Annotated in this window: 53 protein-coding genes and 1 tRNA gene (1 of these 54 running past the window's edge); 13 read left to right on the forward strand and 41 right to left on the reverse strand. The window is 61.8% G+C overall.

Annotated features, from left to right (window positions below; genetic code table 11):
• Positions 1–420: 420 nt before the first annotated feature.
• The 3 genes from AC1DD7_RS06655 to AC1DD7_RS06665 are packed head-to-tail and all read right to left on the reverse strand — an operon-like array spanning position 421 to position 7,935.
• Positions 421–4,077 (reverse strand): 1,4-alpha-glucan branching enzyme, encoded by a 3,657-nt coding sequence (locus AC1DD7_RS06655; protein ID WP_477514324.1) that lies wholly within the window; start codon positions 4,075–4,077, stop codon positions 421–423.
• A 1-nt stretch (position 4,078) separates the two neighbouring features.
• Positions 4,079–5,875, reverse strand: coding sequence for a maltose alpha-D-glucosyltransferase (treS, locus tag AC1DD7_RS06660; RefSeq protein ID WP_477514325.1), 1,797 nt, complete (start codon positions 5,873–5,875; stop codon positions 4,079–4,081).
• Positions 5,875–7,935, reverse strand: coding sequence for an alpha-1,4-glucan--maltose-1-phosphate maltosyltransferase (locus AC1DD7_RS06665; protein WP_477514326.1), 2,061 nt, complete (start codon positions 7,933–7,935; stop codon positions 5,875–5,877). The genes treS and AC1DD7_RS06665 overlap by 1 nt, the downstream gene beginning before the upstream one ends.
• Positions 7,936–8,087: 152 nt before the next feature.
• On the opposite strand from AC1DD7_RS06665, the gene glgP reads away from it, so the two are divergent.
• Positions 8,088–10,712, forward strand: a complete 2,625-nt coding sequence (gene glgP, locus AC1DD7_RS06670; protein WP_442004790.1) for an alpha-glucan family phosphorylase — start codon at positions 8,088–8,090, stop codon at positions 10,710–10,712.
• 247 nt (positions 10,713–10,959) lie between these two features.
• Here glgP and AC1DD7_RS06675 read toward each other — a convergent pair whose 3' ends face one another.
• The 3 genes from AC1DD7_RS06675 to glgX are packed head-to-tail and all read right to left on the reverse strand — an operon-like array spanning position 10,960 to position 13,915.
• Positions 10,960–11,319: a barstar family protein gene (locus tag AC1DD7_RS06675; RefSeq protein WP_477514327.1), complete on the reverse strand. Its 360-nt coding sequence runs from the start codon at positions 11,317–11,319 to the stop codon at positions 10,960–10,962.
• A 6-nt stretch (positions 11,320–11,325) separates the two neighbouring features.
• Positions 11,326–11,790, reverse strand: a complete 465-nt coding sequence (locus AC1DD7_RS06680) for a guanyl-specific ribonuclease (protein WP_477514328.1) — start codon at positions 11,788–11,790, stop codon at positions 11,326–11,328.
• 10 nt (positions 11,791–11,800) lie between these two features.
• Positions 11,801–13,915, reverse strand: coding sequence for a glycogen debranching protein GlgX (gene glgX, locus AC1DD7_RS06685; protein WP_477514528.1), 2,115 nt, complete (start codon positions 13,913–13,915; stop codon positions 11,801–11,803).
• A 240-nt stretch (positions 13,916–14,155) separates the two neighbouring features.
• On the opposite strand from glgX, the gene AC1DD7_RS06690 reads away from it, so the two are divergent.
• Positions 14,156–14,965: a carbon-nitrogen hydrolase family protein gene (locus AC1DD7_RS06690; protein ID WP_477514329.1), complete on the forward strand. Its 810-nt coding sequence runs from the start codon at positions 14,156–14,158 to the stop codon at positions 14,963–14,965.
• 402 nt (positions 14,966–15,367) lie between these two features.
• On the opposite strand, the gene rlmB is transcribed toward AC1DD7_RS06690, so the two are convergent.
• The 6 genes from rlmB to AC1DD7_RS06720 all read right to left on the reverse strand — a co-directional run bounded on the left by rlmB (position 15,368) and on the right by AC1DD7_RS06720 (position 20,242).
• Positions 15,368–16,357, reverse strand: coding sequence for a 23S rRNA (guanosine(2251)-2'-O)-methyltransferase RlmB (rlmB, locus tag AC1DD7_RS06695; RefSeq protein WP_442004785.1), 990 nt, complete (start codon positions 16,355–16,357; stop codon positions 15,368–15,370).
• Between the two features lie 79 nt (positions 16,358–16,436).
• Complete coding sequence (cysS, locus tag AC1DD7_RS06700) at positions 16,437–17,906, reverse strand: cysteine--tRNA ligase (RefSeq protein WP_477514330.1); 1,470 nt, start codon at positions 17,904–17,906, stop codon at positions 16,437–16,439.
• Between the two features lie 35 nt (positions 17,907–17,941).
• Positions 17,942–18,298 (reverse strand): hypothetical protein, encoded by a 357-nt coding sequence (locus AC1DD7_RS06705; RefSeq protein ID WP_477514331.1) that lies wholly within the window; start codon positions 18,296–18,298, stop codon positions 17,942–17,944.
• Entirely contained in the window at positions 18,291–18,854 is a 564-nt protein-coding gene (ispF, locus tag AC1DD7_RS06710; protein ID WP_477514332.1) for a 2-C-methyl-D-erythritol 2,4-cyclodiphosphate synthase, read from the reverse strand. The genes AC1DD7_RS06705 and ispF overlap by 8 nt, the downstream gene beginning before the upstream one ends.
• Positions 18,854–19,636: a 2-C-methyl-D-erythritol 4-phosphate cytidylyltransferase gene (gene ispD, locus AC1DD7_RS06715; protein WP_477514333.1), complete on the reverse strand. Its 783-nt coding sequence runs from the start codon at positions 19,634–19,636 to the stop codon at positions 18,854–18,856. Before ispD ends, ispF begins: the two co-directional genes overlap by 1 nt.
• A 123-nt stretch (positions 19,637–19,759) precedes the next feature.
• Positions 19,760–20,242, reverse strand: coding sequence for a CarD family transcriptional regulator (locus AC1DD7_RS06720; RefSeq protein WP_011690592.1), 483 nt, complete (start codon positions 20,240–20,242; stop codon positions 19,760–19,762).
• 293 nt (positions 20,243–20,535) lie between these two features.
• Between AC1DD7_RS06720 and AC1DD7_RS06725 the strand changes: the two genes are divergently transcribed.
• Complete coding sequence (locus AC1DD7_RS06725; protein ID WP_442004801.1) at positions 20,536–21,093, forward strand: hypothetical protein; 558 nt, start codon at positions 20,536–20,538, stop codon at positions 21,091–21,093.
• Positions 21,094–21,198: 105 nt separating this feature from the next.
• Here the strand turns inward: AC1DD7_RS06725 and AC1DD7_RS06730 are convergent, their stop codons facing one another.
• Complete coding sequence (locus AC1DD7_RS06730) at positions 21,199–21,879, reverse strand: response regulator transcription factor (RefSeq protein WP_216921232.1); 681 nt, start codon at positions 21,877–21,879, stop codon at positions 21,199–21,201.
• 76 nt (positions 21,880–21,955) lie between these two features.
• Entirely contained in the window at positions 21,956–23,194 is a 1,239-nt protein-coding gene (locus tag AC1DD7_RS06735) for a sensor histidine kinase (RefSeq protein ID WP_477514529.1), read from the reverse strand.
• Between the two features lie 199 nt (positions 23,195–23,393).
• Here AC1DD7_RS06735 and phoU point away from each other — a divergent pair, with 199 nt between their 5' ends.
• The gene (phoU, locus tag AC1DD7_RS06740) at positions 23,394–24,047 is read left to right on the forward strand and encodes a phosphate signaling complex protein PhoU (RefSeq protein WP_477514334.1); all 654 of its coding nucleotides are present in this window, start codon (positions 23,394–23,396) and stop codon (positions 24,045–24,047) included.
• Positions 24,048–24,199: 152 nt separating this feature from the next.
• On the opposite strand, the gene AC1DD7_RS06745 is transcribed toward phoU, so the two are convergent.
• Positions 24,200–24,946 carry a phosphoglyceromutase gene (locus AC1DD7_RS06745; protein WP_431118414.1) on the reverse strand — a complete coding sequence of 249 codons (747 nt, stop codon included), beginning with the start codon at positions 24,944–24,946 and terminating at the stop codon, positions 24,200–24,202.
• A 132-nt stretch (positions 24,947–25,078) separates the two neighbouring features.
• Here AC1DD7_RS06745 and AC1DD7_RS06750 point away from each other — a divergent pair, with 132 nt between their 5' ends.
• Entirely contained in the window at positions 25,079–25,918 is an 840-nt protein-coding gene (locus AC1DD7_RS06750) for a class I SAM-dependent methyltransferase (RefSeq protein ID WP_477514335.1), read from the forward strand.
• Here the strand turns inward: AC1DD7_RS06750 and AC1DD7_RS06755 are convergent.
• Both AC1DD7_RS06755 and AC1DD7_RS06760 read right to left on the reverse strand, forming a co-directional pair.
• Entirely contained in the window at positions 25,903–26,244 is a 342-nt protein-coding gene (locus AC1DD7_RS06755; RefSeq protein WP_216921243.1) for a DUF2516 family protein, read from the reverse strand. The genes AC1DD7_RS06750 and AC1DD7_RS06755 overlap by 16 nt on opposite strands.
• A gap of 10 nt (positions 26,245–26,254) precedes the next feature.
• The gene (locus AC1DD7_RS06760) at positions 26,255–27,439 is read right to left on the reverse strand and encodes a trans-sulfuration enzyme family protein (RefSeq protein WP_477514336.1); all 1,185 of its coding nucleotides are present in this window, start codon (positions 27,437–27,439) and stop codon (positions 26,255–26,257) included.
• Between the two features lie 74 nt (positions 27,440–27,513).
• Here AC1DD7_RS06760 and tmk point away from each other — a divergent pair, with 74 nt between their 5' ends.
• The 3 genes from tmk to AC1DD7_RS06775 are packed head-to-tail and all read left to right on the forward strand — an operon-like array spanning position 27,514 to position 30,952.
• Positions 27,514–28,188 carry a dTMP kinase gene (gene tmk, locus AC1DD7_RS06765; RefSeq protein WP_477514337.1) on the forward strand — a complete coding sequence of 225 codons (675 nt, stop codon included), beginning with the start codon at positions 27,514–27,516 and terminating at the stop codon, positions 28,186–28,188.
• A complete protein-coding gene (locus tag AC1DD7_RS06770; protein WP_442017333.1) occupies positions 28,185–29,336 on the forward strand; it encodes a DNA polymerase III subunit delta' in 1,152 nt (383 codons plus the stop codon). The genes tmk and AC1DD7_RS06770 overlap by 4 nt, the downstream gene beginning before the upstream one ends.
• Positions 29,337–29,344: 8 nt before the next feature.
• Positions 29,345–30,952, forward strand: coding sequence for an alpha/beta hydrolase (locus AC1DD7_RS06775; RefSeq protein WP_477514338.1), 1,608 nt, complete (start codon positions 29,345–29,347; stop codon positions 30,950–30,952).
• 25 nt (positions 30,953–30,977) lie between these two features.
• Here the strand turns inward: AC1DD7_RS06775 and AC1DD7_RS06780 are convergent, their stop codons facing one another.
• The gene (locus AC1DD7_RS06780; RefSeq protein WP_477514339.1) at positions 30,978–31,709 is read right to left on the reverse strand and encodes an HAD family hydrolase; all 732 of its coding nucleotides are present in this window, start codon (positions 31,707–31,709) and stop codon (positions 30,978–30,980) included.
• A gap of 227 nt (positions 31,710–31,936) precedes the next feature.
• Between AC1DD7_RS06780 and AC1DD7_RS06785 the strand changes: the two genes are divergently transcribed.
• Positions 31,937–32,009 (forward strand) — tRNA-Thr (locus AC1DD7_RS06785).
• Between the two features lie 184 nt (positions 32,010–32,193).
• Here AC1DD7_RS06785 and AC1DD7_RS06790 read toward each other — a convergent pair.
• Genes AC1DD7_RS06790 through AC1DD7_RS06800 form a run of 3 tightly spaced genes read right to left on the reverse strand, consistent with a single transcriptional unit; the run spans position 32,194 to position 35,182 of the window.
• The gene (locus tag AC1DD7_RS06790) at positions 32,194–33,600 is read right to left on the reverse strand and encodes an amidase (RefSeq protein ID WP_477514340.1); all 1,407 of its coding nucleotides are present in this window, start codon (positions 33,598–33,600) and stop codon (positions 32,194–32,196) included.
• The gene (locus AC1DD7_RS06795; protein WP_442004772.1) at positions 33,597–33,812 is read right to left on the reverse strand and encodes a hypothetical protein; all 216 of its coding nucleotides are present in this window, start codon (positions 33,810–33,812) and stop codon (positions 33,597–33,599) included. Before AC1DD7_RS06795 ends, AC1DD7_RS06790 begins: the two co-directional genes overlap by 4 nt.
• Positions 33,809–35,182 carry an amidohydrolase family protein gene (locus AC1DD7_RS06800; RefSeq protein ID WP_477514341.1) on the reverse strand — a complete coding sequence of 458 codons (1,374 nt, stop codon included), beginning with the start codon at positions 35,180–35,182 and terminating at the stop codon, positions 33,809–33,811. Before AC1DD7_RS06800 ends, AC1DD7_RS06795 begins: the two co-directional genes overlap by 4 nt.
• Before the next feature lie 91 nt (positions 35,183–35,273).
• On the opposite strand from AC1DD7_RS06800, the gene AC1DD7_RS06805 reads away from it, so the two are divergent.
• Positions 35,274–36,218, forward strand: coding sequence for a polysaccharide deacetylase family protein (locus AC1DD7_RS06805; protein ID WP_477514342.1), 945 nt, complete (start codon positions 35,274–35,276; stop codon positions 36,216–36,218).
• Between the two features lie 58 nt (positions 36,219–36,276).
• Here AC1DD7_RS06805 and AC1DD7_RS06810 read toward each other — a convergent pair whose 3' ends face one another.
• The 15 genes from AC1DD7_RS06810 to AC1DD7_RS06880 all read right to left on the reverse strand — a co-directional run bounded on the left by AC1DD7_RS06810 (position 36,277) and on the right by AC1DD7_RS06880 (position 49,265).
• Positions 36,277–36,996 carry a maleate cis-trans isomerase family protein gene (locus AC1DD7_RS06810; RefSeq protein WP_477514343.1) on the reverse strand — a complete coding sequence of 240 codons (720 nt, stop codon included), beginning with the start codon at positions 36,994–36,996 and terminating at the stop codon, positions 36,277–36,279.
• A gap of 2 nt (positions 36,997–36,998) precedes the next feature.
• Positions 36,999–37,616 (reverse strand): cupin domain-containing protein, encoded by a 618-nt coding sequence (locus tag AC1DD7_RS06815; protein ID WP_224094454.1) that lies wholly within the window; start codon positions 37,614–37,616, stop codon positions 36,999–37,001.
• A gap of 113 nt (positions 37,617–37,729) precedes the next feature.
• The gene (locus AC1DD7_RS06820; RefSeq protein WP_477514344.1) at positions 37,730–38,452 is read right to left on the reverse strand and encodes an aldolase/citrate lyase family protein; all 723 of its coding nucleotides are present in this window, start codon (positions 38,450–38,452) and stop codon (positions 37,730–37,732) included.
• 13 nt (positions 38,453–38,465) lie between these two features.
• Positions 38,466–38,891 (reverse strand): cupin domain-containing protein, encoded by a 426-nt coding sequence (locus tag AC1DD7_RS06825; protein ID WP_477514345.1) that lies wholly within the window; start codon positions 38,889–38,891, stop codon positions 38,466–38,468.
• Complete coding sequence (locus AC1DD7_RS06830) at positions 38,891–39,823, reverse strand: polysaccharide deacetylase family protein (RefSeq protein ID WP_477514346.1); 933 nt, start codon at positions 39,821–39,823, stop codon at positions 38,891–38,893. Before AC1DD7_RS06830 ends, AC1DD7_RS06825 begins: the two co-directional genes overlap by 1 nt.
• Positions 39,824–39,861: 38 nt before the next feature.
• On the reverse strand, positions 39,862–40,686 hold the full coding sequence (locus tag AC1DD7_RS06835; RefSeq protein WP_477514347.1) for an MBL fold metallo-hydrolase: 825 nt from the start codon (positions 40,684–40,686) through the stop codon (positions 39,862–39,864).
• Positions 40,683–41,447, reverse strand: a complete 765-nt coding sequence (locus AC1DD7_RS06840) for an MBL fold metallo-hydrolase (protein ID WP_477514348.1) — start codon at positions 41,445–41,447, stop codon at positions 40,683–40,685. The genes AC1DD7_RS06835 and AC1DD7_RS06840 overlap by 4 nt, the downstream gene beginning before the upstream one ends.
• A 34-nt stretch (positions 41,448–41,481) precedes the next feature.
• Entirely contained in the window at positions 41,482–42,159 is a 678-nt protein-coding gene (locus AC1DD7_RS06845) for a cysteine hydrolase family protein (RefSeq protein WP_477514349.1), read from the reverse strand.
• Between the two features lie 79 nt (positions 42,160–42,238).
• A complete protein-coding gene (locus AC1DD7_RS06850; protein ID WP_477514350.1) occupies positions 42,239–43,834 on the reverse strand; it encodes an ABC transporter substrate-binding protein in 1,596 nt (531 codons plus the stop codon).
• Between the two features lie 28 nt (positions 43,835–43,862).
• Positions 43,863–44,693, reverse strand: coding sequence for an MBL fold metallo-hydrolase (locus AC1DD7_RS06855; RefSeq protein ID WP_477514351.1), 831 nt, complete (start codon positions 44,691–44,693; stop codon positions 43,863–43,865).
• A 9-nt stretch (positions 44,694–44,702) separates the two neighbouring features.
• Positions 44,703–45,530, reverse strand: a complete 828-nt coding sequence (locus AC1DD7_RS06860; protein WP_477514352.1) for an MBL fold metallo-hydrolase — start codon at positions 45,528–45,530, stop codon at positions 44,703–44,705.
• A gap of 48 nt (positions 45,531–45,578) precedes the next feature.
• Positions 45,579–46,664 carry an ABC transporter permease gene (locus tag AC1DD7_RS06865; protein ID WP_477514353.1) on the reverse strand — a complete coding sequence of 362 codons (1,086 nt, stop codon included), beginning with the start codon at positions 46,662–46,664 and terminating at the stop codon, positions 45,579–45,581.
• Positions 46,661–47,464 (reverse strand): ABC transporter ATP-binding protein, encoded by an 804-nt coding sequence (locus AC1DD7_RS06870; protein WP_442004759.1) that lies wholly within the window; start codon positions 47,462–47,464, stop codon positions 46,661–46,663. Before AC1DD7_RS06870 ends, AC1DD7_RS06865 begins: the two co-directional genes overlap by 4 nt.
• A gap of 2 nt (positions 47,465–47,466) precedes the next feature.
• Positions 47,467–48,381, reverse strand: coding sequence for an ABC transporter ATP-binding protein (locus AC1DD7_RS06875; RefSeq protein WP_442004758.1), 915 nt, complete (start codon positions 48,379–48,381; stop codon positions 47,467–47,469).
• Positions 48,378–49,265 carry an ABC transporter permease gene (locus tag AC1DD7_RS06880; RefSeq protein ID WP_477514354.1) on the reverse strand — a complete coding sequence of 296 codons (888 nt, stop codon included), beginning with the start codon at positions 49,263–49,265 and terminating at the stop codon, positions 48,378–48,380. The genes AC1DD7_RS06875 and AC1DD7_RS06880 overlap by 4 nt, the downstream gene beginning before the upstream one ends.
• Before the next feature lie 372 nt (positions 49,266–49,637).
• Here AC1DD7_RS06880 and AC1DD7_RS06885 point away from each other — a divergent pair, with 372 nt between their 5' ends.
• Genes AC1DD7_RS06885 through AC1DD7_RS06895 form a run of 3 tightly spaced genes read left to right on the forward strand, consistent with a single transcriptional unit; the run spans position 49,638 to position 53,106 of the window.
• Positions 49,638–50,699 carry a branched-chain amino acid transaminase gene (locus tag AC1DD7_RS06885; protein WP_477514355.1) on the forward strand — a complete coding sequence of 354 codons (1,062 nt, stop codon included), beginning with the start codon at positions 49,638–49,640 and terminating at the stop codon, positions 50,697–50,699.
• Between the two features lie 12 nt (positions 50,700–50,711).
• On the forward strand, positions 50,712–51,689 hold the full coding sequence (locus AC1DD7_RS06890) for an acetamidase/formamidase family protein (protein ID WP_477514356.1): 978 nt from the start codon (positions 50,712–50,714) through the stop codon (positions 51,687–51,689).
• Positions 51,682–53,106, forward strand: a complete 1,425-nt coding sequence (locus AC1DD7_RS06895; RefSeq protein ID WP_477514357.1) for a dihydroorotase — start codon at positions 51,682–51,684, stop codon at positions 53,104–53,106. The genes AC1DD7_RS06890 and AC1DD7_RS06895 overlap by 8 nt, the downstream gene beginning before the upstream one ends.
• A 110-nt stretch (positions 53,107–53,216) precedes the next feature.
• Here AC1DD7_RS06895 and AC1DD7_RS06900 read toward each other — a convergent pair whose 3' ends face one another.
• From AC1DD7_RS06900 to AC1DD7_RS06920, 5 genes are all read right to left on the reverse strand, one after another.
• Positions 53,217–54,056 carry an aldo/keto reductase gene (locus AC1DD7_RS06900; protein ID WP_477514358.1) on the reverse strand — a complete coding sequence of 280 codons (840 nt, stop codon included), beginning with the start codon at positions 54,054–54,056 and terminating at the stop codon, positions 53,217–53,219.
• A gap of 120 nt (positions 54,057–54,176) precedes the next feature.
• Complete coding sequence (locus AC1DD7_RS06905) at positions 54,177–54,629, reverse strand: hypothetical protein (RefSeq protein ID WP_477514530.1); 453 nt, start codon at positions 54,627–54,629, stop codon at positions 54,177–54,179.
• Between the two features lie 8 nt (positions 54,630–54,637).
• The gene (locus AC1DD7_RS06910) at positions 54,638–55,279 is read right to left on the reverse strand and encodes a bacterial proteasome activator family protein (protein WP_477514359.1); all 642 of its coding nucleotides are present in this window, start codon (positions 55,277–55,279) and stop codon (positions 54,638–54,640) included.
• Positions 55,280–55,358: 79 nt separating this feature from the next.
• The gene (locus tag AC1DD7_RS06915) at positions 55,359–55,559 is read right to left on the reverse strand and encodes a YbdD/YjiX family protein (RefSeq protein ID WP_477514360.1); all 201 of its coding nucleotides are present in this window, start codon (positions 55,557–55,559) and stop codon (positions 55,359–55,361) included.
• Positions 55,556–57,671, reverse strand: partial view of a carbon starvation CstA family protein gene (locus AC1DD7_RS06920; RefSeq protein WP_477514361.1) — the 3' portion only. 212 nt of this gene lie beyond the right edge of the window; 2,116 of the gene's 2,328 nt are visible here — the last part of the coding sequence; its start codon lies off the right edge, out of view; it ends in the stop codon at positions 55,556–55,558. The genes AC1DD7_RS06915 and AC1DD7_RS06920 overlap by 4 nt, the downstream gene beginning before the upstream one ends.

Consider the following 57,671-nt stretch of genomic DNA (forward strand, 5'->3'; position numbering starts at 1 on the left):
AATCCGGCCATAATTTCAACCAATCAATAAAACAATCGGCATCAACAAACTTGGCACACTATTGAGTTCTCAAACAACAGACACTAACCGGCACCACCGGACCCTTACAGGGCCACAGGATCGCTCCGGAGCAACTTTTCAAACTTACCGGCTGGATCTCTCGGAGTCAAATCGGCAAGCTTGACTTGATTTTTCCTTGCGGTTTCTTGTCAGCTTGGCGATCTCCACTCGGGGACCAGCGCGGGTACTAACTATACCCCTACTCAGCCGAGATGGCAAAGCCACTCAGAGAGGGGCCCCCTGGGCACCTCAACTACCCCCAGACGGAGTCAGGGAGGGCCCTAAAGCACGCGGCTCCGGACCCTCCCTGCTCTTGTAGAAGTACTCGGATCTTCAAGCACTACCCGGCTCTTGGAAGAACTACTCCGCCAACGTGAACCAGGACGCGCCAAGCGGCGGGAGTGTTACGGTCAATGCCGCCGGCTGGCCGTCAGTCCCCGGCGAGGCAGCCTTCAGCGTTCCAGCATTGATGACGCCCGAGCCACCGTAGGTTTCGGAATCAGTGTTCAGGACTTCAACCCACTCCCCTGCTTCCGGCACTCCCAGGATGTAATCGTTGTGCGGGCCACCGGAGAAGTTGACTGCACACACCAACGGCTTGCCATCGTTGTCCCAGCGAATGAAGGTCAGCACATTGTGGTCGGCGTCTCCACCGTTGATCCACTGGAAGCCGCCGGGTTCGTTGTCGCGAACATGCAGTGCAGGCGTTGACGTGTAGAGGCCGTTAAGGTCCCGGACCAGGAGTTGGAGTCCGCGGTGGGCCGGGATGTCCGCCAGGAACCAGTCGAGTCCGTACTGCTCGGACCATTCGGCTTCCTGGCCGAATTCGGTGCCCATGAAAATGAGCTGCTTACCGGGGTGTGCCCACTGGTAGGCGAAGAAGGCGCGGAGGTTTGCCAGTTGCTGCCAACGGTCACCGGGCATCTTGCGAAGCATTGATCCCTTGCCGTGGACTACTTCGTCATGGCTGATGGGCAGGAGGAAGTTCTCCGAGAAGGCGTACACCATGGAGAACGTGATGGTGCCGTGGTGCCACCGGCGGTTGATGGGGTCTTCCGAGATGTATTTCAGGGAGTCGTGCATCCACCCCATGTTCCATTTGAGGCCAAAGCCGAGCCCACCGTGGTTGGTAGGGGCGGTGACACCGGGGAATGCGGTGGATTCCTCTGCGATGGTGACGGCGCCAGGGTGCGTCTTGTAGACGGTCGCGTTGACCTCCTGCATGAAGGAAATAGCCTCGAGGTTCTCGCGGCCACCGAACTTGTTGGGTTGCCACTGTCCTTCTTCGCGCGAATAGTCCAGGTAGATCATGGAGGCCACGGCGTCCACGCGCAGTCCGTCAATGTGGAATTCTTCAAGCCAATAAAGTGCGTTGGCAACCAGGAAGTTCCGCACCTCGGTGCGTCCGAAGTCGAAGATCAGAGTGCCCCAGTCCGGGTGTTCGCCCAGGTTGGGATCTGAGTGCTCGTACAGTGCCTCGCCGTCAAAACGGGCCAGCGCCCAGGAATCCTTGGGGAAGTGCGCAGGGACCCAGTCCAGCAGGACACCGATGCCGGCCTGGTGCAGGGAGTCCACGAGGAACCGGAACTCATCGGGGTGCCCGAACCTGGACGTGGGCGCAAAGTAGGACGTGACTTGGTAACCCCAGGAACCGCCGAAGGGGTGTTCTGCCACGGGCATGAATTCCACGTGGGTGAAACCTAGCCACTTCACGTAGTGAACCAGTTCCTTGGCCAGTTCCTTGTAGCCCAGGCCAAGGCGCCAGGATCCCAGGTGGACTTCGTAGACGCTCATGGGCGAGTTGTGCGGGTCCTTTTCGGCACGCGCTGTCATCCACTCCGCGTCCTTGAAGCGGTAGCTGGAGTCCACCACGCGGGATGCCGTCAGTGGCGGAACTTCCGTGCCGAAGGCCAAGGGGTCAGCCTTTTCCAGCCAGTGCCCGGACTTGCTCAGGATCTCGTATTTATAGCACGCCCCTGCTACAACCCCGGGAATGAAGACTTCCCAGACACCGGACGAGCCCAGGGAACGCATTGCGTGGCTACGGCCATCCCAGCCGTTGAAATCACCCTTGACCCGGACCGCTTGGGCGTTCGGGGCCCAGACAGCAAAGGAAACACCGTCTACTTCACTCAGCGAAGAGCGGTAATGCTGGACGTGGGCGCCAAGGACATCCCAGAGACGCTCGTGCCGGCCTTCGCCGATCAGGTGCAGATCCACCTCGCCCACGGTAGGCAGGTAGTGGTAAGGGTCATCAATGGTGACGGGTTCGGCGTCGTACACCACTTCCAGACGGTAGTCCGGAACATGGCCGTGCTGCAGCGGATCCAGGACAGCGGCCCAAATGCCGTTGGCCTCGTGCTCCATGGCAGTGCGTCCGGCCTCCGTCACCACCGTCACCGACTTGGCGAGGTGCTTAACGGTCCGGATGGTGACGTGGCCGTGATCGTCCAGATGGGCGCCGAGCACGGAGTGGGGTGCGTGGTGGGCTCCAGTTGCCACGCGGGCCAAGGTCTCGGAGTCCACATGCAGGGGAACTCGGGGCCGTTCGGTGCGTGCAGAGCCTGTCATTTCATTACCTTCCGCTGTAGCCGCGGCATGCTTGCCGCGGCTCGTGTTGTCGAGGATTTGCCGTGATGCGTTGACCGGAATGGACAGCCAGTCCGGCCGGTTCCGCAACTCATAGACCACCTCATATAAGGCCTTGTCCAGCCACAATGCCACAAAGAGCGGCGAGCGGCGGTCAATGGTTCCCGGCATGACTTCGCTGTATCCGGCCAGGAACGCGGTGGAGCAGTCATCCGCCCATGTCGCGGGCACCTTGGCTTCCGCGTTCTCACGGACGGCGGCTCCTGCCGCATAGTCGAAGGAGCGGAGCATTCCAACTACGTCCCGCAAGGGGAGGTCGGGCGTGTTGCGCTCGCTAATGGTCCGGAGGGGCTCGCCTTCGAAGTCCAGGATGGCCCACCGGCCCGGCGCCCCATTTTTTCCGGGAACCTTGAGTATCTGGCCAAGGTGGAGGTCGCCATGGATGCGCTGCAGCTGGCCCACATCGCGGGGATGCAGCGTGGCCAGCAGCTCTTCGAGGTTGCCCTCATAAGGCCCGACGGCGGAAGCCGCTTCTGCCCACGACTGGCGGACACGCCCGGCCAGGGTCGCAATGATGTCGGCGCCCTGCGTCTGGCCATCCAGTGTGCCGAAAGTTTCCGCGAGCCTGGCGTGGACCGTTGCTGTTGCGGCACCGAGTTCGTGGGCCTCTTTGGTGAAATCGGCACCGGCTGCAGCGGCCTCGACAGCCAGCCTCCATGCATCCAGTCCCCCCAGCAGGAATTCATGGGCCACTGTGAGCTCGCCGGTGGCCGAACCGCTTTGGCCCTGACCATCCCAGGAACCCGTGATCCAACCCAACGTTGCCGGGACCTCGGTTGTCCCTGCTGCCGTCAGCGCAGCACCCAACTCCACCTCGGGATTCTTGCCTGCCGCCAACACACGGAAGATCTTCACGATCGCCGTCGAACCGCCGTCGTCAATGATGACGGACGTGTTGGACTGCTCGCCGGACAGCACGCGGACCGAGGTGGGCCCTTCCGGAAGGGCCACACGGCCCCGGGTGAGATGGCCCGCGGCGAGGCCGTCACCCACGGTGTCCTCCCGGCGCATGAGGTCCAGCCACGCCGTGATGAACTCGGTGTCGTACACGGCGTCGTACACGAGTCGCAGCCCCAGTTCCGGATCCGTGACCTCCCCCAGCAAGGCAGTGGGAGCATCCGGCAACGGCTGGCTCCTGAAGCTCAACGGCACCTGGACAACGTCGGTCCGGGGACCGCCGTCGGCCGTGCGATAGGTCACGGCCAGCAGTTCAACCTGCAATCCGGCGCTACCTCCCGGGTATGGGAGGTTGAAGCCGCCAACACGCTCCAGCGTAAAGTCGGGGCTCTTCACCGGGAACCAGCGTTTGGTGGGAAGCCAGCTCCGGAGAAGACTTTCGATCGAGGGGTTAAGTGTTCCCTTTTTCATCTCATCCTTTGGTCGACACCACGGGAATCGCCTGGGTAAATGGCGATGAAGGGTTGGAAAATGCTGAGCGCAGCCGCAGCCAATAGAAGTTGTGGCTACCCAGCATGACCGTCAGTTGGCCGTTGTCCCCAACGGCCGGGAATGTTTGGCCACCGAAAATGTCGCGGAAGCCCCTGCCGGCGTACTCCGGCAGATCCAGGGTGGCGGCCACCGGGTGCTGTGAAAGGTTGAAGACGCACAGAATGGTCTCCGCGTCCTCGCCCTCAGGGTTGCCCGCCGGCAGTTCCCGGACATAGGCCAGAACTACCTCGTTGTCCGCTTCAATGTGGCGGAAACTACCCAAGCCGAACACAGGGTGATTCCTTCGCACGCTCAGGATCTGCCGGGTCCATCGCAGCAGTGAGCCTGAATGCGCTGCCTCCGCTTCAACGTTGGCCATGCTGTAGTTGTAGACCAGCGACTGGATCACCGGCAGGTACAGCTTGCCCGGGTCCGCGCCCGAGAAACCCGCGTTCCTGTCCGGGTTCCATTGCATGGGTGTGCGGACGGCGTCGCGGTCATCAAGCCAAATGTTGTCCCCCATGCCGATTTCGTCCCCGTAATAGAGGAAAGGGCTACCTGGCAGGGAGAGCAACAGAGCGTTGATGAGCTCAATCTCAGCCCGGGAATTGTCCAGCAGCGGAGCCAGCCTCCGCCGGATACCAATGTTGGCGCGCATTCTGGGGTCCGGCGCGTACCAGCCAAGCATGGCGGCGCGGTCGTCCGCGCTGACCATCTCCAGCGTGAGTTCGTCGTGGTTTCGCAGGAAGGTCCCCCACTGGGCGCCCTTGGGAATCTCCGGGGTCTCCCGCAGGGTCTGGATGATCGGAGCCGCCTTCTGGTCCCGCAGGGCATAGTAGAGCCGCGGCATGATCGGGAAGTGGAAGGCCATGTGACATTCCGGGGCTTCCTCGGTGCCGAAATACTCCACCACCTCGTGAGGTGGCTGGTTTGCCTCGGCGATGATCACGCGTCCGGGGTAGTTGGCATCCACCATCCTGCGCAGGTCTTGCAGGAAGGCGTGGGTGGCCGGCAGGTTCTCGCAGTTGGTGCCTTCCTCCTCGAAGAGGTACGGAACGGCGTCGGCGCGGAAGCCATCGATTCCCTGGTCCAGCCAGAACCGGATGACGTCATAGAGTGCCTCGATGACTTTGGGGTTCTCGAAGTTCAGGTCCGGCTGGTGGCTGAAGAAGCGGTGCCAGAAAAACTGGCGCCGGATGGGGTCGAAGGTCCAGTTGGATTCCTCCGTGTCCACAAAGATGATGCGCGCATCCTGGTATTTCTCATCCGTATCGCTCCAGACATAGAAATCGCCGTAGGGACCCGTGGGGTCCTTCCGCGATTCCTGGAACCACGGATGCTGGTCCGAGGTGTGGTTCAGCGGGAGGTCGATGATAACCCGGACGCCGCGCGCGTGCGCCTCCGCCACGAGGCGCTTGAAGTCGCTGATGGTGCCAAACTCGTCCAGCACCGAGGTGTAGTCGGCAATGTCATAGCCGCCATCACGCAACGGGGAATGGAAGAACGGCGGCAACCAGAGGCAGTCGACGCCCAGCCATTGAAGGTAGTCCAGCTTCTCGATCAAGCCGTGGAAGTCACCGGAGCCATCCCCGTTGGCATCCGCAAAGGCCCGCACCAGTACTTCGTAGAAGACTGCCTTGCGGTACCAGTGCGGATCATGCTGGAGACCGGGGGCATTCAGCTCGAAGGTGTTCTTCGGAGTGAAGTACTGGCTCGGGTTTTGCGGAGAAAAACTCACTAAGGCTGCCTCCGGATGCTCAGGATGTGTGCGGGCTCCACGTGTGCGTCGAGCCTGACGTAGTTGTGTTCACCCCACCACCAGCTTTGCCCGCTGATCAGGTCATCCACCAGGAACCGGCCGTCCTCGTTGAAGTCCGCAGGGTCCAGCTGCAGGGCAGCCAGGTCCAGGGTAACCGTGCTTTCGCGGGTGCTGTGCGGATCCACGTTGACCACGATGATCAACGTGTCCTTGGTGCCGTCCGGCAACGTCTTGTGTTTGGAATAGACGATCGTTGCGTCATCGGTGCTGCTGTGCAACGTCAGGTTCTGCAGGTCGCCCAGGGCAAGGTGGTCCTTGCGGATGGTGTTCAACCTGGTGATGTACGGAGCCAACGTCCGGCCGGACGCGGCAGCGCCTTCCCAGTCCCTGGCCTTGTACTCGTACTTTTCGTTGTCGATGTACTCTTCTGCCCCCGGCCGTGCCACGTGTTCGTACAGCTCGTAACCGGCGTACATGCCCCAGACCGGGCTTGCCGTCGCGGCAAGGACAGCCCGGATGCGGAAGGCCGCGGGACCGCCGTACTGGAGGTACTCCGTGAGGATATCAGGCGTGTTCACAAAGAAGTTGGGCCGGAAGAAAGCGGCGCTCTCGTGGCTGACCTCATGGAAATACTGCTCCAGTTCGGTCTTGGTGTTCCGCCACGTGAAGTAGGTGTATGACTGCTGGAACCCTGCCCTGCCCAATGCGTGCATCATGGGTGGACGAGTGAAAGCCTCGGCCAGGAAAACTACCTCTGGATTCTTTTTGTTGATCTTTCCAATCAACCATTCCCAGAACCAGACAGGCTTTGTATGCGGATTGTCCACGCGGAAAATCTTCACGCCATGGCTGATCCACAACTGCACGATCCTCAGGATTTCCTTGGAAAGGCCTGCCGGATCGTTATCGAAGTTCAGGGGATAAATATCCTGGTATTTCTTTGGCGGGTTTTCGGCATAGGCGATGGACCCATCCACACGGGTGGTGAACCATTCCGGGTTGGACGTTACCCAGGGGTGGTCAGGGGCTGCCTGCAACGCCAGGTCCAGTGCAACTTCGAGTCCGAGCTCGCGGGCGTGGGAAACAAAAGCGTCAAAATCTTCAAAAGTGCCCAAATCCGGGTGGATGGCATCGTGGCCACCGTCCTTGGAACCAATAGCCCACGGCGAACCCGGATCCTGCGGGCCCGGTGTCAGCGTGTTGTTGCGGCCCTTGCGGTGCTGGAAACCGATCGGGTGGATCGGCGGCAGATAGATAACGTCAAAGCCCATCTCCGCAACCGCCTCCAGGCGCTTGGCTGCGGTGCGGAAGTTGCCCGAGGTCCAAAGACCTGTGGCGTGATCCAAAACCGCGCCCTCGGAGCGGGGGAAGAACTCGTACCACGAACCACGACCGGCGAGGTCACGTTCCACCTGCAGCGGGAACGGCTCCGAAACCGTCACGAGCTCGCGGATCGGAACGCGTCCGACGGCGGCCAGCACCTCTGGGCTGAAACCGGCACCAAGGCGCTCCTCGGCAGATTTGGTGGTGTCGGCAAGGACAACTGAAGCAGCACGCAAGGTGCGCTTCTCCGCAGCCGTGCGACCGGCGTCGTCGTCGGCTGCTTCCGAAAGGAGGGCGGCGCCCTCGGCGAGCATCAACTCGACGTCAATGCCGGCGCCCACTTTGACTTCAGCGTTGTGGTGCCACGTTCCGTAACGGTCGTGCCAAGCCTCAATGACGAAAGAGCACGCGCCCGTGCCGGACGGCGACAGCAAACCCTCCCAGCGGTCCAGGCCTTTCCAGCGCTCATCCTTGGCCGGTGCCATGCGGACCCGCTGGCGCTCCTTGCCCTTGGGATCGAGCAGGACGGCGGAGACGCCGAGTTGATCATGTCCTTCACGAAAGACGGTCGCCCCGATGGCGAGATCCTCACCCGGAAGGGCCTTCGCGGGGAACCGGCCACCCTCAACCACCGGCTGGACGGCCGTGATGGGGAACCGGCCGAAGCGAAGTCCGGCGGTGATGTCCGTTTTCGTCTTGGATTTCAAAGCGGTCATGGTTCGCGAGGTATTCGTCACAACCACGACGTTAGCGACAAAAATCCAAGAATGCTAAGCACACGAGCCATCTTCACGACGCAAGATGACTTTTACCTAAAAGAAACCCAAACAAGTTCCGACTGCCATGTGAGTCCGTTAGTGTGGCGCTCGTGAAGGCAATTCGAAGATTTACAGTCCGTACCGTCCTCCCTGAGCCCATTCGGCCCCTGGCCCGCTTGGCGACCAACTTGCGCTGGTCCTGGCACCGGCCCACCAGGGAACTTTTTGCGAGCCTTAACCCGGCTCTCTGGGAGGCCGCGCAGCACGACCCCATCGCCCTCCTGGGGTCCATCAGCAGGGAGCAGCTGCAGGACCTGGCCAGCAACGGCGAAGTCGTAAACCGGGTGCAGGAAGCTGCAGCCGATCTGGACCGCTACCTCAGCGAGCCCCGCTGGTACCAGGGCCTGGGTGAAGAAGCCCCGGCCTGCATCGCTTACTTCTCGCCGGAATTCGGCATCACCGAGGTTCTCCCCCAGTACTCCGGTGGCCTGGGCATCCTCGCTGGTGACCACCTCAAAGCCGCATCGGACCTCGGGGTGCCGTTGATCGGCGTCGGGCTCCTTTACCAGGCCGGCTACTTCAAGCAGTCGCTCTCCCGTGACGCCTGGCAGCAGGAAACGTACCCGGTACTGGACCCGGACGGCCTGCCGCTGACGCTTCTGCGCCAGCCCTCCAAGGACGGCGTTCCCGGCAAGCCGGTGCACATTTCGCTTCCGCTCCCCAACGGCCGCGAGCTTCACGCGCATGTTTGGCGTGCCGACGTCGGACGCGTTCCGCTGCTGCTGCTGGACTCCAACGTCCCCTCCAACGACGAAGCCGCGCGCGGCATCACCGACCGCCTGTACGGCGGTGGCGGCGATCACCGCCTCCAACAGGAACTGCTGCTGGGCATGGGCGGCGTCAAGGCCCTGCGCGTCTACCAGGAACTGACGGGCACACCCGCGCCGGAAGTCTTCCACACGAACGAAGGCCACGCAGGATTCCTGGGAATCGAACGCATCCAGGAAGCGATGTCCGACGCGACTGATCCCCTCACGTGGGACGAAGCCCTCGCTGCAGGACGTGCATCCACCGTCTTCACCACGCACACCCCCGTACCGGCAGGGATCGACCGTTTCGAGACCCTCCAGATCAAGCACTTCTTCGAAGCCGGGCTCGCCCCTGCTGTGCCTGTGGACCGGATCCTGGAACTCGGCCGGGAAAACTACGACGGCGGCAACCCCTCCGTCTTCAACATGGCAGTCATGGGCCTGCGCCTCGCCCAGCGCGCCAACGGCGTGGCCAAGCTGCACGGCGTGGTCTCACGGGAAATGTTCTCCGGCCTCTGGCCCGGATTCGACCACTCCGAGATCCCCATCACGTCCGTGACCAACGGCGTCCATGTTCCCACCTGGGTGGACCCGCGGATATCGACCCTGGCACGGCAACAATTCGGCCCAGAAGCCGAAGCCCTGGGCCGTTGGGACCTCGCCTACAACGTCAGTGACGAGGACGTGTGGGGACTCCGCAAGCAACTGCGTACCCAGCTCGTCGAAGACGTCCGACGCAGGCTGCGCGCGTCATGGAAGACACGCGGCGCTGCCGACGCCGAGCTTGGCTGGACGGACAACGTACTGGATCCGGACGTGCTGACCATCGGCTTCGCCCGACGCGTGCCCACCTACAAGCGACTCACGCTCATGCTGCGCGACCCCGCGCGTCTGAAGGCCCTCCTCCTGGACCCCAAGCACCCCATCCAGTTGGTTATCGCAGGCAAATCCCACCCCGCAGACGACGCCGGCAAGAAAATGATCCAGGACCTCGTCCGGTTCACCGACGACCCCGAAGTGCGCCACCGGATCGTGTTCCTCCCGAACTACGACATCGCCATGGCCCGCACCCTCTTCCCCGGCTGCGACGTCTGGCTCAACAACCCACTGCGGCCGCTGGAAGCCTGCGGCACATCCGGGATGAAGGCAGCCATCAACGGCTCACTCAACCTCTCCGTCCTGGACGGCTGGTGGGACGAAATGTACGACGGCGAAAACGGCTGGGCGATCCCCACAGCCAACAACGGCGCATCCGCCGACGAACGCGACGACATCGAGGCTTCCGCACTCTACGAGCTGCTGGAAACCCAGGTAGCACCGCGCTTCTACGGAACCACCGTGGCCCAAGGCGCCGGCGCAGCAGGACCCTCCGAATCCAGCCGCGAAACCGTGCCCACCCACTGGGTGTCCATGATCAAGCACACCCTGGCGAACCTGGGTCCGGCAGTCTCAGCCGAACGCATGCTCCACGACTACGTCAACAACCTCTACTGCCCCGCAGCAGTAGCCGGGCGCAGGGCCACCGCAGAATCCTTCAAGGAAGCCAAGGAACTCGCGGCCTGGACCTCCAAGGTCCGCAGCGCCTGGCCCGAGGTCGTCGTGGAACACGTCGACTCCGTCGGGGTGTCCGAAGAACCCCAGGTCGGTGACACCCTGCAGGTCAACGCCTACGTGGCACTGCACAACCTGACACCCGACGACGTCTCCGTGGAAGTAGCGTTCGGACGCGCCGAGGAATCCGACGAGCTCGAGGACATCGTCGTAGCCGAACTCGAGTCCCTGGAAAACCTCGGCGGCGGACGCCACCTCTTCCACGGCGACCTGGTTATCAACCGCTCAGGCTCCTTCGGCTACACCGTCCGCGTGTTCCCGAAGCACTCGGCGCTGGCTTCCAAAGCTGAACTGGGGTTGATCGCGAACGCCTAGTCCGTCCTGTGTCCCAATCGGGTGACCCCGACCCTCCGCGTGTACCCCACCGTCTCCCTAGCCTCGCAAGCTCGGCCAGGGAACCCTGACGGTGTGGGCCCACTTTGCGCTTTTGACGCACGCTTCCGGGTCGGTGTCACCCGATTGGGTTTTGTCTGCCGTGCCGCGCGGTCAATTCCGCTTTTGTGGCGCCTCGTGTCCTTCGGGTTCTCGGAGGTCCTTGCAGGAGTGTGCGGTCTTTCGTTCTTTAATTTTCGAAGACGGCGATGACGGCGAGGTCGCGGCCTGCGTAGCGCTCTGCGTCTTGGAGGATTTCGCAGACTACGGCGAAGGAGCGGTCCGTGCGGTAGGTCGCTGGGACTTGCCAGATCATCGTGACGGGAGTGCCGTCGTCGTCGGACAGGGCGTCTGCGAAGTCGTGCAGGGAGTCGTTGAGGGCGTCCAGGTTCACGCCGTAGTACTCCGGGAAGTCCAAGACCTGGCCAAAGACCTCCAGGACGCCCGACTTTGTTGTCGCCGGCGGGACGAGGATGGTCCTGCGCCCGGCGTCTGCCACCTGCTCCTGAAGTTCTTCGATGGTCCAGGTGTCTGCGGAATAAATCTTCATGGGCTCCTACTTGCCTTCGACGATGAACTTGAACGAATCGTAATGGTCAGCGGTGTAATACTTGGCCGTGTCCTTGCCAACGATGATTCGGCGGGCGCCGCGGTATGACTCACCTGGTGTTGGGACCGTGTATTCCTTGTAGAAACCGCTGGACTTCCTGGGGAGGAGTCCTTCGAAGTTACCGAAATTCACGCCGTCCCTGTCATAGGGGTAGGGCCCGCCTTTCGCAATCAGGGCAAGCGTCTGTTGCGCTTCCCTGGGTAGCTGCGAGGCGTTGATGGTGGGCAGCGCAGAGGGGTTTGCCACGGACGGCGGCGTTGACGCGGAGCCAGGCTCCGCCGTCGTGCTTTGTAGGCTTGACGCTTCCTGAGGGGCGGTCAGCGGGCCGCCGCCCACCATTGCGGCCACAAGCGCGACGACGGCAATCACCAGAGCTGCGAAGGCCAGCAGTTTGCTGCTGCTCCGTTTCATGCAGGGGCTCCTAGGTGCGATAAATGTTGATGGTGTTGGCTTGCAGGATATCCCGCTCGCCTGACGCCACCAGCGCACCCTTCCGGCGTTCATGCAGCACCGAGGTCGTGAACCGGAGTTCGAACATCCGCTTGCCGATGCCAGTTTCGCTGAGGATCTCGGGAAGCACCATCTTCACGTCCTGGTTGCTGCCGTTCACCACGATCAAGCCACGAATTTCGCTGTCCTCATGACCCATCAGGAGCTGAATGGAGCGCGCGTTGGGATCATTCCAGCGCGCGGGCGTCATGCGCTTACCCTTGTCGTCGAACCACTGCAGGCTGGAATCGTTCGCGTGGGCGGGGAAGCTCTCCGGCTGGTGACGCAGGAACCACCGGCGAAGCCTGACAAGCTCCCTGGTGGTCTGGAACATGGCGTTGGCTTCCTGGGTCCTGCTCCAGTCCAGCCATGCCGTGGGATTGTCCTGGCAGTACGCGTTGTTGTTGCCCTGCTGGGTCCGGCCAAGCTCATCGCCGGCGTTAATCATCGGGACACCGAAGGACAACAACAAGGTAGCCATCAGGTTCCGGATGGACAGCGCCCGGGCAGCCACGATTTCCTCGTTCTCGCTGCGGCCTTCAACGCCATGGTTGTAGCTGCGGTTGTCTCCGTGGCCGTCGCGGTTCTGCTCACCGTTGGCCTCGTTGTGCTTTCGGTCGTAGCTCACCAAGTCCTTGAGCGTGAAGCCGTCGTGAGCCGTGATGAAATTGACCGAGGCCAAGCGCGTGCGGCCGGACGGCGCGAACAGGCTCGCCGAACCCGCCATCAGCTCAGCCAGCGAGGCCACTGAGCCGCCTTGGCCGCCGCCCTCAATCGCAGCACGGTCGGACAGCCAGAAGCGCCGGACGCCGTCGCGGAAATGATCGTTCCAGTCGGACCATCCCTGCGGGAACCGCCCTGTCTGCCAGCCGCCGTAACCCACGTCCCAAGGCTCAGCGATGAGCTTGACCTCTGACAGGACCGGATCCTCGGCAATGGCCCGCAGGAACGGATGATTCGGATCGAATTGGTTGCCGGCATCCCGGCACAACGTCACGGCGAGGTCGAAGCGGAAGCCGTCCACGTGGAAGTCATTCACCCAGTACCTCAGGGAATCCAAGGCAAGGTCCACCACAACCGGATCACTGAAATCCAGGGTGTTGCCGCACCCGGTCGTATCCAGATACCGTCCATGCGCATCGTGCCGGTAGTAGCGCTTCTCCGCGAGGCCGCGGAAACTCAGCGCAGGCCCGTCCGGTCCGGCTTCCGCGGTGTGGTTGTAGACCACGTCCAGGATGACCTCGATGCCGGCGGCGTGGAGCAACTTGATCATGCCCTTGAGCTCGTCCTGCACAGCGTGGAGGCCAGCGTTCCGCGCTGCCTCAGTGGCGTACTCGGAGTGAGGGGCAAAGAAGGCCGCGGTGTTGTATCCCCAGTAGTTCGTCATGCCCAGGTCCTGGAGGTGCGACTCGTCCAGGTGGAAGTGGATGGGCAGGAGTTGCACGGCGGTGATTCCAAGCTCGGTCAGATGCTGGATCATCACGGGGTGTGCCATCCCGGCATACGTTCCGCGGAGGTGCTCCGGGATATCCGGGTGAAGCATCGTCTGACCACGGACGTGGGCCTCGTAAATGACCGACGTACGCATGGGTGTCCGCGGCGGCGCGTCGTCTCCCCAGTCGAAATCCGATGCCATGTAAACACTTGTGAGGAATTCGCCCCGCTGATCCACAGCGCGACCATAGGGATCCAGCAACAGTGACTGTTCGCCGTCGTCGTCAACATCCAGTGCCGGTACTGACATCGGCAGACCGCCCTCAAGTGGAGCAGCGCGGAAACCGTACCGTGTGCCCGGCGGCATGCCGCTGACGATGCCAAAGTGCACACCGTCCTCCAGATTGGGAAGGGTGTGAACCCGCCAACCATCACCCGGTGCCTGGTAGGCCACTTCAACGCGTTCCAGGTCCGGAGCAAACACTGCAACGTTCACGTTGTCTGTCTGCTGGGTGAGGGCATCAAAGAAGTCGGGCTGGGGCTTGCTCAGTCCGAGGGGCCGGGGGCGCGATGCATCCAGTGCGGCTGCTGGGTCCAAAATAGGCATAACCATTGCTTGCAAGTTTAGTTCCATACAGGATGAGTGCTGAGTCAGCCGCCCGTGTGACGGCGCGCACCACGTCAAATTTCCGGCATGTACCGGCCGCGGCGATCGTTCCGGGCCGCTCACGTGCTGGAACGCTTTAGCCCGGGCAACAGCACACTCGTATCGGCTCCCCCGAATGTGTCGCGGCGGCTGTGCGTTGGCGGCAGCCTTGCCATACTGGGACTGACAGAACTGGGAGGTTCAATCGTGCGCGTTGCACTCGCTCAAGTCATCACCGGCCGGGACCTGGCTGACAATCTGCGGCTTCTGGAAGAGTACGCCCGCCGCGCCAAGGACGGCGGCGCGGAGCTTGTCGTTTTTCCCGAGGCAATGATGCGCGCGTTCGGTAATTCCCTGCTGGACATCGCCGAACCTCTCGACGGCCCCTGGGCGAGCCGGGTGCGCGAGCTCGCTGACGAACTTCAGCTGGTGATCGTGGCTGGCATGTTCACGCCTGGCTCTGCTTCGGATTCCGGCGGGCGCCGCGTGCGGAACACTCTCATGGTCACAGGCCCCGGCGTGGAGACCAGTTACGACAAGGTCCACCTCTTCGACGCGTTCGGCTTCGCTGAGTCGGACACGGTTGAGGCGGGAACAGACCCAGTGACCTTCGACGTCGGCGGCGTCACCTTTGGTTTGGCCACCTGCTACGACATCCGTTTCCCCGCACTGTTCACAGCCAACGCGTTGCGCGGAGCCGTGGTAAACATCGTGGCGGCATCGTGGGGAGCCGGACCGGGCAAGGCCGATCAATGGCAGCTCCTGTCCCGCGCCCGGGCGGTGGACACCACCACGTTCGTGCTTGCCTGCGGCCAAGGAGATCCTGCTACGCAAGGTGTTGAGGTAAAGGGCGCCGCGCCCACGGGAGTGGGGTACTCCGCCGTCGTGTCCCCCTTCGGGCAGGTCCTGGAAGCCCTCGACGGCGAACCTGGCCTCCTCTTCGCCGACTTCGACCCCGCCGTGGTGGAAGAAGCCCGCCAAAAGCTCCCGGTCCTGGCCAACCGCCGCGACTTCTGACGTTCTCTCACATCCTGCGGGTTTTGGCCGGATTTTCTCTCACATCCTGCGGGTTTTGGGCGGATCTTCTCTCACATCCCCTCCCATAGGGGACGGGCCCGCCCGGGCCGGGGTGCCGCCGTCGTCCTCAATTTTCTGGAAAACAGCAAGCGCTCCCCCACCAGCATGATGTGAGAGAGCGCTTGCCAAAAACGATCAGGACATGAAAGAACATCGGTCAAAAAGCCGCGGGAAGTGATAGAGCATCCGCAAAAAAGCTGCAGGAAGTGATAGAGCATCCAGAGGCTGCGCAAGCGGCATCCGGAAGCGCGCGTCTAAGCGAGGAACGAGCGAGCGCGCGGAGGATGGCGCTTGCGCCGCCGCCCCGGGGGACTCGCTTGCGCCGGCCTCGGCGGACTGGCGCTAGCTAGCGCGCTGCCTCGACACCTCGTACAGCGAGATACCCACGGCCATGGATGCGTTGAGCGACTCCATGGCGGAGTCGATCGGGATCGAGACGATTTGGTCGCAGTTTTCGCGGACGAGCCGGCTCAGGCCCTTGCCTTCTGAGCCGACCACGATGCAAACGGGCTCGGTGGCTACCGTGAGGTCGGGCAGTGAGACGTCGCCGTCGCCGTCCAGGCCGAGGACGTAGATGCCCATGTTCTTGAACTGCTTGAGGGCGTTGTTCAGGTTGGACGCGCGGGCCACGGGTACGCGGACTGCTGCGCCGGCGCTGGTCTTCCATGCCGATGCCGTGACGCCGACGGACCGGCGCTCGGGAACGATGACACCGTGGCCACTGAACGCGGAGACTGAGCGGATGATCGCACCGAGGTTGCGGGGATCGGTGATGCCGTCGAGGGCAACGAAGATCGGGGCGTTGGAGATGTGCCCCTTCTTCCACTTGGCGATGGTGGTCTCGGCGAGGTCGTAAGCGTCCTCGTACTCGTACGGCGGGATCTGCAGGACCAGGCCCTGGTGGACTGCGTCCTCGGTCATGCGGTCCAGTTCGGGCTTGCCGGTTTCGAGGAGCGGGATGCCGCGTTCAGCTGCAAGCTTGAGGGACTCCTTGACGCGGTCATCCATTTCGATGCGGATGGCAACGTGGAGGGCCTTGGCGGGGATGCCGGCGCGCAGCGCTTCCACTACCGAGTTGCGGCCGGTGACCAGCTCTTCGGTTGCGCGACCCTTGGGGCCGGAGCGGGCGCCGGTTCCCGGGCGTGCCGGACCGCGCTTGGCGGCCGAACGCTCGGAAAGCTGCTTGTTCTTGTACGCCTTGTGGTAGGTCCGCTCCTCGGCCTTAGGGGTGGGCCCCTTGCCTTCGAGGGCCTTGCGACCGTGGCCTCCGGTACCCGTGGAGGGGCCCTTCTTGCTCTTGCGGATTGCACCCGGGCGACCGTGGTTGGCCATTCTGTCCACCTTGCTTGAAATTAATGAGTCTGCATTCCAGTCTACTGACCCAATGCAATTCGGCGGTGGCGGCCGTTTGTCAGTCGCGTTTCAGGCTCCAGGTAGCGCCTTCCGCACCATCTTCGACGACGACCCCGGCGGCCGCGAGCGTGTCGCGGATGGCGTCGGACGCGGCCCAGTCCTTGTTTGCTCTGGCGGCGGCGCGGGCCTCGAGTTGTGCTTCCACCAAAATCTCCAGTGCGGCATGTTCGCGGCTTTGCACGGCCTCCGGGCGTTTCACGGAATCCAGGCCAAGGACATTTGTCATGGCGTGGACGCTGGAGAGGGCGTCCTTGACGGCGCCCAGGTCGCCGGCAGCCAAGGCCGTGTTGCCAGCCCGAACAGTCTCGTGCAGGACACCCAGCGCCTGAGGGACATTGAGGTCGTCGTCCATAGCGGCCACGAAGGCGGTGGGCATCGCGGCCTGGGCACCCTCGGTGTAGCTCGTCGGCTCACTGACCTGCTGCCCCACCTTCGCCGCGGCCTTGGCAATGAAGCCATCAATACGTTCGACGGCGGCGGCTGCTTCCTGAAGCGACGTAGGCCGGTAGTCCAGCACCGAGCGGTAGTGGGCCTGCCCTAGGTAATAACGGACCACCCGGGGCGAGGCCAGCTCAAGCATTTCGGCGGGACTCACCGTGTTGCCGATGGACTTGGACATCTTTTCGCCCTCGTAGGTGACCATGCCGTTGTGCATCCAGAAATTGGCGAATTCGTCGCCTGCAGCCTGGGACTGGGCCATCTCGTTTTCGTGATGCGGGAAGCGGAGGTCCAGTCCCCCACCATGGATGTCGAAGCGCGTGCCCAGGTATTTGGTGACCATGGCGGAGCATTCGAGGTGCCATCCTGGTCGTCCCGCTCCCCACGGCGATTCCCATTTGGCGGTGACGGGTTCGCCGTCCTTGTAACCCTTCCACAACGCGAAGTCGCGCGGGTCCCTCTTGCCGCGAGGGTCGGCGTCGGGGGCGCCTTGCATATCATCGATATTCTGCCGCGTCAGCGAACCGTACTTGCTCCAGGAGCGGACGTCGAAATAGACGTCTCCCGAGTCGTCCAGTGCGGGGTAGGCATGGCCGCGGTCGATCAGCCGCTGGATCAGCGCGTGCATTTCCGGAATGTGCCCGGTGGCACGGGGCTCGTACGTCGGCCGCTGGACGCCGAGGGATTCGTAGGCGTTCTCGAATTCCTGCTCGTAGCGGTAAGCCAAAGCCCACCACTCCTCGTCTTTCCGCGCCGTCGGCTCGGCAGCCCACTCGGGGCCGAAGGATTGCTCGGACTTGGCCAGGATTTTGTCGTCGATGTCCGTGACGTTGCGGACTACTGTGACGCGAAGGCCACGGAATTCGAGCCAGCGCGTCAGCTGATCAAACGCGATTGCCGACCTGACGTGCCCAACGTGCGGCATGCCCTGGACAGTAGCCCCGCAGTAGTACACGCTGGCCTGGCCCTGTTCGAGGGGAACGAAGTCGCGGACTTCGGCGGAGGCGGTGTCATAGAAGCGCAGGGTCACCGCTCCAGATTAGCCGATGACGCGGCGTGACTTGCCTACTTGCAGTACTCGCCGATTTTGTTGAAATGCACGGTCAGCTGTTGTTGCTGTTCCTGAGTGGTTGCTCCCAGCGAGGAAGCGGCGGCTTTGTCCATGATGGCGGCCATCTCCTTGATGGGATCGCCGATTTCCGGAGCCAGCTTGTCCGCGATCTCGTGATAGTGGGCAGCGATCTGCTTGGACTGCTGCTGTTGGTTGCCGTCGGGCTTGAAGGTGTCATTGTTGAGGAACTCGCAACTGGCCTTCACATCCATCTTCGGCGTCCCGGAACAACCGCCGAGCAGGAGCGCAGCAGTCACGCTCGCGGACAAGAGCACGGCGGAACGCACGACGCCGGAACGCACCTTAGTCATTCAGCCCACCTTCAGTGGAACCGGGCTGGCTTTCTCCTTGGACGGGGTAGACGAGGGCGGTGGCAATTGCAGAAATTCCTTCACCGCGGCCAGTAAATCCCAAACCATCGCTGGTGGTGGCTGTGACGCTGACTGGTGCGTTCGCGGCTTCGGTCAGGATCCTTTGGGATTCTTCGCGGCGGGGGCCGAACTTGGGGCGGTTGGCTACAAATTGGACGGCGACATTGCCAATCTCGAACCCTGCGGCCCTGACTATCCGTGCCGCCTCACCGAGGAGCTTTACCCCGGAGGCGCCGGCGAACTCGGGACGGTCTGTGCCGAAGTGGGTACCAAGGTCACCGATTCCACACGCGGAGAACAGGGCGTCGGCAGCCGCATGGGCGACGCAATCGCCGTCGGAATGTCCGGACAGCCCCTGCTCACCTTCCCAAAAGAGGCCACCCAACCAGAGTGGCTGGGGATCATCCTCAGGCGCGAAGGCGTGCACGTCGACGCCGATTCCGATACGGGGCAGGGCCAAGTTGCCGGCTACGCCCGCAGCTTGCTGAGCCGCCATCAGCCTTCCACCCAGCGCATTCCGAGAGGGCCCTCGAGGAGGCCCTCGGCAATGATGAGATCCAGGGGCGTCGTGATCTTCAGTGACTGGCTGGCCCCGCGGACGGCATGGACCGGAACGCCCAGAAGCTCGACCAGCATGGCGTCATCGGTGACTGCAGCGGCCTGTTTGTCGTCAAAGAGCTCGGCGGCGTCGTGCGCCCGCCTCAACGTGGCCAGTTCGAAACCCTGGGGCGTCTGAACTGCCCTGAGTTGTTCCCTGGGCGCTGTTCCCGTGACAACTTCCGGGGCGATGCCGGACTCCGAAGCGTTGGTCTGGGCCACGGTCTTGATCGTGTCCACCACAGGCATGGCCGGAATGACGGCCTTGGCACCGGAGGCCAAAGCGTCGGCTACGCGCTGGAATACGCGCTCGGGGGTCAATGCGCGGGCCGCGTCATGGACGAGCACGGCTTCGGTGCCGTCCTCCAAAGCAGCCAAAGCGGCGCGGACGGAATCAGCACGGGTGGAACCGCCGTCGACAACTGTTATTTCGGGGCCACCATCTACCAGTTCAACCGTGAACCCGGCAATCAACTGGCGCAGTTCCGTATCCCCCTTGGGCACGGCGACACAGATCTGGCGAGCGACGTCGGCAGCGACAACGCCACGAAGGGCGTGCATCAGGATGGTTTCGCCACCCAGCGGAACTTTGGCTTTGGGCATGCCGTAGCCGAGGCGCTCGCCCGAGCCGGCGGCCACCACGATCACCGCCGTAACAGCGCGCTTGGAAGGAATACTCATGCGCCCAAGGTTACTGGGAAACTACTTGAAAATGCCTCAAGATACTTGATCATCAAAGTACCTCTGGGTACTTTGTGGCAAAAAGAAACCCGGCGGCGCTTTCGCACCACCGGGTATCAATTCTTAGGAAGCCAAGACCTCGTCAAGAACGCTGGCTGCCTTCTCTTCGTCTGTCTTCTCAGCCAGGGCCAGTTCTGAAATCAGAATCTGCCGCGCCTTGGCCAGCATGCGCTTCTCACCTGCGGAAAGGCCGCGATCGTGATCACGACGCCAAAGATCGCGAACGACCTCCGCCACCTTGATGACATCGCCCGAAGCAAGCTTCTCCAGGTTTGCCTTGTAACGACGTGACCAGTTGGTAGGCTCCTCAGTGAACTCGGCGCGGAGAACGTCAAATACGTGCTCCAAGCCTTCTTTGCCCACTACGTCCCTGACCCCAACAAGGTCAACGTTCTCTGCTGGAACTTCAATGGTCAGATCACCCTGAGCCACCTTGAGCTTGAGATACATCTTCTCTTCGCCCTTGATGGTGCGCATCTTGATTTCCTCAATTTTTGCTGCACCGTGGTGAGGGTAAACTACTGTCTCGCCGACCTCAAAAACCATGTGGACTTTCCCCTTTCCCGCAGACTAGTCTATCACGATTAAGGCATACGACTGGCACCCGACGGGGCCTCCAGCCGCGCCAATAAAGGGAAATAGGCCCCAAACGAGCTCACGATACCCCTTGACGTGAGCCCCGAAAGATGCTTCACGGAAGCAAGCTGCGCGCCGGATCTTCCCGGTCGCGTTCGCCACAATGCCTTCTCGAATCCTTATTTCGGCCGCTTTGCCGATAGGCTATGGCTGAAAAGTGTTCCAATGACTCTTGAGGAGTAGGTGTCGTGCGCATTACTGCGATGAACCCTGTCCAGCGCGGCAAGCTGGCAATTGCGGCGGCTGCAATCGGCGTCGGTCTTCTGTCCGTTACCGGCTGTGGCTTCGTCAACGCCCAGCAGACTTCCCACCAGTACTCAGCATCGGACGGGATCAGAGCAGATCTCGGCCAGCTGCAGTTGCGCAACATGCTGATCGTCGCTTCCGGCGAGAACCAGCCCGGCCGCGTGATCGGCGCAGTGTTCAACAAGTCCAACTCGGATGCAACCCTGACCATCAGTGGTGCAAATGGGGCCCAGACGGAGATTCCCGTTAAGGCGAACTCGGAGACGTACCTGAATAGCGAATCCGACGCCGCGGTCCTTAGCTCCGCCGGCACCAAGCCCGGTGGACTGAGCCCGGTAACCATTCGCAGCGGTTCGGACACCGCAAAAATCAACGTTCCCGTAGTTGATGGCACGCTCCCTGAGTACAAGGAATACTTGCCCTCCTCGAGCGCCTCGGCAACTCCGTCTTCGACTTCCACGGCAACGTCGACTGCGACGCCGACCGCCACCGAATCTGCAGCTGCCGGCCACTAGCAGGCTGGCTACAAGCAAAGACAACAAGGAAGGGTTCCGCCTAGGCGGAACCCTTCCTTGTTGTTGTCTTGACAGTCTGCTGGCTAAATGCCGACTGACTTAGCTTTACGGCTCGAACTTGTAGCCCAGTCCACGCACCGTCACCAGGTACCTCGGAACGGACGGATCCGGCTCAATCTTGCTGCGCAGGCGCTTTACGTGGACATCAAGGGTCTTGGTATCGCCTACGTAGTCTGAACCCCACACGCGGTCGATCAGCTGGCCCCGGGTGAGCACACGCCCGGAATTGCGGAGCAGCATTTCAAGGAGTTCAAATTCCTTCAACGGCAGTGATACCTGTTCGCCGTTTACGCTCACCACGTGGCGCTCAATATCCATGCGGACGGGTCCGGCCTGCACGGTGGAGGTGATCAGCTCTTCGGGTTCACCCTGCCTGCGGAGCACTGCACGCACCCGCGCTACGAGTTCGCGTGAGGAGTACGGCTTGGTGACGTAATCGTCTGCACCCAGCTCCAGGCCAACCACTTTGTCGATCTCCGAGTCCTTGGCGGTCAGCATGATCACCGGCACGCTGGAACGTTGGCGCAGTTGACGGCACACCTCCGTGCCCGGCGTTCCAGGCAGCTGGAGATCCAGCAGGACGAGGTCGGCCCCATTCCGGTCGAATTCCACCAAGGCGTCGGTGCCGTTATCCACTACCTCGACGTCGAAACCCTCTTTGCCCAAAAGGTAGGACAGGGGGTCGCTGAAGGACTCTTCGTCCTCCACTATCAAAATCCTGCTCAAGCGCTGGCTCCTTGCTCTTGGGCGCCGCCGGCGCCCCTTGTTGATTCCCGTAATGCGGTTGATTCGCGTGATGCGGTTAATTCGCGTGATGCGGTTGCTGAGTCGCGTGGTGGGTTTCGACGGCGGCACCCCCCGCCGGTAGCTGCGGGGACTCAGCAGTGGACGCAGCATGAGCCGGGAGGCCGGCGTCGTCGTCCTGGCCTTCCATCTCGGGCAACCGGATGGTGAACGTTGAGCCTTGACCAGGCTGGGACCACACGGTGACCTCGCCACCATGGTTGGACACAACATGCTTAACGATGCTGAGGCCCAGGCCGGTGCCGCCGGTGTGCCGGGAGCGTGCAGCGTCCACCCGGTAGAAGCGTTCGAAGACTCGTTCCTGGTCCTCCGGGGTGAGGCCCTCGCCTTGGTCCGTGACTGAAATAGCGACGACGCCCTCCCGGGTCCGGACTCCAACGCCCACCCGGGTGTTGTCCGGCGAGTAGCGGATGGCGTTGTCGATCAGGTTGCGCAGGGCGGTGACCAGCAGGTCCCTGTCACCGAACACCAGGGAATCTGAATGGCCGCCCACCAGGATCTGGATATTCTTGCTCTCTGCCGGGAGCTGTGAGCGGTCCACTGCCTCGGTAATCACAGTGTTGATGTCCACCGTGTGGCCTTGCTGGGCAACATTTGCGCCCTGAAGCCGGGAAAGCTCAATGATGTCTTGGACCAGCGCTGCGAGGCGTCCGGATTCTTTATGCATGCGTTTGGCGAAGCGGCGTACCGCTTCCTCGTCATCAGGCGAGGCTTCCAATGCCTCGGCCAGGAGCGATATGGCGCCAACCGGTGTCTTGAGTTCATGGGAAACGTTGGCCACGAAGTCGTTGCGGATCTCCTCCGTGCGGGTGATCTCGGTGCGGTCGTCGGCCAGCAGCACGATGTACTCCCAACCGAGCATGGCTGCCCGGACCTGAACCACGATGGTGCCCTTGCCGAGCGGTCCGCGGGGAAGTTCGTATTGTTGCTCCAGGATCACGCCATCGCGGCGGACCTTTGCGGTCATGTCCAGGAGCTGCTTGTGAACCACGGTGTGGCCGCGGACCAGGCCGTAGGCGTACGCCGCCGGACTCGCGCGGACCACGCCATCGATTGCATCGACCACCACAAACGCGCGGCCGACGACGGCAAGTACCTCCGCTGCACCTTCGGGAAGCAGGGGCTCGGTAACATCCAGGTCCACGATCCTGCGCTGCCGCTCGCTGATCCTGAAAGCGAGCATGCCAAAGACGCCCAGTGACAGGCCAACCAAGCCTGCAACGACACCTATAAGCAACGGATCCACGTGTCCAGCTTATGCTCTTGAATCTCGCCAAAGTGTTGATCCGGTGCCAAACGGGGGCGGTTCAACTAACGTTCATCTAAAGGTGCGCAACCGTTCACTGGCTCCTGACACAGTTACTGGTTGGACTGCCAATGGTATTTGAAATCCGCGCCCCACCATGGGACAGGATTTCCAAGGAAAGGACGCCTTAGTGCGCAAGGTTTTTCAGGAGGAGCTCACCCAGGTCGGTGACGACCTCGTCGAGATTTCCAAACTGGTTCACGAAGCAATCACGAAGGCCACTACGGCCTTCGAAGGCGCCGACGTCGATCTTGCCCAGGACGTCATCGCTGCAGACGCACGCATCGACTTCCTGCAGAACAGCCTCGACGAACGTGCCATCGACATCCTGGCATTGCAGGGCCCCGTTGCCAGCGACCTCCGCATGATTGTTGGTTCGCTCCGCATGAGCGCATCGCTGGAGCGGATGGGTGACCTCGCCCGCCACGTAGCGCAACTGGCCCGCCTTCGCTACCCCGCCACCGTCATCCCGGCGTCGCTGACCCAGACCTTCAAAGCGATGGCCCAGCACGACATCGACATCACGGCCAAGGTCATCGAACTCCTCCAGACCCGCAACCTCGAGGTGGCCCGGGACATCCTCAAGATCAACATCGCCGTGGACGACCTCCACCTCAGCGTCTTCAAGGCGATCGCCTCCCCTGACTGGAACGAGACTGCTTCCACCACCGTGGACGTGGCCCTGGCCAGCCGCTACTTCGAGCGCTTCGCCGACCACGGCGTCTCCGTTGCCCGCAAGGTCACGTACCTCGTCACGGGCGAATGGCAGCCTGAGGGCTTCTAGCAGCTTCCCCGCAACGTAAACAGCAACGGCGGCCGGTCACCAAATGTGACCGGCCGCCGTCGTCGATTAATACCGCTTCGTAGCTAGTGTCGCGGGCGAGCTGCGTCTAAGGGAGGAACGATCGAGCAGCCGCCGCGGCAGTAGCGGAGAACCTACTTCTTGCCCTGGTTCGCTACCGCGAGAATCGCATCTGCTGCTGCCTCGGGGTCCAGGTACGTGCCGCCCGGGTTGATCGGCTGGAAGTCCTCGTCCAGTTCGTAGACCAGCGGGATGCCCGTGGGGATGTTCAATCCTGCAATGGCGTCATCGCTGATGCCATCAAGGTGCTTGACCAGGGCGCGCAGGGAGTTGCCGTGCGCGGTGACCAGGACGGTCTTGCCAGCCTTGAGGTCTTCCTTGATGTCCGATTCCCAGTACGGGAGGAGGCGGACAAGGACGTCCTTGAGGCATTCGGTGCGCGGAAGGGCGTCACCGAGGTCCTTGTAGCGGACGTCGTGTGCCTGCGAGAATTCGCTGTCGTCGGACAGGGGCGGCGGCGGGGTGTCGTAGCTGCGGCGCCATTCCATGAACTGCTCTTCGCCGAACTCGGCGAGGGTCTGGGCCTTGTCCTTGCCCTGCAGCGCACCGTAGTGGCGCTCGTTGAGTCGCCAGTCGCGCTTGACGGGGATCCAGCCGCGGTCGGCCTTGTCCAGTGCCATGTTGGCAGTGTTGATGGCCCGCTTCAGGAGCGAGGTGTAGAGGATGTCCGGGAGGATGTTGTTCTCAACCAGGAGTTCCCCACCGCGCACTGCTTCTTCGCGGCCTTGGTCGTTCAGGTCTACGTCCACCCAGCCGGTGAACAGGTTCTTGGCGTTCCAGTCGCTGTGGCCGTGGCGCAGCAGAATCAGCTTGTAAGTCATGGTTTTCATCCTAGCCGAGGGGTCCTGTGCCTTGCCGGGCGTTACGAAGAGCAACGCGGGGTCACTTGCGGCCCATCGGAGCACGGTTTATGGGCCATAAATGACCCCGCGTTGCAGGATAAAGTGGGGACCGTGGTGCAAAAAGCGGAACGGGTCAGTACTTCCCGAAGTCGAAGTGGGAAGCCTGTTGGCAACGTCACCCGCGGCACCACCAATCCGAACCGTATGCGCCGCTTGGATCGGTGGCTCGCCGGTCCGCAGGCGTGGCGGCTCCGCGCCGCCGTCGACCCCTTGGTTGTGGATCTGGGCTATGGCGCCTCGCCAGCCACCGCCGTCGAACTTTTTGAGCGGCTTCAGGCCGTTCGCTCGGATGTGCGCGTCTGCGGAATCGAGATCGAGCCTGACAGGGTGCGAACCGCTAAGGCGCTGGAACGTCCCGGGCTCAGCTTCCACGTGGGTGGTTTCGAACTGCCGGTTCCCGGTGACCCCATAGTTGTGCGGGCCTTCAACGTGCTCCGTCAGTATGAGGAAGCCGACGTGGCCGGGATCTGGCGGCTGGTTCAATCCCGCTTGGCTCAGGGCGGCCTGTTCATTGATGGCACCTGCGATGAAATCGGTCGGTGCGTCACGTGGGTGGCACTGGATCCGGAAAGGCCCCGGAGCCTCAGTTTCTCAGTGCGGTTTGGCAATTTCGAGCTGCCGTCGGAAGTGGCCGAGAGGCTGCCTAAGGCCCTTATCCACCGCAATGTGCCTGGCGAACCCATCCATACATTCCTGCAGGCCATGGACAAGGCCTGGCTGGAAGCGGCGCCGCTGGCATCGTTCGGCAATCGGCAGCGCTGGACAGGAATGTGCCGCTTACTGCGCGACGCCGGATGGCCGCTTCAGGATGGTCCGTCGCGGTGGCGCCTGGGTGAAGTCACGGTGGACTGGGATGCGGTTGCGCCGAAGGCTGTTTACCAGGGGCCGTAAGGACCGACGTTGCGGTTGCCGCCGCTGCCTGCTTCCCGGACTGCTGGACGGACGTCCGCAAGGTACACACAGGAAGCCGTCACCGCGGCGATTCCGAACAGGCCGAGGCCGCTTCCACCGCTCAACAGGGTCAGCGCGCCGATGGCGAAAGCAACGCCGGTAAGGGCTAACCAGAACGTCTTGGTGCGCTTGGAGGCGGCCACGAACAGCGTCGGCCGGTGGCGCAGGCAATCCACAAAAGCCCACAGTTCAAGGACAACGGCCACCAAGCCAAGGATGAAGTAGACCGCGTTGGTGACAATCGCGATCAAGAATTTTCCGTCCACGCCCCTTAGCCTAACTGTCCAACGACTTCAGTGCTTGCTCAAGGTCGGACCAGAGATCTTCCACGTTCTCGATCCCGACGCTCAAACGGACCAGGTTCTCCGGGACACTGACCGGCTCAGCTGCGTGCCGGCGTCGACGTTCGATCAGCGACTCAACCCCGCCCAAGGATGTCGCCGGGAGCCAGAGCTGAAGCGCACGGACCAAGTCGTCGGCCGCTTCGGCGCCGCTGCGGGCATCGTCTCCGGCGATCTGGATGCAGAGGATGGAACCGAAGCCCTTCATCTGGTCCTTGGCGCGCTCATGCCCCGGATCCGCGGGTAGGCCCGGATAGCGGATGGACTCGACCCTCGGATGGGTGCTGAGGCGCTCGGCCAGCACTGCCGCGGACGCTTGCGAACGTTCGATCCGCAGCGCAAGCGTGCGGAGTCCCCGGAGCGCAAGCCATGCTTCGAACGGGCCGGCGATGCCGCCGTGGATGATGCGGTGGTGAAGGAGCGTGGCCCGGAGTTCCGGATTGGAGGTCACCAAGGCGCCCAGGACGACGTCGGAATGGCCCGCCAGGTATTTCGTCACCGAGTGAAGCACGACGTCGGAGCCCAGGCTAAGCGGCTGCTGCACCAACGGCGTGGAGAAAGTATTGTCCGTGACCACGATCGCGCCCACAGCATGGGCGGCGTCGGTGAGCGCCCGGACATCGGCAATGCCAAGCATGGGGTTGGTGGGGCTTTCCAGCCAGAGCAGGTCCGCGGCTTTGCCATCTTCCGGGCTGATCAAGGCCTTCACTGCGTCCGTGTCCGTAATGTCCACGATTCGCAGGTCCAGGAAGCCCTTCTCCGCGAGTTCGGTCGCCATGACCAACGAGCCCGAGTAGCTGTGTGATGGCATGACAACAACGCCACCGGCAGGTACCAAGGAGAGGGCCGAGCTGACGGCAGCAAGCCCGGATGCATAGAGCAAGCCGGGCAGGGCAGCGCCTTCCAGCTTGCCCAGGGCGTCCTCGAACGGGTCCCAGGTGGGGTTGGCGTAGCGACCATAGCCGCGATCGCCGTCGCCAAGGGAACCAGTTCCAAAGTATGTGGAGGACAGGACGATGGGCGGATTCACCGGTTCATCGTGTTTGCGCTCGGGGCGGCCTGCAGCCACCACAACGGTTTCCGGGGACAAATCGGCAGCGCGCTGATCGGAAAGGCTCATGGTTTCAGGGTAGTCGTGGGCGAGCCTGTGGATGAAAGCCGTTACGGTTTGCCCGTGATCGGTAGGCTAGACAAGTGAGTATTCAGAGGCCCGGTCTTTTCATCGCGTTCGAAGGCGGAGACGGAGCCGGCAAGTCCACCCAGGCTGCCCGGCTCTGCGACGCCCTTGAAGCGCGGGGCCTGTCCGTGCTGCGCACCCGCGAACCGGGCGGGACTCCCATTGGAGAAAAGCTGCGCTCCCTTGTGCTGGACCATGGCCACGGCACCATCGATGCCCGGACAGAGGCCCTGATGTTTGCCGCGGCCCGCGCTGCGCACGCCAGCCAAGTGATCCGCCCTGCGTTGGCAGCGGGGCAGGTTGTCATCACGGACCGCTACATTGATTCGTCTGTTGCCTATCAAGGTGCTGGCCGTGGGCTTGGAGCAGAGGGTGTGTTGTCCCTTAACGAATGGGCCACGGAAGGCCTGCATCCGGACCTGACTGTACTGCTCGACGTCGAGCCCTCCGACGGCCGCGAACGCCGCACCGCCGGCGCGGCTGCTGAGGACCGTTTGGAATCCGAACCCGACGCGTTCCATTCCACCATCCGCCATGCTTTCCTCGACCTCGCAGCCGCTGCTCCCTCCGGTTACCTGGTGCTGCCGGCCAAGTCCGACATTGCCTCGCTGGCCGCGCAGATCCTTGAACGGGTGGAGGCCTTGCTGGCTGAGCGCGGGCTGGGCGAACGCGTTTCAGGGAACCACCTGTGAGCGTTTGGGACGACCTCCAAGGCCAGGCGCCGGTGGTTGCCCAGCTGAAGCAGGCAGCCCAGGGCGAATCCGGCCTCACTCACGCCTGGCTCTTTACCGGCCCTCCGGGCTCGGGCCGTTCCAATGCTGCCAAGGCTTTCGCTGCCGCGCTGAACTGCGAGCAGGACGACGTCACTTTGCGGGGCTGCGGCGAGTGCGCCGCATGCCACACGATCCTCGGCGAGACCCATTCTGATGTCACGTTCGTGCGGACCGAAAAAGTCACCATCACCATTGACGAGGCCCGCGAACTTGTTTCAAAGGCCGGGGACCGCCCCGCCACTGGCCGTTGGCGGATCATCATCGTTGAGGACGCGGACCGCATGGCGGAACGAACCACCAACGTCCTGTTGAAGGCCATCGAGGAACCAACTCCGCGTACCATCTGGATGCTGTGCGCGCCATCGCCCGCAGACGTATTAGTCACCATCCGCTCGCGCTGCCGTCCCGTCAGCCTGCGGCTTCCCCCAGCCTCCGACGTCGCAGCATTGCTGGTGAGGCGCGACGGCATCGATCCTGAGCTCGCGGACCGGGCTGCCCGTGCCGCGCAAAGCCACATCGGGATTGCCCGCCGCCTCGCCCGTGACGCCGACGCCCGCGAACGCCGTCTCGAAACGGTTCGCATCCCCCTGGGGCTCCGTGGGGTTACGGCAGCGGTGATGATGGCGGAGAAGCTCGTCAAGATCGCCACCGATGAAGCCAACAGCTCCAATGATGAACGCGACGCCGCCGAGAAAATTGCGCTCCTGGCAAGCCTGGGTGCACCGGAGTCCGGAACGCTGCCACCGTCCATGCGGAGCCAGGTGAGGCAGCTGGAGGACGACCAAAAACGCCGCGCCAAGCGCTCCATCACCGACTCGCTGGACCGCACACTGACCGATCTGTTGTCCTTCTACCGTGATGTCCTGATCATCCAATTGGGGAACGCCGTAGAGCTGGTCAACGTTGAGCTCAAGAGCGATCTTGAAGAATACGCCGCCCGCTCCACCCCGGAAGCGACCCTCGCCCGGATGGACGCGATCAACAAGGCCCGTGTCCGCATTACCACCACCAACGTTGCGCCGCTGTTGGCGGTCGAGTCCATGGCGACGAGCCTCATCCAGCAATAGGAGAATCCATGAAGTCCGCACCTCGCCGGCCCGCCGGTACCCCCTCAAGGGACCGGTCTGTCCAGCCTGCTGCGGCCGGGGGCGGCCAGCGGGGTCTCGTGGCCATCTGTTTGGCCCTTGCCTCCCTGCTGGTGCTCAGTGCCTGCTCCTTGCCGTTCCTCCCCACACCTACGGCCAAGCCGAGCACCAGCACTGTTGACCCGTCCATTGCGGCCTCGGCGCCCAAAGGACTCGAAAAGTACTATTCGCAGTCCGTGAAGTGGAGCTCGTGTGAGGACGGGTTCCAGTGCGCTGAGGTCAAGGTTCCTTTGGATTACGGCAATCCGGACTCCGCCGAGATCACGCTGTCCGCCATCAAGTTACCCAGCACGGGCACCAAGAAGGGCTCCATCCTGGTCAATCCCGGAGGTCCGGGCGGCTCCGGCGTCGATTTCGTCAAGGATGCGGGAAACACGCACTTCACCGAAAAGCTGCGCGCCAACTTCGACACGGTGGGCTTCGACCCCCGCGGCGTCAAGCGGTCCGCTCCGGTCACGTGCATGTCGGATGCCGAACGCGATGCCGCGCGCGAAAAAGTATTCCGGAAGGACACGGACCAAGGCCTGGCCGCCGCTTTGGCCTTCAACAAGTCCCTGGCTGAGAAGTGCGTCGAGAAGACCGGACCCGTGCTGGAGCACATTGATACCGTCAGCGCTGCCAAGGACCTGGACGTCCTGCGCGCCGTGGTCAACGATGCCAAGCTCAATTACCTTGGCTATTCCTACGGCACGTTCCTGGGTTCCACGTACGCGTCACTGTTCCCAGAAAACGTCGGGCATCTGGTACTGGACGGTGCCGTGGACCCGTCCATCAGCAACGAGGAACTGACTGCGGGGCAGGCAAAAGCGTTTGAAAAGGCCCTCCGCACGTACGTCGATGATTGCCTTCGTCAAAAGGAATGCCCCCTCAGTGGGTCCGTTGACAACGGAGTCCAGGAAATCAGGGATCTCATCAACGCAGTGGACCAGAACCCCCAAACAGCCAAGGACGGGAGGCTGGTGACCGGGACGGAGTTTGTCAACGGGCTCTTCCTCCCGCTCTATGACGACCAAAGCTGGCCGGCATTGACCCAGGCCCTGGACAGTGCATTCTCCGGCGACGTCTCCCAGATGATGCGCATCGCCGATCTCGGTGCCGACCGCGAGGCCAATGGTACGTACAGTTCAAACTCGGCATTCGCGTTCCAGGCCATCAACTGCCTCGACTACCCGATGGTCAGTGATACCGCCGGGATGAGGGCTGAGGAAACCCGCCTCAAGCAGGAATCACCAACATTCGGCGCATTCTTCGCCTACGGCGGGGTCACCTGCAAGGACTGGCCGTACAAGAACACCCGCACGCCTGCACCCGTGGACTACACCGGATCCGCCCCCATCGTCGTTATCGGCACCACGGGAGACCCGGCCACCCCCCTGGAGTGGGCACAGTCCCTGCGCAAACAGCTTGAAAACGCCTCTCTGGTCACGTGGGAAGGTGAGGGGCACACAGCCTACGGTCGCTCGAACTCCTGCGTCAGCACCGCCGTCGACGATTACTTTGTTGACGGCAAGCTGCCGCAGGACGGGCTCCAGTGCTAGGTCCCCTGCGACGCAAGTAGCGAAGCTAGAGGTGCCTGGCTTCGCGTTTCTCCAGCAGGAGCGGGAGCTGCTTGATCGAATCCACGACGACGGTGGCGCCAGCTGCGCGGAGCGTCGCCTCGGAGTGGGAACCTGTGAGGACGCCGGCAATCAGCGATGCGCCCGAGCGGACCCCTGAGAGCATGTCTGAGCTGGTGTCTCCTATGACGGCCACCTCACGGACATCGTCCAGGTCCAAGGCGAGCAACGCCGTCAGGATCATGTCAGGGTAGGGGCGGCCCCGCCCGGCATCTGCCGGGCACAAGCTAAGGTCCGCCAAGCCCATCCAACCCAGTGATTCGAGGACCATGTTCTGCGTGTGGCGACCAAAGCCCGTGGCGAGGCATACCTGCATGCCGGACTCCCGCATCCAGATAATGGCATCCTCCGCGCCGGGAATCGCACGGATACCACCGTCCTCGATCAACTCGTCGTAGGTCTTCTCGAAGACCTTGTTTGCGCTCTCTGCCACGCTCGTATCACCGAAAAGGTCTCCGAAGACGGCCATTTTCGAGAAGCCCATGGTGTCACGTGCATAACCGAGCATGCTCTCAAAGCGGCTGCTGCCCGGCTCCACCCCGTGCTCGGCCAAGGCCCTGGACAGGGCCCGCTCCGTGCGTCCTTCGTCGGTGATGGTTGTCCCCACCATGTCCACCACAGCCAGCCGCAGCCGGGTGGGAGTGTGGCTGGTATCCCTGGTCATTGCGTCCCCGGTCATGGCGTGGCCCCTTCGGCTGGTTTGCGTGCTGGTTGCGTGGCTGGATATACCCGGCACTGTTGATTTCCCAGCCTCCGGCGGCGGAGAGAAGGCCGCCTGAACCCGGCCCGACGTGCAGGTGAACATCCCCGCAACGGCCGCCACCGCCCTCGTTTTGACCCGGGCGCGGTGCCTCTATTACAGTTATGTCTTGCGTGATCGCCCGGGAAACCGGTGATGAACGCGGTGCTTCCTTAGCTCAGTCGGTAGAGCGTTTCACTCGTAATGAAAAGGTCATCAGTTCGATTCTGATAGGAAGCTCGGTAGAGAACCCCCGAAAATCACGGATTTCCGGGGGTTCTCGTTATTTTCGCTGGCGACACCCGTATTCGTGCGCGCCACACCAACGGGCCGGCGCCCCCAAAATCCAAGCGTCCTCAGTCCGTTTCCGGGTCCTCAGGGAATTTGCGTCTCATCAGCCAAGCGCACTCCGACTGTCAGATGCCTACGCAACGGTTTGTGGCAGCGAGTGGACCGGGACAAACCCCTTCCATTGGGTGGCGCGCTCATAGGCCTGGGCGATCGCGAGCACTGTGGCATCGGTGTATTCCGGTCCCAGAATGTGCAGGCCAACGGGCTGCCCGTTGGCGAAGCCACAGGGAACACTGACCCCCGGCATACCGGTCAGGTTTGCAGCTGAAAGCATGCGAAGGGCTGCCGATAGGGAACCCTCTTCTGGAGAGCCTGTGAGTTCAGAGGACATCGCCTGGGCCAAGGGGGCGATCGCCGGAAGCGTAGGTGACACCACTGCCTGCACCCCGGCCCGTGCCATGGCCCGCGGCAAAAACGACCGGAGGTGCTCCCTTACCTGCCACGCGAGATGAATGTCCTCCTCCGAAGCCAGTGCACCTGTTTCGATCATGATGCGGGTGGCAGGCAAGTATCGTTCCGCCGCGCTTTCCAGCCTGGCACGGTGATGTTGGGCAGCTTCGGATAAGGAGATTGCGACGCTGGCATGCAGGGCAAGGTCAAGCTCGGGAAGCGGAAGTTCCACGACCTCGAATTTAAGGTCCCTGAGTACGCACAGGGCTCCTTCCACAGTTTCCCTGACTTCCGCCGTAACTCCCCACTCCGACCACATTCTGCGATCAACCCCAAGCCTGACCGGAACAGTAGCTTCACGGATTTGCGCTGATACAGGTCCCCCGAGCAGGGCCATCCCGTGTGGCTCCACCATGCCGTCCAGCAGCGCCGCGCAGTCCTCGACGCTCCGGGCAATAGGTCCCACTTGATCCATGGTGTGGCTTACGTGAAGGATGCCGGAGGAAGACACGACGCCGTTGCTTGGCTTCAGCCCTACCAGACCATTGACGGCAGCCGGGTTTCGGACGGAGCCACCGGTGTCGGTTCCCAGCGCTCCGGGAATTGATCCCACAGCCACGGCAACGCCCGATCCAACCGATGAGCCGCCTGCATACCGGTCAGGACCCCAAGGGTTTCGCGACGGTGGAGTTCCTTGTCCAAAAGCGAACTCGTGTGTTTGAAGCTTTCCGAGGATCACGGCACCGTTGCCACGGAGTCGGCGTACCACTCCAGCGTCGTCCAGAGCGATATTCCCGCGGAGGCTTTCGGAGCCGGCCTCCGTCGGCATCCCCCGGACGTCGATGACGTCCTTCACTCCAAGGGGGATCCCGTGAAGGCTGCCAGCGAATTGGCCTCCGACGGCCAGGTCATCTGCGACGCGGGCAGCTTCACGCGCGCCGCGTTCGTCTATATGCGCCCAGGCTTGGGCATACTGCTCTGTGGCCCGGGCCCGGTCCACAACAGAGTCGAGCAGTTCAACTGCTGACACATGACGGCGCCGGATGAGGACTGCTGCCTCCGCGATGCCCAGCTCCCATGCTTCGGTCAAGGATTAGCCTCCCGTTTCACGCCACTCTCCTTTTCCAGAAGAATTTGCTGTTCAAAGGCAGCCTTCAGGGATTCCATCCCGGTCCGGAAGTCGCGGTACGCGCTCTCCAGCGCTGGAAGGTCCTGCTGGGCAATCGAAGATCCAACCAGATCACGGAGGATGGCCAGATGGTGACTGCTTAGCGGGAGCGCCTCGTTGACTGGCCGGCTCATCGGTGGGCCTCCGGGGTAAGTTGTCCATCCCGAACCACGCAGACGCCGTCCGCCAGGACAACACGCACATCGCGGAAATCCTCGGCGCTAGCGACAACTACATCCCCGGCTCTCCCTGCCTCGAGCCGCCCACTGCCGGGTGCGATGCCCGGGACGAGATCAGCCACGGCAGAGGTTGCCATGGCAACGGCACCAGCCAAGGAACGATGTCCACGCGCCGCGATGTCCTGGACGGCAGAAATCAGCTCGTCATGATCGCCGTCGTGTCCATAATCGGTCCCGATGACTGAGATCAGCCCGGGTTCCTTGAGCAGCAAGTCCCAGTGCTCACGCGTCTTAACCGTTCGCCTGCGGTGCAGGAGATCAAAGACGGAAGCCTCGGCAGGCCAACCCATTTTGTTGCCCAGGACAGCCAGTTCGTGGGCCTCGGCCGGCGTGTGGGAAGGGTGGTTCGCGTGCGCAGCGATGAGCGTGGCTCCGGTTCCTTCAAGCTCGGGCATTAGTTCCCTTAAGACGCTGGCGGTCGCCGATGCACTGTGGACGATGGCCGGAACGCCGAACTTCGACGCCGCACGGACGCCCTCCCGGATCCCTTCTATTGCGGGGACAAATGATGGCATCACCGTGTCCCTGACGAGCTTGGCCAATTGGGTAGCTGTGAAGGCATCCGCCAGTCCTGCATCCTTGGCGGCCTCGGCCAGCGCGGCCGGATCGAAGGCACGGATGTCGATAAACCTGCCCAGGACTGCTTCCTTGATGCGGCGGGCTTGGTCGATATTGACTCGAATACCGGAGGATTTTTGGATAGCCGCCGGGATGTAGACAAGGTCCTGCCCTCCCCCACCCAACGTTTGGCCACCGCCCAGCTCCCCGATGGCGATAGCACCGTCGTCGAGCATCCCCCCAACGGTGAGTTCCCCTACCTCCGCGGTAAGACCCTTCCCGTCCGCCAATTCAGCGGCCTGCAAGCAATGTGGCAAATGCGTCGTCGCTCCGCGAACGTGCACGGCGTGTCGCTTGTCGGCTTCGCGGACATCGTCCATCGAAGCGAAACCACACAGGCTAAGGACAGTGGTGGTTCCGGCTAGAAGGTGCCTGTCGAGATTCGCCATCCATCGCTCGGCGGGCAGTGCCGCTGCCGCGCTCGGGAACAGCGGGCCGGGCGTCACTCCGTGGGTGTGGATATTGATGAGACCTGGCATGACGACGCAGCCGGCCGCGTCGATGACATCGCCGTCAAATGCTTGTCCTGCATCCCAGCGGCGGAGCACATCTGCAATCCGGCCATCACGGATGACTACTGCTCCGCCGTCGATGACTGTCTCGCTGGAGGCCGTAATGACCGTGCCCCCGCGAATGAGCGTAGACATTTGCGCCCCTCTCGACTAGTTTCATCATATCGAAGTTTGCTTCACTATAGCCGTAAGGCTGCGGCGCCGGAACCCCCGAACGGAGAAGCCAATGGCACAGATGCCCACGCAGCGGGATTTCATCGGATATGGCGAAACTCCGCCACAATTCCGCTGGCCGGGCAATGCCAAGGTGGCGGTTTCCTTGGTGATCAATGTGGAAGAGGGTGCCGAACGCAGCATCGCCCGTGGGGACAAAGCCAATGATCTTGGGGCACATTGGATTCCCGCCCAGGCATCAGCGGAACGGAACATCACCTTGGAATCGGCGTTCGAATACGGCTCCAGGGCTGGGATCTGGCGCTTGTTGAGGATCCTGCGGAAGCATAGCGTCCACGCCACCGCATTCTGCTGTGCCGTAGCGTTGCAGCTCAATCCTCCAATCGCTGCCGCATTGGTCCGCGACGGACATGAGATCGCAGATCACGGGCACCAGTGGGACACTCACACAGACCTCGACGACGAAGCGGAGCAGCGCCTGATCGTCGCCTCCAGGAATGCAATAGAGGCCAGCACAGGCCTGGCTCCCACGAGCTGGTACTCGCGTGATGGACTCAAGCCGGGGACGCGCGAGGTGCTCGCCACCAACGGGTTCACCTACGAATCAAACAGCTTCAACGACGACCTGCCGCATTGGGGCAGTGGTCAAGGAAACCCGCGTCTTCCCGTGCTGCCATACGCAGGCGACACCAACGATTCCGGGCTGTTCAAGCAATTTCCCACCGCGACGGCGTTCGGCAACCACCTGATCGCCGCCTTGGACATGCTGCTCGAAGACCCCCGCGGCGGCCCCTCTGTGATGAGCGTGGGCCTCCACCCGCGGCTCATCGGAAGGCCGGCGTATGCAGTGGCGCTTGAGCGATTCATAACCTATGCACAGCAGAAAGATGTCTGGTTCGCGACCCGGCAGGACATCGTCAATGCCTGGCTGCGCGTTACGACGGCGGAGCAGACGACGGCGGAGCAGACGACGGCGGGCGGACCTCCGGCGTCGTAGGGTCACCTTCGGGGCGTACCGCGAAGCTGGCTTCGAGGCCGCTTCAACTCCGCCGCTACTACTCCAAAGCCAGTAGCGCGCCCCATCCCGGGATCGGTCGGGCGACCCCGGCAACGCGGAGCAGATGCCATATGGTCGCGATAGCACTGTCCACCACGGGAATGCCAAACTCCTGCTCGAGGCCGGCCACGAAGTATCCGGAGCGAAGGTTGGTTCCAATACACACCACGGCATCTAGGTCCGGAGTGAAGGCGGGCCTCATCAGACCCACCACTCCGGACTGGTCAAGCCTGGCTATTTCCGGGTTGGTCATCACAACTTCTGGAACCGAAATACCCTTGACGTCAATGCCGTGCGCGGCGTACTCCTCCTGAATCAGGGAAGCAATACTGCCGGGCCCCGGAAAAACGAGGCCGATGCGTGTTGCCTGCAATGCAGCAAGAGCCTCGACGACGGCCAAGGAGGCAGTGGTGGCCGGCGCGCCGCACATCGACTTAAGCCCGGCACAAAGACCCTGATCGCCGGCGATACCCGTCCAGGAGCCGGAAGTGCCGTGGAATGCGATGGCTTGCGGGTCGGCGTCTTTCAACAAGGAAAGAGCCTCTCCAAGAACGCCCAAGTCAACTGGATCATCAAGGCTTGGAGGCAGACGGAAGCGGGTGTAGTGCACTCCAAGGTCGGGCTGTTCCGCAACGATCGATGCTGTGAGCGTTTCTGCATTCGAATTGCTCGATGGGACCAGGATGCCAAGCCTGGTCGCCGGGCCGGGAACGCCCACGATTAGTGCGCTTTGCCGAGCGAGGGAGGCGTGGAGATCGCGAGCATGACTGCGGCCGAATTCGTTTGATTGCTCCACCAGTGTGGCAAGGAAGCGTCGTATGTGAGGCTGTCGCCCGCTTCCAGCACAAAATCCTGCCCACCGATGGTCGCCACCAAGGTGCCGGCTTGGAGAATGACACACTCCTCGCCCTCGTGGGAATGCGGAACGTGTGCGCCCTCGAAGTTGGCTGGAATGGTCATGCTGATGACTCCCAGCTTGCGCTCTGAATCCGGAACGATCAGCTCCATGATGATGCCCTGCGAAGGAATTTCGATTCGTCGCCGGTCCGCCCTGCGTACCAACATGTGGTCCTGACCCTCATTGGGGTCCATGAACATGCTTGCCAGCGGCAGGTCCAGTGAGTTCGCCAGACGAAGAAGGGTCGCAAAGGAAGGATTGCCGATTCCGCGCTCGATCTGGCTGATGAGCCCCGCGCTGACGCCTGCGCGTTCAGCAAGCTCCTCCACCGTGAAGCGGCCGAGGCGCTGCTGCTTGATCATCGCCCCAAGATGGGCAATCCAGAAGTCGCGTTCCAGGGACTCGGTTACTTCGCCTTGTGCTGTGTCCGTACCGTCCACGACGACTCCTTCATTAGTCCTCGGTTTTGCGTCAGTATATCGAAGATGATTTCGCTTGGATGCCTTTTTGAAGACACCGGATTCAAGGGCCACCGCGCCCTTGGCAAGGTTGCTCACGCCGCCCTCAACCCGGCGTAACCGGTCAACATGGAAGCAACCTCTTTCTCCCAATACACGGCACAACGGTCAGCCCCACGGCGAAAAACTGTCGCCGCGGCAGCCATGGCCGGCGCCGGAACTCCGATGCTGTAACCGGCCCCCGCAACAATGTCCACCACATGCTGGATGGCTTCCTGCAAGGCTTCCGGGCGCTCTTCTCCATGTCGGCGGAGGTCTGCGCCCAGGTCAGTCGGGCCCACCCAGCCTCCGCCAAATGCGTCACTGTCAACGAACTCCTTGACGCGTTCCACAGCTTCCGCCGTCTCGAACAACACGGTGAGCAAAGGAGAGGAAGAATAATCCATGCCAAAGGACGAAGCTGGGGTGACCTGGTGGGGGCGCGATCCCACGGGGGCGTACCTCGTAGCTTCGTAGGCCTGTTCGAGTTGGTCTACCGTCCGGACCTGCGGAAGGACGATCTCCCCTACACCGGTGTTGGCGAAAGCCACCAGGGTGTTCGGTTCCAAATCCGGTACGCGCACTGCCACGTGCACCCCGGAGCCAGCCAGGCGCTGCACTACATCGCGGCATTGCCCGACGGAAATCCCTGTCTGTTCAGCATCGAGGACCAGGAAGTCCACCTCGGTGTGCGCGAGGAGCGCCAGCAAGGTAGGAGTGGGGTCGGCGGTGATGATGCCAACGCTGCGTTTTAGGATCGAAGACTGTTCCTGGGTCACGTGTGGATCCTCCTCACTCATCCGGGACGAATTGCCAGTCAGCAGGCTTGCTCACCCCAACAACAAGTTCCACATTTTCCGAACCGTCGTTGGTAAGTCCGTGCGTAGTCCCGCGTGGGATGTAAATGCCATCGCCTGGTTTTGCCCGGTACGTAGTGTCGCCAAGATGAACGATCGGGGTTCCGCTTAGGACAACATAAAACTCTGACGCGTCCGGGTGATGGTGGCATAGATGGTGCTGACCGGGAAGGATCCGACCCCAGCTGACGCACAAATCATCAGAACCACTAAGGTCCCGGGAGATGAGTGTGCTGACCAGCCCTTGATCGCGCTGACCGTTGAGTCCTATCTTGTCCAGGGCAGTAAAGCCTTGCTCGTGGACGTTGTGCACCAGGCGATCGATGTTGATCGTGGCTGTTTGCCCGTCGCCTGTTCCCATTACGCCGCCCCCTCGAAAGCAGCCTCGGCGGAACTGGCGTTGGCCTCCACGGGTGGGTGCTCCATCCACCACCGTGCGATCTCCTCGCGGGTGGCGAACCAGACTCCCTCTTTGGCAAGGGCGTACTCCAGAAAACGGCGCACTCCATGGGCGACGCTGGGCCGGCCGCCGATCCTCAAGTGCAGCCCGACGGACATCATCTTGGGCACGGTTTCGCCCTCAATCAGCAGGCAGTCCAGAGAGTCCTTCAGCACGTTGAAGAAGTCCTCTGCGGTGCCCAAGCTCCCGTTGCCCCAGAAGCGGGCATCGTTCGTGTCACCCGAATACGGCACTACCAAGTGATTGTGCGTGCCCGCCTTCACATAGTAGGGAAGGTCGTCTGCGTAAGAATTGGAATCGTAAAGGACGCCTTCCTCGGCCAGGATGGTCCGCGTGTTCTCAGTGATGCCCTCACGGACATACCAGCCCACCGGCCGTACTCCGGACACAGCCTCGACGGCGGCCAAGGACTTCCGTATTTCGCGCCGCTCTTCATCCGGCTCCATTCCCACGGTTCCGCGCCACTTGTAGCCGTGGGCACAGATCTCATGACCGTCCCGGACAATAGCCAGCGCCGCGTCCGGGTTCCGTTCCAGGGCAGCTCCGCAAGCCATGACAGTTGCTGGTACGTGGTACTCCCGCAACATTCCCAGGTACCGCCAAATGCCGACGCGGCTGCCGTATTCGAAGAAGGACTCCTTCATAAGGCTGCGCCGCGAGGGATCAGAGGACCACCCTCCAAAGATCGAAACGTCCTCGTCCCGCTCATCGCCGGCTTCGATGGAACTTTCAGCGCCTTCCTCGTAGTTCAGCACCAAGGAGACGGCAACCTTGGCGCCATGAGGCCAAGTGACAATCGGGGGGTTCTCCCCATATCCAATCAGGTCCCGCATTGACTCTCTCCTTGCTGATCATAGTGACGGGGGTTCATTTAGAGCCTCCGCCCTTCGTAAACCTTGCGATGGGCAGCCAGCGATGTCGTGAGCATGCCCTGGACGTCGTCAATGACGTTTCCGTGGGCAGGCCCTATCAAGCTGGTTGGGTAGTCCTCCAGGGCTTCCTCGATGCTTCGGAACGCCGTGCCCACATCAACGAACTTGGTCCAGTAGAGGGCGCGGCCCGTACCATACGCCGCCTGTTCCACGGACGGCGGTTCGGGCATTTCGGTGGAGAGCAAACGGCACTGCCCGGGCAGATGCACGGGTTCATCGTCCTCATCCGGTCCTGGTATGTCGTGGATGTAGGAAAAGCCATCGGAAACGAACATGATCCCCGCACCGGAGTCGTAGCCCCAGAGAGTGTTCTCCAGGTCACGAATGTAAGCAGGAAGGAAATGGAACTCCCTGTCCCCCAGAGCAACCGACTCCCCAGCACGCTTGGCTGTCAGGCGGTCTGCATACTCGGGGAAATGAAGTGCGTAATCACGAACGTCCCCAACGACGACGGCCGACGGATAACGCTCCAACAGGACCGGAAGATTGCCAGCATGCGGGATTTCCGGATGCGTCGGGAAGACGTAGTCCAGCGATCTGCTTCCAAGCGCATTCTCCAGTTCGGCCAGGACGGTATCCCGATGCGCGGGATCTCCCGTGTCCACCAGGATGGATGCTTCGGAGCCCATCACCAGGTAAGACGAAACGTGGTAGTGGACTTCCTGTCCCTCGGCGCTGGCGGACAGGCATCCGCCCAGCCAATACACCCCTTCTGCGATGACGCGGCCCTTGGTTGGCTCCGCGCCCGGAACGTCGGCACTCACTGAAGACCCACCTTCCTGATCGCCTCGGCCAGGGCGTCGGCCTCGGAGGCAGATTCGCCTGCGCCGACGATCGGCTCCCCGTACCCGGGGCCGATGGCCGCAACCTGTCGCCGAAGGATTACTTCTTCAACGTCCCCTGCAATGTCCCTCGTATCCGCCTGGGCAAACCATTGGAATTTCTGCAGCCCCGCCTCAGCAGTCGAGCTGCCCGGGTAACGATGGGTGAAACCGTCCGAGGTCAGGAGCACCTTGGAGACTGGATCGAAGATCCAAAGCGTCGGCAGCAGCCGCATCAACGGCGACACGAACTCCAACGTCAGGCCATCGATAACCTCCACCTCACGCGAGGTTCCAGGATTGACCATGATGCGCTGCGGTGACGCACTCATCCTCGGCACCGTAATTCCGCCCGTGTACCAGACCGATTCGACGTTGAACCGCGCTTCGATGGCCGGAAGGTTCAGGCAACATTCCATTTCTGTCCGTGTCAGCACCACAGCCAGCCGTTCCCCCTGTTCCAGGAGTGAGTCCAACTGCTGGATGATTTCAGCTTCATGAAGCCGGATGCCTGTGTCGACCAGCACTGAGCCGTTGTCTCCCTTAATGAGGTAGCAATTCACGGGCTGGATGGTCCGGGTCCCCGGCGGGCACCAACTGACGTTTTCGTCCAGGACGATACTTGCTCCCAAACGGTGAACACGGTCTCCAATGAGGCGGTGGGCGCCGGTGACCGCCGCCCGCTGGGCTGTGCGTGGATTCAACGGCTTCTCCTCTCTATGGTTCTCGTCAGTTGAATCAGGAGTCTGCGCCGGCCGAGTCCCAAACCTCAATGGCCTGGTCCAGCGTGCAGACATCGTGGCGGGCCCTCATGACAGTCAGCGCAGCGTCGTGGACCACGGTGTCGTAGGCGCCTACAGCATCCTCGATCAGGACCGCGTAGAAGTCGTTATGGACCGCATCACGCAGCGTAGCCTCGACGCAACCACCTGTGGAGACGCCCACCAAAGCGACCGATTCAATGCCCTGGCTCCGGAGAAGGAGGGCCAATTCCGTGCCTACAAATGCGCTTGGGCGGCGCTTTGTGATGATGACTTCGCCCTCTTCGGGCATGCATTCGGCGCAAAACTCCGTAGCCGGATCGCCCTTGAGGCTGAGCCTGCCAAGATCGATCGGCCGCCCGTTGGCAGCCGTGTACAAAGCCCGCAGCCACGCTGGAGGCGAGCTGGCGCCGTCGGGAAGGTTTTCGACCCGGATGTGGAAGATCGGAACACCGTTCTTCCGGGCCGACTCAATTGCCCTGCCGCAGCGCTTGGCCACGGAAGGCATCATGCTCAGGTCGTGGCCGGAATCGCCAATGGCACCGCCGGCGTAGACAGCCCCTTCCTGCATATCGATAACCACAAGGGCCGTAGTGGCTGGATCCAGTAACTCCTGCAGGGTGTCGCGGACCTGCTTTCCGCAAATTTCAATCATCGGAAGTCCTTCTTCTGTAAGGTGATGCCGGCCGGGTTTCGACGGCGACCGACCGGCACCACTCGTAACTACTGGCGGCCTAGCGGCCCAGGGAATTGAAGTAGATTTGGCCATTGGTCAGTGGAACCGCGCCCGAGAGACCTTCCCTGGTGACCAGCACTCCCCTGGTTTCAACGAGCGACAGAATGGCTGCACCCTCATCCACCAGCCCGGCCATCTTCTTCAGGAGGCCATCACGCTTCTCCGTTTCCTGGTCCGGAGTTGCTGCGAGTTCGCTGCGTGCCTTATCGAATTCAGGGTTGGACCAGCCGGTGCTGTTGCTGGGGGCGGCACTGCCGTAGAACGCGTAGCTGTAGAAGGCGGGATCGGCAATGACGATCGGCTCCGAGTACAGCACTGCCTGGTAACGGCCGTCGATGAGCGCAGTCGAGAAGTCGGTGGAGCTGGCCACATTCTGCAACTGGACGTCGATGCCGACTTCCTTGAGCATGGACTGGATCAGGACCGCGGACTTGGCCGCCACAGGCCCCGGACGCGTAACGCTGTAGCTGAGGGTCATCGGGAAGCCATTGCCGTATCCGGCCTCGCTGAGCAGCTTCTTGGCTTCGTCCTTGTTGAACTTGTAGATCGCAGATTCGTCAACATTGGGGAAGATCGACTTTGCGGGTTCGCCGAAGCCTGCGTACGCACCCTTGATCAGCGCTTCGCGGTCGATAGCCATGGAGACCGCGTGCCGAACCTTGGGATCGGCAAGTGGACCGGTCTTGGTGTTGATCATCATGGTGTCGCGGGTCTGGCTGGGGCAGTTCATGACAGTCACGCCCGGAGACTTCTCCAGTGACTTGTACTGGTCGTATTCAAAGCCATTGGCTACCTGTACTTCGCCGGTTTCGACCAGCTGGCTGCGGGTAGCGGTGCTCTGGACAGCCTTGACGGCTACCCGCTTCACCGTGCCGCGAGTGCCCTCCCACTGAGGATCCGCCGTCACGGTCAGGGATGCACCGGGAGTAAATTCTTCCAGCTTCCAGCCGCTGTAATCGGCGAGGTTCTTCGAAAGCCAGGCGTTGGCGGTGGGGTCATCCGCCGTCGCATGCTTCTTTGCTTCCGTGCTGTCGTGGATGTAGAAGAGGTTGTTTTGCAATGATTCTTCTGTGTAAGAGGTAAGTCCGGTGGTGTTCAGCTGGAAAGTGTGCTCGTCGATCACCTTGACCAGGTTGTCAACATTGAAGCCGCTGCTCTTCAGCGTCCCCTTCATAACCGGCTGACGCTTCATGCCGATATCGAAACTCCATCGGACGTCCTCGGCCGACAGGGTGTTTCCAAACTGACTCGTGAGCTTGCGAAGGGTGACAATCACGCCCGTTCCGTCAGGGCTTGGTTTGGCGCTTTCGGCCAGGCGGCCCGATACTTCTGTGGACGGCGCGGGGCACGACTTGCCGTCGCTTGTTCCCATCTTGTATTCGAGGAGTTGCGAGCCGAGTCCACTGAGCACTACGTGCGACGCGCTGCCTCCCCAAGGCGCCGGCGTCAGGCTGTCGGGCAGGGCGCCCACGGCAACAACAACGTTTTCTATGGATTTGGTAGCTGCAGTTTGCGGGGCTGGACCTCCGCAGGCAACAAGGGATGTGGTGAGGGCAATTGCAGCGCCTCCGGTGAGCAAACGCAGACTTTTCATGAAGGTGGCTCCGTTTATTGGGGGGAAGCTACGACTGTGCAGTCTCGTAGCGGTAAGCCCGCTTGTGGCCCGCCCGAATGATGGGCTCCACGTCGCGGATGTTGCTAATGAAGTTGCCGTGGGTGGGGGCCACGGAGGTGACGCCGAGTTCATCAATAAGATGAAGAACGCGATCGTAAACTGCGTCTGCGTCGTTTGCGAAGCGCGCCCAATAAAGGGCGCTTCCGGTGAAGAAGGCGGCGTTCTCGACGGCGATGGGAACCTGCAGTTCGCCGGTGGTCAAACCGCATTCGCCGGGGAGGTGTACTGGGTCTTCGTCGTCGAGTTCGGGACGGTGCATGTAACAGAAGCCGTCCGCAGTGAAGAGCACGCCTGCTCCAGGGGCAAATCCCCATTGCGTGTTGGGCAGGTCCCGGATGAGGGCCTCCACAACCACAAACTCCTGCCCACCCAGATCCACTTTGTCGCCAGGCACCTTTGCGTGGAGATTCGGAACGATCTGCGGGTAGAACAAGTGGTAGTCGCGGGTGTCGCCCACCACCTGGATGTTCGGATACTTCTCCACCAGCCTGGGCAGGTTTCCGGTGTGGGGAAGCTCAGGGTGCGTGGGGAAAACGTAGGTCAGCTCGCGTCCATCCAGCAGCTCGTCCAGAGTGCTTGAAATGATCGGCCAGCTGGACGGGTTGCCAGTATCGACCAGGATGGACGAGTGTTCTCCCTGGAGCAAGTAGGTGGAGTTATGGCCGTGGATTACGCGGTCGGCCAAGTGGAACGGGAGGCAGGAACTCATCCACGTGACGCCCTTCGCGACGCTGCGTGGGAGGTCGCTGCTCATCGTTTCTACGAGTTGTTCTTCCATGATTCTCTCCTAAACCAACTGCGGGGTGAGGGCGTCGAGCATGAAATCCAAATGCCGCCGCACCACGTCGCGGCCCTTGAGAACGCAACCGCGGGAAGGGGCAATGATCTCGGGGTCCAGGGCGTGGAACTTTTCCTGCAGCCATTCCCTCAGGGGTTCGCATGTGGAGCGCGGGATCCACTCGTACTTCGCATACAAGTGTCCGGCCACCTGTTCCACCGTGGTGGTGTCCTCCACGGTGGAGTCGATGATGCGCTGCCCGTCGGGCCGATCCATAACACCGTGCGTGAAGGTATCCGAGGTGAACAGCGTGCCTGTCTCCTGGTCCCAGCCCCAGAACGTGGGAAGGAGGCGCAGCAGGGGCGATTCCACTTGGAGCACGCGATCGGGCGCTATCTCGATCTCGGCAGCCCGGGCAAGGGAGTCACCCTCTTCGGTCCTGTGTGCGTCGATCTGGTGGCGCCTGCCTCGAAGTGCCATCCGGCTCAGGTCATCGAAGGCATCGAAGGGGTTGATTACCCCGCCAGTGAAGAGCCGCTCGATGTCGAACCGCCCGGCGATCGGTTCGAGGTTGGACACACAGTCCATCTCGCTCCGGGTGAAGAAGATGGATACTCCCCCGCCTTCACCAATAAGCTCCGCCAGGTCCTCGAGGATCTCGTCGCTGTGGACAGCCAAACCTGAATCAACCAGAAGGCGGGAAGTTCCTTCGGTCAGGAGGTAAGCGTTCGACGGCTGGAAGCCTGTTGCACCTTCTGGAACCCAGCTCACGCGGTCGTCAAGCGGGATGTTTCCGCCGAGGACCGTCAACTTGTCTGCATGCAATGAAGTGAACATATCTTCAATCTATTGAATCTGAAGGTTTTGTCAAGGATTTTCTTAGGGCTAGCCCTGCTGCACAACGGGCTCCACCGCTGGCTGTGCCGCAGGGCCCAGCTTCGAGGGACGCTTTACCCCGTGGACGACGTTGTTTCGGGTCCTCGGATCGAGGAGCGTGATAAGGGTGTCCAGCAGCACGTACCCAAGGAGGCTCGTGGCACCCATGATCAGCACGAATCCTTGGATGACGGGTACATCGCCCTTAAGCACTCCGTCCAATGACCAGCCACCAACGCCTGGCCAGGAGAAGACACTTTCCACAATTGCCGCGCCGCTCAGTGCAGCAGCGAACAACAGCACCATGTAGGTCATCAAAGCCCCGCGCACGTCGCTGAGCGCGTAACGGAATACCTGCAGCGGCTTCAATCCGCACGCCCTCGCAAACTCGATCTGCGGTGAGTTGAGCACTTGGAGGAGACCTGTCCGAACGGTCTTTCCAAAAGGAGCCGCAAAAAACAACCCCATGGTAATGATCGGCAGCACCGCCCTGCTGAAAATGGACTGCATGGTCCCCCATTGCCCGGCGAGCATGGCATCCAGCGCCAAAGATCCCGTGACTTTGGGTGGAGGGATATCGGAGCTGGACAACATACCCAAGGGTGCGGGGGCCAAATGGAGTTGTTGGTAGAAGATAAAGAGGAGAAGGAGCGCCAGGACAAACTCCGGCATGGCCATCAGGACAGAAACGCCGGCCGTGAATGCTTTGTCTGCCGGGCGCCCATATCGGTAGGCCGCAAGGGTGCCCATTCCCATGCCTATGAGCAGGGCCAGCAAAAGCCCAGGCACAAGATAGACAAGCGTGTTGGGCAACCGTGTCCAGATCTCACTCGAAACGGAGCTTCCCGTGAAGAACGAATTCCCCAGGTCCCCACTCAAAGTACGGCCAATGTAGTGGAAGTAGCGTTCCCAAAATGGCTGGTCCAACCCAAGCTGGGCATTGATGCGGGCGATATCAGCTTCAGTGGCATACTCGCCGAGGAGGGCCACCGCCGGGTTGCCGGGGAGCAAGGAAACCAGGCCAAAGCTCAGGCTAATGAGCCCCAACAGGAGCAGGAACGCAATAACAAGACGGGAGAGGATGTAGCGGATCATGCCATGGCCTCCTTGGCTCCTGGGTTATAGGGAATGGGAGGCATCGCCGCGGACATCAGGGTCTGGGTGTAGGACTCTTGGGGATTTGAAAGAACGTCATCCGTGGAACCCGTCTCGACGAACCGTCCCCGATGCATTACAGCCACGCTCGTACAAAAGTGACGGACTGTATCGATGTCGTGGGAGACGAAGACGTAGGTCAATCCCCTGGCCACTTGGAGCTTGGCCAGCATGCGCAGGATTGATGCCCGGATCGTCAGGTCCAGCGAGGACGTCGGTTCATCCAGGACTATCAACGTCGGGTCAGTCACCAGGCAGCGGGCGATTCCCACCCGTTGCTGCTGGCCACCACTGAGGTTCGCGGGACGCCTGCTGAGGAATTCCTGGGACAATCCCACTTCTTCGAGCGTTTCCGTGACACGGCGCAGACGTTCAGCCCGCGAGCCGTATGTCTTTGCAACGATCAGAGGCTCCTCGACAATCTGGCGGATCGTCAAACGGGGGTTCAGTGACGCGAAAGGCTCTTGGAAGACTATCTGCCAGCGCCGGCGTCGTTTCCTCAGCTGTGCTTTCGACAAGCCCCGGATGTCCTCGTCTTCCAGGAGGATGGTTCCGGAATCTGCTTCAATGAGCCTAAGAATCAGGCGGCCCAGCGTGGACTTGCCGGAGCCGCTTTCACCAATGATCCCCAAGGTTTCGCCCCGTTCGACGGCAAGTGAAACTCCGTCCACCGCCGTGACAAGCTGCCCTTGGGGGCTTCGGAACGTTTTCCGAACATCCTTCAGTTCGATGATGGGCATGGCTAGGCACTCCTGGACGGGGAGAGAACGGTGGGTTTTGTTATGTCGGCACTCTTCGGCTGTGTGCCGTCAGGCCTCTCGGCTCCTGGCTCTGCCGTGGGAGTCGCAGCGGCTTTCGGCTGTACAGCGGCTTTCGGCTGCACGACAGAATCAAGCAGGGACACGGTGTAAGGATCCTTTGGGTGGACAAAAACCTCGGACACGGGACCATGTTCAACAATCCGGCCGCGGTACATCACAAGGACGCGATCGCAATAGTTGGCCACCACTCCAAGGTCATGGGTGACGATCAACATCGATCGGCCACTCCCCTTCGTCAACCTGGTGAGCGTGTCCAGCACTTGCCGCTGCACAGTGAGGTCCAGCGCCGTCGTCGGTTCGTCGGCAATGACCAGGCGTGGGTTGAGGTAGAGCGCCATGGCGATGACAACGCGCTGTGCCATGCCGCCACTGAGTTCGTGCGCATAGCCACGAATAACGCGTTCGGGTTCGTTGACGCCCGAGGAAGCCAACAATTCGAGCGCACGGCCACGTAATTCACCGTCCGCTTTCAGCCCGTGGGCCTTGGCAATGTTCGCGAACTGCTTCTCGATCCGGACAACGGGGTTCAGTGCGCTGAAGGGGTTCTGCGCCACGAAGCCGATCTCCTTGCCGCGGATATGGCGGATTTGACGCTCCGGTAAGCGGATCAGATCCTGGCCATGGAATTCGGCAGTACCTTCCATGACACGACCGGGAGGCATCAGCAGCTTGATTACCGAGCGCACCACAGTGGACTTCCCTGATCCCGACTCGCCCACGATGCCTACGACTTCGTTGGCGCCGACATCGAAGGAAATACCGTGCAGGGCCCGCGTTACGCCGCCCCGGGAGTGGAACTCGGTCACGAGGTCCTGTACGTGGAGTCCTGTCATCATCGTGCCCTTTCCACTCGCTCGATCTTGGTTTCGATTCCCCCTGCGATCACGTTGAGTGAACCAATGGCCAGGAGCATCGCAAGGGTGGGAAAGGCAGCAGCCCACCATTCCCCGCGAATCAGCATGCTGACACCGTCGTTGATCATTGCCCCCCAGGTAGGCGTAGGAGGTTTCACCCCTACGCCAAGGAAGTTCAAGGCAGCAATGGTTCCGAGCGCATTGGCAGCGGTGAGCGTTGCCTGCACCAGGACGACGCCATAGGCATTACGGAAGATGTGGTTGAAGGCGATGCGGATGGGTGAACAACCAATCGCTGCCGCAGCCTCCACATAGCGTGCGGACCGAAGTGCCAGGGCCGCAGCGCGGGAAAGTCGCACAAATCTGGGCGCGGCCACGATAGCAATTGCAAGGACCACATCCGTTGGCCCACCGCCCATGAGCTTGATGGAGACCACTGCGATCACGATGATCGGAAGGGCTGCGAAGGCGTCAATGACGCGCATGATGACATCGCCGAGCTTGCCACTGGTTGCGAACAGACCCAAAGGAACGCCAACCACCAGCGACAACGCTGTGGCGGCGAGCGCAACTGGCAGGTCAAGCTTCGCGGCCTCGATGGTGCGGGAGAAAATATCCATGCCGTTTCCATCAGTTCCGAACCAATGGGTTCCGTTGGGTGCAATACCAATGGCGTCTGTATCCGGACGTAGCGGGTCGTGCGGCAGCGGAGCCACCATAGCCATCAGCGGTAACCCCACAATGATAGTTACGGCGACGGCAACCATGATGGTGCTGGATCGGTTCATCAAGAGGCTCTGGCCCCGGCGGGCCCACCCGGTGACTCGGAGGCCGGGCGATGTACGCGGAAGACCTTGAATGCTCATGGAGCCTCCTCGCGGAGTCCGTGCGTGGTTGAGAGGCAATCCCCAGGCTTGCTCCGGTTGAGCCCACTCACAATGTATTGAAGATCGTCCTGACTGCGGATCGGTGGCTGGTGCATGTTCAGCTCCTGTTCGGACCTTGACGGGCCAGAGCCTCATATCAAAGTCTCATCACTTTATTGAATTTGACTGTAGCGCCAAGTGTGACGAATTGCACTCCTTTTTTGGAAAATCGCCGGTTTGGCGCCGCTGCGAGCCCGGATGGCAGATTCCTCGGTGATTGCGACTCCTTCGACTACGCGAGCCCAGAGGCGAGCCACAAGACACGTACGCATCATTGACACCGCCGCCAACTGTCTTCAATATAGTGATTAAGTGCCGCTTGAGATGAAGCTGGCTGCTGTCGACGCCTCCAGCGCAGATGAAGCCGCCAGCGCAGATGAACGAGGAACGGAACCTACAATGGACGACTTTCAAGAAGCAGCAGCCGCAGTTGCCACTCGGCAGCCAGCTCCAGCCCAGCCAGTGAAGTACCTTCTCCACGACGGCGAGCTGGTGGACTATGCCGATGCCCGCCTCCATGTGCTGAGCACATCGCTGAAGTACGGCGTCGGGGTTTTTGAGGGCTTCCGCGCGTACTGGAGCGAGGACGACCAGCAACTGTATGCCTTCAGGGTGGCCGACCATATGAAGCGACTGATCGATTCCATGCGGGTGGTGGAAATAGACGGACCGCAGGACATCGGCCAGCTCGGCGAGCAGCTGCTTGGACTCATTCGCGCCAACGATCTGCGGGGCAATCTCCATATGCGGGCACAAGTATTTGTCGACTCAAAGGATGGCAAGCCGGAAGACACGGGTCCCTCAACAGTCTTCATGGCAGCCATTCCCATGGGCAACTACTTCGGCGCTACCGGACTGGATGTGCAAATCAGCAGCTGGGCCCGTCTCTCCGATCGGTCCATGCCACCCAGGGTCAAGTCGATTGCCAATTACCAGAACGGCAGACTGGCCCTGCTGGAAGCCAAGCGGAACGGTTATGACGCGGCACTGCTTCTCACCGAAAGTGGCCATGTGGCTGAAGGGGCCGGTTACAACGTCTTCATGGTCCGCCAGGGGAGGCTATGCACGCCCCCTGTAACCGACAGCATCCTTGAGGGAATCACCCGGGACAGCGTCCTGCACCTTGCCCGGACCGAATTGGGCCTGGACGTTGACGTCCGGGCCATCGACCGCACAGAACTGTACTCAGCTGACGAAGTCTTTGTCTGCGGCAGTGCCGCAGAGGTAAATCATGTGGCCTCGGTTGACCGCACCACTATCGGCAAGGGAACCGCCGGGGACCTCACCCGCAGCCTCCAGGACCTTTACCGGAGGGCAGTGATCGGGCAGGTCGCCCAGGACCAGAAATGGGCTATCCCCGTCTACCCGTCCTGAATGGAGGCACCAATGAATGAAACGAAGACGCTGCAAAAAGTGCCGCGCGTCGGATTTGGCAACGCCTCACTCTTCTTTGAGTCCGCAGCCAAACCAGAACTTACCGTCGACCAAGGCGAGCATTTCTGGCTGGATGCGCGCAGCCTGCTTACCGGAGGCCTTTTCGAGGAGACCGGGGAGTACGAAAAGCTGTCCATCCCTGTCACTGGTCCTATCGCCGTCCGCGGAGTGAACGCGGGCGATATTTTGCGAATAGACATCCACGAAATCAGGATCGACCCTCGCGGTGCGATGGTGACTCTGCCAGGACGGGGCGGGTTCACTGACGGCCTGGGGCGGGCAGGCCACGTGGTGGAGATCGTGGACGGGCATGTTGTGTTCGACGAAGACACCGTCATTCCGGTCCGTCCCATGGTGGGGAAAATCGGAGTGGCACCTGTGGGCGCCGGCCCGAACTCCAGCACGGTGGGAATCCATGGCGGCAATATGGATTGCAAGGACGTAACAGCAGGTTCCGCCGTCGTGATCCCAGTCCAGGTAGCCGAGGCGATGGTGTACGCCGGTGACCTTCACGCCGCGCAGGGCGATGGCGAGTGCTCACTGACGGCGGTCGAGGTCGAAGGCAGCGTGCGGCTCTCCTGCGCAGTCGTTTCCCAGTCCACACTTCCAGCTGCAGCGAAACCGACGGCCCGCAGCCAGCGGCCGGTAGTCCTCAGCGGCGGTTCGGTCATCACAATTGGCGACGGCGACACTCTGGATGAGGCGGCGAGGCTCGCCTTGGACGACATGCTGGAACTTCTCCAAACCGACAGGCAATGGTCACGGGAGAAGACCGCGATGCTGCTGAGCGCCGCCGCGGACGTGTCCGTTTCGCAGCTGGTCAACGCCCGGGTCTCGGCCAAGGTCACGCTTGCCTCCCGCTATTTCGGCACTGAACCCTTCTCCTTGGAAACTCCCGACACTACGAATGCGCAGGTCTCTCATGTTTGATCTCCTCCTGACCAATGGATTGGTCGTCACGCCCTCGGGTGCTGAACGCCTTGACATCGGCATAGTCCAAGGCAAGATCGTGTCCCTGCGCGCCACCGGAGTCGGCACGCCCGATGAAGCCCGGCGCGTGTTGGACCTGAAGGGTCAGCTGGTGGTTCCCGGCGGAGTCGATCCGCATGTGCACACCAACTCGGTACTTCCCACCGCGGCGGAGAGCGGCATCATGTGCTTCGGCCCTGACCGGGTGAGCGAGGGCGCCATCTATGGCGGCACAACCACGCTGGTGGACTTCGCCCACTGGAAGCCAGGCGACGAATTGTCTGAGTCGTTCGCCCGGAAATCGGCCGAGTGGGCCGGTTCCACCTACACGGACTACGCGCTGCACGGGACATTCAAGGAGCCCGAAATCCCCTTCGAGGTCCTGGAGCAGATCCCCGACGCGGTGGCCGGGGGCCATGGCAGTTACAAAGTGTGGATGACGAATACGACGCCGACCCGGCCCAAACAGAAAACTGACCTGGGCAATATGTGGGGGCTGATGGAGCAGACGGCAGCTGCCGGAGCAATGCTTGCCGTGCATGCCGAGGACGATGACATCGTGATGTACTCCTACAAGAAGTTGCAGCGCGAGGGCAAGATCGGCATCGAGTACATGCACCATGCCCACAACAACTTGTCCGAGAAGCTCTCCTTCCAGCGCGCCATCACGCTGGCTCATCATGTTGGGGCTCCCATCTATTTGATGCATGTCAGTGCGCGCGAGGGCGTAGATGCAATCCGTGAAGCCCGGGGACGCGGCCAAGCTGTTTATGGAGAGATCCTCCCGCATTACGCATACTTCACCGCTGACGATTACCGGCAGAAGAACGGCGCGATCTATCACACGTACCCGTCGCTAAAGTCGGAGACGGACCGGGATTCAATGTGGGAGTCGCTGCTGGAGGGCTCGCTCAGCACCCTGGCCACCGACGGCGTCTGCACAGACCTTGACGTCAAGACGCGTGGAAAGACGATCCTGGACGCAACCGGGGGCCATGCTGGGGTGGAGATGCGCATGGCCGTGGCGTACACAGAGGGAGTCTCAAAGCGTGGATTGGACCTGACACGGTTCGTTGACATCACCTCTGCCAACGCCGCGAAGATCCTCGGCCTCTACCCACAAAAGGGCGTCATCGCCATTGGGAGCGACGCGGACCTGGCAGTTCTGGACACCACGGTGGACCGCCGGATCACCGCCTCCGACCTCCACGAGGCGGACTACACGCCGTGGGAGGGCTACCGTGTGGCGGCGTGGCCAAGCATGACGGTGCTGCGCGGGACTGTCATGGTGGAAGACCGGAAGTTGCTGACCGGGCCTTCTGGCTCACTGCTCAAACAACGGGTGTCCAGCGACGTGCTCAACCGGCCGGCCTGCTGACGCAGAATGTGAGGTGCCGGGCGCGGCCAGGCAAGTACCGGCGTCGGGTGTTAAAGGGCAGGTGCCCCGCCCCGGAGTAAGGGATGGGGCACCTGCGTCAGGCTTCGGGTTTATGCGAAGTCGGAGACTGCCGGGTCGGGGCCGATGCGGCCTTCGGCACCACGGTCCAGGCCATTGATGGCCTCGACGTCGGCGTCGTCCAGCTTCACGCCCAAGGCGGCAAAGTTCTCCTGGATACGGGATTCCGTAACGGACTTGGGGATCACGACGTTGCCGATGGCCAGGTGCCATGCGATGACGACCTGGGCCTGGGTGGCGTCATGCTTGGCTGCGATTTCGGCCACCGTGGCGTTCTCCAACAGTTCCCCACCTTGGCCAAGAGGCGACCAAGCCTGCGTCAGGATGCCCTTGGATGCGTTGAACTCGCGAAGGTCAGCCTGGTTGAAGAACGGGTGCAGTTCCACCTGGTTGATGGCCGGAACAACACCGGTTTCATCGATGAGGCGCTGCAGGCCTTCCTTGGTGAAGTTGGAAACACCGATGGACTTGATCCGACCGCGCTTCTTCAGCTCAATGAGGGCCTTCCAGGTGTCCACGAACTTGTCCTGCTTGGGCTGCTGCCAGTGGATGAGGTAGAGATCCAGGGTCTCAAGGCCCAAGCGGTCCATGGACTCTTGGAAAGCGGCCAGCGTGGACTCATAGCCTTGGTCGGCGTTCCACAGCTTGGTGGTAATGAAGATTTCTTCCGCAGAAAGGCCAGAGGAAGCAATGGCGCGGCCTACACCAGACTCGTTCCCGTAAATCTTTGCGGTGTCGATGTGGCGGAAGCCCGCTTCGAATGCCTGGCGGACAACTTTTTCGGCTACATCGTCTTCAACTTGCCACACCCCGTAGCCGAGTTGGGGGATGGTGTTGCCGTCGTTGAAAGTAAGTGTTGGTGACGAAGTCATGTGTGCCATCCTGCCAGCAAAGGGTTGCCTGAGGCACCAAATATTACAGAGATCAGCTATCCGCTTAACTGCTTGCAATTTGGAAATACAGGCGAGCGCCAGTATTTGCACACGCTTCCTTTATTGGGTGCCTTGAGCCCGCAGTTGGCGTTCGGCGTCGGCAACCTGTTCGAAGACCGATTCCGCCCTACGCCTAACGGACAATGCGCCCACAGGGACGGGTCCAACGGCCAGCCGAAGCATGGCCGCTGCCTCTGCTGTGGTGGCCAAGGAATTTCCAGCTTTGGACAAAGCGCGGTGAACGCCGGCGAGGGAACCAGGAACGTCCAAGCCATCGCTCGGCGCCCTCTTTTGGGCTTCCACGCAGATGCTCCTCACACGAGGCGACAATTCAGCCAGCTCATTCGCGATCTCCACGAGCTCGTTGTAGAGCTGGTCGTCGTCGACACCCTCAAGAACCTGGTGGTACCGGTCCAGTCCGCGGTGAAAGCGATCGTGGGCGCGGCGCCAGAGTCCCTTGCCGAGCTCAAGATCGTCCTTCCGCCCTTGTCGGACGGCCCCAAAGAAACCCACGGTCAAGCTCAGAGGTACTGGCCCGGGCCATGGTCCGGATCTTCTGGCCGGCCCTGGGCGGCCGCACCGGGAACACCCGGTGCAGCGGCCCTCTGGGGTTGACCATTTTCGCCGATGACAATGCCCGGTGCAATGACGGTTCCCGGCGGAAGCTGACGCAGTTGCATCTGCGCTTTCGCGGCCTGTTGTGCCGCGACAGCAGCCTGAATGCCGTGGAAAAGTCCCTCCAACCAGCCGACAAGCTGGGCCTGGGCGATACGAAGCTCTGCGTCCGTGGGCGCCTTTTCATCGGGGAAGGGAAGGCTGATGCGTTCCAGTTCTTCGATGAGCTCCGGAGCCAATCCATCCTCGAGTTCCTTGATGGAGCGCTCGTGAATCTCTGCGAGCCGGCCACGGGCGGCATCGTCCAGAGGCGCACTTTTCACCTCTTCAAGGAGCTGGCGGATCATGGTGCCGATCCTCATTACCTTGGCCGGTTCGTCAACAAGTTCCTGGAGGTTCGTGCCCCTGGGCTTGGCATCCTTGGCGGGTACGGCATCGCCGGAACGCTGTTCACTGGGCGTGCTGGTGCCCTCGTCCAAGGTGGTTCCCTCCACGGGGGTGTCGTCCGAAGCCTCATCCGTGGGCTGAATGTCGTTCAGATCGCTCATCCGTTCATACTCTCATGCGCTTTGCGGGAACCGAGGTCCAGGACCGGATTTTGGACTTCGTTCATAGCGAAACTGCACGTCAGCAGCAGCGGCCCTGGGGATTGCTGTCCTGCCGGTCCATCCGGTCCCGCCAGAACTCGCGTTCTGTCATGGCAGGACCGGAGTGACCCGTGGACGTGAAGTGCTCAAGGTACTTCCGGTAAGCGTCTGCGCCCATGAGCGAGCTGATGTACGCGGCAAAACCTCGAAAACACCTCAGGCCCTTTGCTATGGAAATCACTGGTGATGCCCGGCCTTTTGTGTCCGCTGCGCGGCCGGCAAGGCATTCCATTCGGCCAGCAAATCCTTCTCTGCGGAGGTCGGGAACAGCCCGGCAGGGGCAAAGACCTTGGAAGGCAAAGCCGGATCCTCGTGGTCCTTCCCGCCACCGGCACGGAAAGCCCTGACTGTCGCCACCACTGCAGTGATGATCACAATGATGCTCAAAGCGACAAAGATGACCGAAAGCACGCCTTGAATCGCAGTATTGCGGACCACCGCTTCCATGGCTGCGACTGTCTTTGCCGTCCCGAATTGCGTTTTGCCATCTGCCAGGGCTTTCGCAAATGCCTGGTTGTTGGCGAAGTAGCCCACTGCCGGAACCGGCGAGAAGATCTTGTGGAAGCTGGCCGTGATGGTGACAACGGCTGCGAAGGCCAGGGGCACTGCCACTATCCAGAGGTAACGGAAAGCCCCGCGCTTGGCCGCGATGGCCATGCACACTGCCAGGGCAATCGCAGCCAGGAGCTGGTTTGCGATGCCAAACAAGGGGAAGAACGTATTGATGCCGCCCAGGGGATCCGTAACGCCAAGCAAGAGTACCGCACCCCATGCTCCCACCATGATGGCCGTGCACAGCCAAGCACCCGGGCGCCATGCGGGCTCCTTGAACCTGGGCACGAAGTTGCCGATGGAGTCCTGCAGCATGAAACGGGCAACGCGGGTTCCTGCGTCCACGGCCGTGAGGATGAAGAGTGCCTCGAACATGATGGCGAAGTGGTACCAGAAAGCCATCATTGCCGGGCCGCCGATGAACTGCTGCATGATGTGGGCCAGGCCGACCGCCAAGGTAGGGGCTCCACCCGAGCGCGAAATGATGCTCTCCTCTCCCACGTCCTTGGCAGTCTGCGCCAGAAGGTCAGGAGTGATGTTGACGTTGGCCAGGCCAAGGCTGTTCACCCACTGGGCAGCCGATTCAACCGTGCCACCGGTAAGTGCCAGTGGCGCGTTCATGGCGAAATAGATGCCGCGATCGATCGAAATGGCAGCTACCAGCGCCATGATGGCCACGAAAGACTCCATCAACATGCCGCCGTAGCCGATGAAGCGGGTCTGACGTTCCTTCTCGATCAGTTTGGGAGTGGTTCCCGACGAGATGAGTGCATGGAAACCGGACAAGGCACCACAGGCGATGGTGACGAAGAGGAACGGGAAGAGCGCCCCGGAGAAGACCGGGCCGTTCTCACGGCCAGCGAACTCACTGAACGCCGGGACGCTGATTTCCGGGCGAACCACGATGATGGCGACAGCGAGCATCACGATCACGCCGATTTTCATGAACGTAGACAAGTAGTCACGCGGCGCAAGGAGCAACCACACAGGCAGGATGGCCGCGATGAAACCGTAGACGATGAGGCCCCAGGCGATGGTGACCTTGTCCAGGTGGAAGAAGGCCGCGCCCCATTCGGTGCCAGCCACGGCACCGCCACCAATAATGGCTGCCATCAGGAGAACGAAGCCAATGATGGAGACTTCCATGACCTTGCCCGGACGAAGATAACGCAGGTAGACGCCCATGAAGAGTGCAATGGGAATTGTCATGCCCACCGAGAACACGCCCCACGGGCTTTCACCCAGGGCGTTGACCACCACCAAGGCAAGAATGGCCACGATGATGATCATGATGAGCAGCGTTGCCACGAGCGCCGCAGTGCCACCAATGACACCGAGTTCCTCGCGGGCCATCTGGCCCAGCGAACGGCCACCACGGCGCATGGAGAAGAACATGACCAGGTAGTCCTGCACCGCACCGGCAAGAACGACGCCGATGATGATCCAGATAGTGCCGGGGAGATAGCCCATCTGTGCTGCAATGATCGGACCCACCAACGGTCCCGCGCCTGCAATGGCGGCAAAGTGGTGACCAAACAAGACGTTGCGGTCAGTACGGACGTAGTCCTTGCCGTCGGCCTTGTATTCGGCCGGAGTGGCGCGGCGGTCATTGGGCTTGAGGAGGTACTGCTCAATGACCTTCGAGTAGAAGCGGTAGCCGATCAGGTAGGTGCACACGGCTGCGAAAACAAACCAGATGGCGTTGACGGTCTCGCCGCGGACCAATGCCAGCATGAACCAG

The organism is Paenarthrobacter sp. 10L412, assembly GCF_056395565.1.

Coding starts and splice junctions, on each gene's coding strand:
- AC1DD7_RS06655 (WP_477514324.1), bottom strand. CDS start 4,077: ATGAAAAAGGGAACACTTAACCCCTCGATCGAAAGTCTTCTCCGGAGC.
- AC1DD7_RS06665 (WP_477514326.1), bottom strand. CDS start 7,935: ATGACCGCTTTGAAATCCAAGACGAAAACGGACATCACCGCCGGACTT.
- AC1DD7_RS06675 (WP_477514327.1), bottom strand. CDS start 11,319: ATGAAGATTTATTCCGCAGACACCTGGACCATCGAAGAACTTCAGGAG.
- AC1DD7_RS06680 (WP_477514328.1), bottom strand. CDS start 11,790: ATGAAACGGAGCAGCAGCAAACTGCTGGCCTTCGCAGCTCTGGTGATT.
- glgX (WP_477514528.1), bottom strand. CDS start 13,915: ATGGTTATGCCTATTTTGGACCCAGCAGCCGCACTGGATGCATCGCGC.
- rlmB (WP_442004785.1), bottom strand. CDS start 16,357: ATGGCCAACCACGGTCGCCCGGGTGCAATCCGCAAGAGCAAGAAGGGC.
- AC1DD7_RS06705 (WP_477514331.1), bottom strand. CDS start 18,298: ATGACTAAGGTGCGTTCCGGCGTCGTGCGTTCCGCCGTGCTCTTGTCC.
- ispF (WP_477514332.1), bottom strand. CDS start 18,854: ATGGCGGCTCAGCAAGCTGCGGGCGTAGCCGGCAACTTGGCCCTGCCC.
- ispD (WP_477514333.1), bottom strand. CDS start 19,636: ATGAGTATTCCTTCCAAGCGCGCTGTTACGGCGGTGATCGTGGTGGCC.
- AC1DD7_RS06720 (WP_011690592.1), bottom strand. CDS start 20,242: ATGGTTTTTGAGGTCGGCGAGACAGTAGTTTACCCTCACCACGGTGCA.
- AC1DD7_RS06725 (WP_442004801.1), top strand. CDS start 20,536: ATGAACCCTGTCCAGCGCGGCAAGCTGGCAATTGCGGCGGCTGCAATC.
- AC1DD7_RS06745 (WP_431118414.1), bottom strand. CDS start 24,946: ATGACTTACAAGCTGATTCTGCTGCGCCACGGCCACAGCGACTGGAAC.
- AC1DD7_RS06760 (WP_477514336.1), bottom strand. CDS start 27,439: ATGAGCCTTTCCGATCAGCGCGCTGCCGATTTGTCCCCGGAAACCGTT.
- AC1DD7_RS06775 (WP_477514338.1), top strand. CDS start 29,345: ATGAAGTCCGCACCTCGCCGGCCCGCCGGTACCCCCTCAAGGGACCGG.
- AC1DD7_RS06780 (WP_477514339.1), bottom strand. CDS start 31,709: ATGACCGGGGACGCAATGACCAGGGATACCAGCCACACTCCCACCCGG.
- AC1DD7_RS06795 (WP_442004772.1), bottom strand. CDS start 33,812: ATGAGCCGGCCAGTCAACGAGGCGCTCCCGCTAAGCAGTCACCATCTG.
- AC1DD7_RS06800 (WP_477514341.1), bottom strand. CDS start 35,182: ATGTCTACGCTCATTCGCGGGGGCACGGTCATTACGGCCTCCAGCGAG.
- AC1DD7_RS06805 (WP_477514342.1), top strand. CDS start 35,274: ATGGCACAGATGCCCACGCAGCGGGATTTCATCGGATATGGCGAAACT.
- AC1DD7_RS06825 (WP_477514345.1), bottom strand. CDS start 38,891: ATGGGAACAGGCGACGGGCAAACAGCCACGATCAACATCGATCGCCTG.
- AC1DD7_RS06830 (WP_477514346.1), bottom strand. CDS start 39,823: ATGCGGGACCTGATTGGATATGGGGAGAACCCCCCGATTGTCACTTGG.
- AC1DD7_RS06845 (WP_477514349.1), bottom strand. CDS start 42,159: ATGATTGAAATTTGCGGAAAGCAGGTCCGCGACACCCTGCAGGAGTTA.
- AC1DD7_RS06850 (WP_477514350.1), bottom strand. CDS start 43,834: ATGAAAAGTCTGCGTTTGCTCACCGGAGGCGCTGCAATTGCCCTCACC.
- AC1DD7_RS06855 (WP_477514351.1), bottom strand. CDS start 44,693: ATGGAAGAACAACTCGTAGAAACGATGAGCAGCGACCTCCCACGCAGC.
- AC1DD7_RS06860 (WP_477514352.1), bottom strand. CDS start 45,530: ATGTTCACTTCATTGCATGCAGACAAGTTGACGGTCCTCGGCGGAAAC.
- AC1DD7_RS06865 (WP_477514353.1), bottom strand. CDS start 46,664: ATGATCCGCTACATCCTCTCCCGTCTTGTTATTGCGTTCCTGCTCCTG.
- AC1DD7_RS06870 (WP_442004759.1), bottom strand. CDS start 47,464: ATGCCCATCATCGAACTGAAGGATGTTCGGAAAACGTTCCGAAGCCCC.
- AC1DD7_RS06875 (WP_442004758.1), bottom strand. CDS start 48,381: ATGATGACAGGACTCCACGTACAGGACCTCGTGACCGAGTTCCACTCC.
- AC1DD7_RS06880 (WP_477514354.1), bottom strand. CDS start 49,265: ATGAGCATTCAAGGTCTTCCGCGTACATCGCCCGGCCTCCGAGTCACC.
- AC1DD7_RS06890 (WP_477514356.1), top strand. CDS start 50,712: ATGAATGAAACGAAGACGCTGCAAAAAGTGCCGCGCGTCGGATTTGGC.
- AC1DD7_RS06895 (WP_477514357.1), top strand. CDS start 51,682: ATGTTTGATCTCCTCCTGACCAATGGATTGGTCGTCACGCCCTCGGGT.
- AC1DD7_RS06900 (WP_477514358.1), bottom strand. CDS start 54,056: ATGACTTCGTCACCAACACTTACTTTCAACGACGGCAACACCATCCCC.
- AC1DD7_RS06910 (WP_477514359.1), bottom strand. CDS start 55,279: ATGAGCGATCTGAACGACATTCAGCCCACGGATGAGGCTTCGGACGAC.